This is a genomic window from Citrobacter sp. RHBSTW-00887 (genome assembly GCF_013728095.1).
GTDB lineage: Bacteria > Pseudomonadota > Gammaproteobacteria > Enterobacterales > Enterobacteriaceae > Citrobacter > Citrobacter braakii.
Genome location: NZ_CP056267.1, coordinates 5,175,309 through 5,232,979 on the forward strand (window position 1 = coordinate 5,175,309; position 57,671 = coordinate 5,232,979).

Annotated in this window: 53 protein-coding genes, 2 tRNA genes, 3 rRNA genes and 1 pseudogene (1 of these 59 only partly in view); 13 read left to right on the forward strand and 46 right to left on the reverse strand. The window is 52.9% G+C overall.

Annotation, left to right across the window (positions count from 1 at the left end):
* Nucleotides 1-136: 136 nt before the first annotated feature.
* Together yihI and HV314_RS24705 are read right to left on the reverse strand one after the other, a co-directional pair.
* A complete protein-coding gene (gene yihI, locus HV314_RS24700) occupies nt 137-640 on the reverse strand; it encodes a Der GTPase-activating protein YihI (protein ID WP_049259775.1) in 504 nt (167 codons plus the stop codon).
* Between the two features lie 105 nt (nt 641-745).
* Nucleotides 746-994 (reverse strand): annotated as a pseudogene (locus HV314_RS24705) (hypothetical protein).
* Nucleotides 995-1,203: 209 nt separating this feature from the next.
* Between HV314_RS24705 and yihA the strand changes: the two are divergent.
* The gene (gene yihA / locus HV314_RS24710) at nt 1,204-1,836 is read left to right on the forward strand and encodes a ribosome biogenesis GTP-binding protein YihA/YsxC (protein ID WP_005121851.1); all 633 of its coding nucleotides are present in this window, start codon (nt 1,204-1,206) and stop codon (nt 1,834-1,836) included.
* 119 nt (nt 1,837-1,955) lie between these two features.
* Here yihA and HV314_RS27710 read toward each other — a convergent pair whose 3' ends face one another.
* The 3 genes from HV314_RS27710 to HV314_RS27475 form a co-directional block, all read right to left on the reverse strand.
* Nucleotides 1,956-2,003, reverse strand: coding sequence for a spot 42 RNA, inhibition of DNA synthesis (locus HV314_RS27710; protein WP_071892919.1), 48 nt, complete (start codon nt 2,001-2,003; stop codon nt 1,956-1,958).
* 166 nt (nt 2,004-2,169) lie between these two features.
* Complete coding sequence (polA, locus tag HV314_RS24715; RefSeq protein WP_181546949.1) at nt 2,170-4,956, reverse strand: DNA polymerase I; 2,787 nt, start codon at nt 4,954-4,956, stop codon at nt 2,170-2,172.
* Nucleotides 4,957-5,171: 215 nt separating this feature from the next.
* Nucleotides 5,172-5,507 (reverse strand): hypothetical protein, encoded by a 336-nt coding sequence (locus HV314_RS27475; protein ID WP_239006939.1) that lies wholly within the window; start codon nt 5,505-5,507, stop codon nt 5,172-5,174.
* Here HV314_RS27475 and HV314_RS24720 point away from each other — a divergent pair.
* Entirely contained in the window at nt 5,401-6,261 is an 861-nt protein-coding gene (locus HV314_RS24720) for an acyltransferase (RefSeq protein ID WP_239008179.1), read from the forward strand. The two genes, HV314_RS27475 and HV314_RS24720, sit on opposite strands and share 107 nt — an antisense overlap.
* A gap of 13 nt (nt 6,262-6,274) precedes the next feature.
* On the opposite strand, the gene dsbA is transcribed toward HV314_RS24720, so the two are convergent.
* The 3 genes from dsbA to HV314_RS24735 form a co-directional block, all read right to left on the reverse strand.
* Nucleotides 6,275-6,898 carry a thiol:disulfide interchange protein DsbA gene (gene dsbA, locus HV314_RS24725; protein WP_016155156.1) on the reverse strand — a complete coding sequence of 208 codons (624 nt, stop codon included), beginning with the start codon at nt 6,896-6,898 and terminating at the stop codon, nt 6,275-6,277.
* A gap of 16 nt (nt 6,899-6,914) precedes the next feature.
* Nucleotides 6,915-7,901: a serine/threonine protein kinase gene (locus HV314_RS24730; RefSeq protein ID WP_016155155.1), complete on the reverse strand. Its 987-nt coding sequence runs from the start codon at nt 7,899-7,901 to the stop codon at nt 6,915-6,917.
* Nucleotides 7,902-7,977: 76 nt separating this feature from the next.
* Nucleotides 7,978-8,247: a YihD family protein gene (locus tag HV314_RS24735; RefSeq protein ID WP_003028616.1), complete on the reverse strand. Its 270-nt coding sequence runs from the start codon at nt 8,245-8,247 to the stop codon at nt 7,978-7,980.
* A gap of 126 nt (nt 8,248-8,373) precedes the next feature.
* On the opposite strand from HV314_RS24735, the gene mobA reads away from it, so the two are divergent.
* Together mobA and mobB are read left to right on the forward strand one after the other, a co-directional pair.
* On the forward strand, nt 8,374-8,901 hold the full coding sequence (gene mobA / locus HV314_RS24740; RefSeq protein ID WP_239006937.1) for a molybdenum cofactor guanylyltransferase MobA: 528 nt from the start codon (nt 8,374-8,376) through the stop codon (nt 8,899-8,901).
* Nucleotides 8,883-9,401, forward strand: coding sequence for a molybdopterin-guanine dinucleotide biosynthesis protein MobB (gene mobB, locus HV314_RS24745; protein ID WP_029139699.1), 519 nt, complete (start codon nt 8,883-8,885; stop codon nt 9,399-9,401). Before mobA ends, mobB begins: the two co-directional genes overlap by 19 nt.
* A 121-nt stretch (nt 9,402-9,522) precedes the next feature.
* On the opposite strand, the gene rrf is transcribed toward mobB, so the two are convergent.
* The 9 genes from rrf to pepQ form a co-directional block, all read right to left on the reverse strand.
* Nucleotides 9,523-9,638, reverse strand: a 5S ribosomal RNA gene (gene rrf, locus HV314_RS24750).
* A gap of 96 nt (nt 9,639-9,734) precedes the next feature.
* Nucleotides 9,735-12,641 (reverse strand): 23S ribosomal RNA (locus HV314_RS24755).
* A gap of 208 nt (nt 12,642-12,849) precedes the next feature.
* Nucleotides 12,850-12,925, reverse strand: a tRNA-Ala gene (locus tag HV314_RS24760).
* A gap of 108 nt (nt 12,926-13,033) precedes the next feature.
* Nucleotides 13,034-13,110 (reverse strand) — tRNA-Ile (locus tag HV314_RS24765).
* Nucleotides 13,111-13,181: 71 nt separating this feature from the next.
* Nucleotides 13,182-14,723, reverse strand: a 16S ribosomal RNA gene (locus tag HV314_RS24770).
* The 16S, 23S and 5S rRNA genes sit together here with 2 tRNA genes alongside, the layout of an rRNA operon.
* A gap of 374 nt (nt 14,724-15,097) precedes the next feature.
* On the reverse strand, nt 15,098-15,643 hold the full coding sequence (gene hemG, locus HV314_RS24775; RefSeq protein WP_016155152.1) for a menaquinone-dependent protoporphyrinogen IX dehydrogenase: 546 nt from the start codon (nt 15,641-15,643) through the stop codon (nt 15,098-15,100).
* 11 nt (nt 15,644-15,654) lie between these two features.
* Nucleotides 15,655-17,106 carry a Trk system potassium transporter TrkH gene (gene trkH / locus HV314_RS24780; protein WP_003017848.1) on the reverse strand — a complete coding sequence of 484 codons (1,452 nt, stop codon included), beginning with the start codon at nt 17,104-17,106 and terminating at the stop codon, nt 15,655-15,657.
* A gap of 38 nt (nt 17,107-17,144) precedes the next feature.
* The gene (locus tag HV314_RS24785; RefSeq protein ID WP_065554888.1) at nt 17,145-17,759 is read right to left on the reverse strand and encodes an IMPACT family protein; all 615 of its coding nucleotides are present in this window, start codon (nt 17,757-17,759) and stop codon (nt 17,145-17,147) included.
* Nucleotides 17,759-19,090 (reverse strand): Xaa-Pro dipeptidase, encoded by a 1,332-nt coding sequence (gene pepQ, locus HV314_RS24790; protein ID WP_101701060.1) that lies wholly within the window; start codon nt 19,088-19,090, stop codon nt 17,759-17,761. The genes HV314_RS24785 and pepQ overlap by 1 nt, the downstream gene beginning before the upstream one ends.
* Before the next feature lie 189 nt (nt 19,091-19,279).
* Between pepQ and fadB the strand changes: the two genes are divergently transcribed.
* Nucleotides 19,280-21,469 (forward strand): fatty acid oxidation complex subunit alpha FadB, encoded by a 2,190-nt coding sequence (fadB, locus tag HV314_RS24795; RefSeq protein ID WP_181546955.1) that lies wholly within the window; start codon nt 19,280-19,282, stop codon nt 21,467-21,469.
* A 9-nt stretch (nt 21,470-21,478) separates the two neighbouring features.
* Complete coding sequence (gene fadA / locus HV314_RS24800; RefSeq protein ID WP_016155148.1) at nt 21,479-22,642, forward strand: acetyl-CoA C-acyltransferase FadA; 1,164 nt, start codon at nt 21,479-21,481, stop codon at nt 22,640-22,642.
* Nucleotides 22,643-22,819: 177 nt separating this feature from the next.
* On the opposite strand, the gene HV314_RS24805 is transcribed toward fadA, so the two are convergent.
* From HV314_RS24805 to ubiD, 4 genes are all read right to left on the reverse strand, one after another.
* Nucleotides 22,820-23,800, reverse strand: coding sequence for a LacI family DNA-binding transcriptional regulator (locus HV314_RS24805; RefSeq protein WP_019078421.1), 981 nt, complete (start codon nt 23,798-23,800; stop codon nt 22,820-22,822).
* A 7-nt stretch (nt 23,801-23,807) separates the two neighbouring features.
* Complete coding sequence (locus tag HV314_RS24810) at nt 23,808-24,722, reverse strand: ROK family protein (protein ID WP_181546957.1); 915 nt, start codon at nt 24,720-24,722, stop codon at nt 23,808-23,810.
* Between the two features lie 233 nt (nt 24,723-24,955).
* Entirely contained in the window at nt 24,956-25,657 is a 702-nt protein-coding gene (gene fre, locus HV314_RS24815) for an NAD(P)H-flavin reductase (RefSeq protein WP_003828903.1), read from the reverse strand.
* A gap of 40 nt (nt 25,658-25,697) precedes the next feature.
* Nucleotides 25,698-27,191: a 4-hydroxy-3-polyprenylbenzoate decarboxylase gene (ubiD, locus tag HV314_RS24820; RefSeq protein WP_016155145.1), complete on the reverse strand. Its 1,494-nt coding sequence runs from the start codon at nt 27,189-27,191 to the stop codon at nt 25,698-25,700.
* Nucleotides 27,192-27,395: 204 nt separating this feature from the next.
* On the opposite strand from ubiD, the gene rfaH reads away from it, so the two are divergent.
* Nucleotides 27,396-27,884 (forward strand): transcription/translation regulatory transformer protein RfaH, encoded by a 489-nt coding sequence (gene rfaH / locus HV314_RS24825; protein ID WP_047358740.1) that lies wholly within the window; start codon nt 27,396-27,398, stop codon nt 27,882-27,884.
* Between the two features lie 5 nt (nt 27,885-27,889).
* Here rfaH and tatD read toward each other — a convergent pair whose 3' ends face one another.
* The 9 genes from tatD to udp all read right to left on the reverse strand — a co-directional run bounded on the left by tatD (nt 27,890) and on the right by udp (nt 35,831).
* The gene (gene tatD, locus HV314_RS24830) at nt 27,890-28,672 is read right to left on the reverse strand and encodes a 3'-5' ssDNA/RNA exonuclease TatD (RefSeq protein WP_181546959.1); all 783 of its coding nucleotides are present in this window, start codon (nt 28,670-28,672) and stop codon (nt 27,890-27,892) included.
* 41 nt (nt 28,673-28,713) lie between these two features.
* Nucleotides 28,714-29,505 carry a Sec-independent protein translocase subunit TatC gene (tatC, locus tag HV314_RS24835; protein WP_016155142.1) on the reverse strand — a complete coding sequence of 264 codons (792 nt, stop codon included), beginning with the start codon at nt 29,503-29,505 and terminating at the stop codon, nt 28,714-28,716.
* Between the two features lie 2 nt (nt 29,506-29,507).
* Entirely contained in the window at nt 29,508-30,056 is a 549-nt protein-coding gene (gene tatB, locus HV314_RS24840; protein ID WP_016155141.1) for a Sec-independent protein translocase protein TatB, read from the reverse strand.
* Between the two features lie 3 nt (nt 30,057-30,059).
* Entirely contained in the window at nt 30,060-30,314 is a 255-nt protein-coding gene (tatA, locus tag HV314_RS24845) for a Sec-independent protein translocase subunit TatA (protein ID WP_003017888.1), read from the reverse strand.
* Nucleotides 30,315-30,392: 78 nt separating this feature from the next.
* Nucleotides 30,393-32,033: a ubiquinone biosynthesis regulatory protein kinase UbiB gene (ubiB, locus tag HV314_RS24850; protein WP_016155140.1), complete on the reverse strand. Its 1,641-nt coding sequence runs from the start codon at nt 32,031-32,033 to the stop codon at nt 30,393-30,395.
* Entirely contained in the window at nt 32,030-32,635 is a 606-nt protein-coding gene (ubiJ, locus tag HV314_RS24855; RefSeq protein WP_151223077.1) for a ubiquinone biosynthesis protein UbiJ, read from the reverse strand. The genes ubiB and ubiJ overlap by 4 nt, the downstream gene beginning before the upstream one ends.
* A 13-nt stretch (nt 32,636-32,648) precedes the next feature.
* Nucleotides 32,649-33,404, reverse strand: coding sequence for a bifunctional demethylmenaquinone methyltransferase/2-methoxy-6-polyprenyl-1,4-benzoquinol methylase UbiE (ubiE, locus tag HV314_RS24860; RefSeq protein ID WP_003017897.1), 756 nt, complete (start codon nt 33,402-33,404; stop codon nt 32,649-32,651).
* 94 nt (nt 33,405-33,498) lie between these two features.
* The gene (rmuC, locus tag HV314_RS24865) at nt 33,499-34,929 is read right to left on the reverse strand and encodes a DNA recombination protein RmuC (protein WP_181546961.1); all 1,431 of its coding nucleotides are present in this window, start codon (nt 34,927-34,929) and stop codon (nt 33,499-33,501) included.
* Nucleotides 34,930-35,069: 140 nt separating this feature from the next.
* Nucleotides 35,070-35,831: a uridine phosphorylase gene (gene udp, locus HV314_RS24870; protein ID WP_181546963.1), complete on the reverse strand. Its 762-nt coding sequence runs from the start codon at nt 35,829-35,831 to the stop codon at nt 35,070-35,072.
* A 265-nt stretch (nt 35,832-36,096) separates the two neighbouring features.
* On the opposite strand from udp, the gene HV314_RS24875 reads away from it, so the two are divergent.
* Nucleotides 36,097-36,903: a dienelactone hydrolase family protein gene (locus HV314_RS24875; protein ID WP_016155137.1), complete on the forward strand. Its 807-nt coding sequence runs from the start codon at nt 36,097-36,099 to the stop codon at nt 36,901-36,903.
* A gap of 102 nt (nt 36,904-37,005) precedes the next feature.
* Here the strand turns inward: HV314_RS24875 and metE are convergent, their stop codons facing one another.
* Nucleotides 37,006-39,267 (reverse strand): 5-methyltetrahydropteroyltriglutamate--homocysteine S-methyltransferase, encoded by a 2,262-nt coding sequence (gene metE, locus HV314_RS24880; RefSeq protein ID WP_181546965.1) that lies wholly within the window; start codon nt 39,265-39,267, stop codon nt 37,006-37,008.
* Between the two features lie 234 nt (nt 39,268-39,501).
* Here metE and metR point away from each other — a divergent pair, with 234 nt between their 5' ends.
* Nucleotides 39,502-40,455, forward strand: a complete 954-nt coding sequence (gene metR / locus HV314_RS24885; protein ID WP_003017908.1) for an HTH-type transcriptional regulator MetR — start codon at nt 39,502-39,504, stop codon at nt 40,453-40,455.
* Here the strand turns inward: metR and HV314_RS24890 are convergent.
* From HV314_RS24890 to pldB, 3 genes are all read right to left on the reverse strand, one after another.
* A complete protein-coding gene (locus HV314_RS24890; protein ID WP_016157852.1) occupies nt 40,343-41,242 on the reverse strand; it encodes a carboxylate/amino acid/amine transporter in 900 nt (299 codons plus the stop codon). The two genes, metR and HV314_RS24890, sit on opposite strands and share 113 nt — an antisense overlap.
* A gap of 80 nt (nt 41,243-41,322) precedes the next feature.
* Complete coding sequence (gene yigL, locus HV314_RS24895) at nt 41,323-42,123, reverse strand: sugar/pyridoxal phosphate phosphatase YigL (RefSeq protein ID WP_008787091.1); 801 nt, start codon at nt 42,121-42,123, stop codon at nt 41,323-41,325.
* A 15-nt stretch (nt 42,124-42,138) separates the two neighbouring features.
* A complete protein-coding gene (gene pldB / locus HV314_RS24900) occupies nt 42,139-43,155 on the reverse strand; it encodes a lysophospholipase L2 (RefSeq protein WP_003017911.1) in 1,017 nt (338 codons plus the stop codon).
* Between the two features lie 110 nt (nt 43,156-43,265).
* On the opposite strand from pldB, the gene rhtB reads away from it, so the two are divergent.
* The gene (gene rhtB, locus HV314_RS24905) at nt 43,266-43,886 is read left to right on the forward strand and encodes a homoserine/homoserine lactone efflux protein (protein ID WP_003828938.1); all 621 of its coding nucleotides are present in this window, start codon (nt 43,266-43,268) and stop codon (nt 43,884-43,886) included.
* A gap of 44 nt (nt 43,887-43,930) precedes the next feature.
* Here rhtB and rhtC read toward each other — a convergent pair whose 3' ends face one another.
* The 3 genes from rhtC to pldA all read right to left on the reverse strand — a co-directional run bounded on the left by rhtC (nt 43,931) and on the right by pldA (nt 47,403).
* Nucleotides 43,931-44,551 (reverse strand): threonine export protein RhtC, encoded by a 621-nt coding sequence (gene rhtC, locus HV314_RS24910; protein WP_016155134.1) that lies wholly within the window; start codon nt 44,549-44,551, stop codon nt 43,931-43,933.
* Nucleotides 44,552-44,615: 64 nt separating this feature from the next.
* Nucleotides 44,616-46,445 (reverse strand): ATP-dependent DNA helicase RecQ, encoded by a 1,830-nt coding sequence (gene recQ / locus HV314_RS24915; RefSeq protein WP_019078429.1) that lies wholly within the window; start codon nt 46,443-46,445, stop codon nt 44,616-44,618.
* A gap of 88 nt (nt 46,446-46,533) precedes the next feature.
* Nucleotides 46,534-47,403 (reverse strand): phospholipase A, encoded by an 870-nt coding sequence (gene pldA, locus HV314_RS24920; RefSeq protein ID WP_016157849.1) that lies wholly within the window; start codon nt 47,401-47,403, stop codon nt 46,534-46,536.
* A gap of 165 nt (nt 47,404-47,568) precedes the next feature.
* On the opposite strand from pldA, the gene yigI reads away from it, so the two are divergent.
* Nucleotides 47,569-48,036: an acyl-CoA thioesterase YigI gene (yigI, locus tag HV314_RS24925; protein WP_003017917.1), complete on the forward strand. Its 468-nt coding sequence runs from the start codon at nt 47,569-47,571 to the stop codon at nt 48,034-48,036.
* A gap of 51 nt (nt 48,037-48,087) precedes the next feature.
* Complete coding sequence (rarD, locus tag HV314_RS24930; protein WP_016155131.1) at nt 48,088-48,981, forward strand: EamA family transporter RarD; 894 nt, start codon at nt 48,088-48,090, stop codon at nt 48,979-48,981.
* 41 nt (nt 48,982-49,022) lie between these two features.
* Here the strand turns inward: rarD and corA are convergent, their stop codons facing one another.
* The 8 genes from corA to lptM form a co-directional block, all read right to left on the reverse strand.
* Nucleotides 49,023-49,973, reverse strand: a complete 951-nt coding sequence (gene corA / locus HV314_RS24935; protein ID WP_003017920.1) for a magnesium/cobalt transporter CorA — start codon at nt 49,971-49,973, stop codon at nt 49,023-49,025.
* A 154-nt stretch (nt 49,974-50,127) separates the two neighbouring features.
* Nucleotides 50,128-50,184, reverse strand: a complete 57-nt coding sequence (gene ysgD, locus HV314_RS27220) for a YsgD/CorL family protein (protein WP_212723238.1) — start codon at nt 50,182-50,184, stop codon at nt 50,128-50,130.
* Nucleotides 50,185-50,449: 265 nt separating this feature from the next.
* The gene (gene uvrD / locus HV314_RS24940; RefSeq protein WP_003828957.1) at nt 50,450-52,612 is read right to left on the reverse strand and encodes a DNA helicase II; all 2,163 of its coding nucleotides are present in this window, start codon (nt 52,610-52,612) and stop codon (nt 50,450-50,452) included.
* Nucleotides 52,613-52,700: 88 nt separating this feature from the next.
* Nucleotides 52,701-53,417 carry a 5-amino-6-(5-phospho-D-ribitylamino)uracil phosphatase YigB gene (gene yigB / locus HV314_RS24945; RefSeq protein WP_181546967.1) on the reverse strand — a complete coding sequence of 239 codons (717 nt, stop codon included), beginning with the start codon at nt 53,415-53,417 and terminating at the stop codon, nt 52,701-52,703.
* Nucleotides 53,417-54,319 (reverse strand): tyrosine recombinase XerC, encoded by a 903-nt coding sequence (gene xerC / locus HV314_RS24950; protein WP_046274891.1) that lies wholly within the window; start codon nt 54,317-54,319, stop codon nt 53,417-53,419. Before xerC ends, yigB begins: the two co-directional genes overlap by 1 nt.
* The gene (locus HV314_RS24955) at nt 54,316-55,023 is read right to left on the reverse strand and encodes a DUF484 domain-containing protein (protein ID WP_047358746.1); all 708 of its coding nucleotides are present in this window, start codon (nt 55,021-55,023) and stop codon (nt 54,316-54,318) included. The genes xerC and HV314_RS24955 overlap by 4 nt, the downstream gene beginning before the upstream one ends.
* Nucleotides 55,020-55,844: a diaminopimelate epimerase gene (gene dapF, locus HV314_RS24960; RefSeq protein ID WP_016155126.1), complete on the reverse strand. Its 825-nt coding sequence runs from the start codon at nt 55,842-55,844 to the stop codon at nt 55,020-55,022. Before dapF ends, HV314_RS24955 begins: the two co-directional genes overlap by 4 nt.
* A 48-nt stretch (nt 55,845-55,892) precedes the next feature.
* Nucleotides 55,893-56,096, reverse strand: coding sequence for an LPS translocon maturation chaperone LptM (lptM, locus tag HV314_RS24965; RefSeq protein WP_003017937.1), 204 nt, complete (start codon nt 56,094-56,096; stop codon nt 55,893-55,895).
* Between the two features lie 138 nt (nt 56,097-56,234).
* On the opposite strand from lptM, the gene cyaY reads away from it, so the two are divergent.
* A complete protein-coding gene (cyaY, locus tag HV314_RS24970; RefSeq protein WP_003828967.1) occupies nt 56,235-56,555 on the forward strand; it encodes an iron donor protein CyaY in 321 nt (106 codons plus the stop codon).
* Nucleotides 56,556-56,595: 40 nt separating this feature from the next.
* On the opposite strand, the gene cyaA is transcribed toward cyaY, so the two are convergent.
* A protein-coding gene (cyaA, locus tag HV314_RS24975) for a class I adenylate cyclase (RefSeq protein WP_181548130.1) crosses the window boundary here: on the reverse strand, nt 56,596-57,671 show its final stretch. The gene runs 1,471 nt beyond the window's last position; 1,076 of the gene's 2,547 nt are visible here — the last part of the coding sequence; its start codon lies off the right edge, out of view — the gene reads right to left on this strand; the stop codon is at nt 56,596-56,598.

Below are 57,671 nucleotides of genomic sequence, written 5' to 3' on the forward strand. Positions count from 1 at the left end.
CAGTGCGGGTGATAAGCCGGTTGCGCAGCCACTTCTGTCGCCGCGACAACCGCTGTAGTTTAACGAATAACCACACCAGATAACATATAACCGGAAGGGTTATAAGCAGGACGGGAAGACCCACGGTGTAAAACCGTTAGTTGCCGCCTTTCAGCAGACGCATCATGTCTTCCTGCTTTTCTTCCTCTTCTTCCTCGTCATCGTAAGAAAGACCCAGCTTTTGCATCAGCTCATCGATGCGGTCCAGCTTGGCATCAACCCAGGTCTGATCTTCCGCACTCAGGGTTTCTCCTGCTTCAAGACGCTCCAGCAGCGCATCCAGGCGCTCATCCGTTTCCAGTAAATCCAACTCAGCCTGTGGTGAAAGCATAGGTTTCTCACTCTTCGGTTTGTGCTGTTTGGTGACTTTTTCGGTCACGCCCAATGGAATGGGGTTTTTGCTGCCAATACGAGGATCTTTTTGCTTATTTTGGTTTCCGCCACCAGATGCGCCTTCGCTACCGGACGCACGGCTACCCGCCGCATGACCACGGTGTTTTTTCTGGCGCTTACGGTCGCGAGCTTCCTGATTAATTTCTTCGCGTGTTTTACGACGCGCTTTTGCAGGACCTTTACCGCGTGGTGTAGAAGTTGGTTTCATCATGATTCGTCTTTGGCTGTTTTATTCAGTATATAATTGCGCCGGAATCTAGCAGAAATAAAGAAAAAAGGCGACAGAGTAATCTGTCGCCTTTTTTCCTGACTCTCAACCCTTACGGGCTCTACAATCCTTGTTGGCTATCAACACGCCCTGTTTTTCCCTTAGCCTGAAACATTCCGTGTTGTTTCCATTTCCTTTTACTAACGTCTCCAGACGTTTGTCTCCCTGACAATCCTGTGTCTTCGCCTCCTGGCGCTCCTGACCCTCATCCTGAGTCGACTATCCTGTCAGCTTCCTCGCTATGGGCGCTACTTTACCGCTTTGGCTTAAACGTACAAGTAACCTGGGTAACAATTTCGGACTTTAAGAATAGTGCCTTATCTTAACTATATGATTTATTTTAGTTACGTCATTTTTTACTCTGTCATCTCGTATAGAAACTATCGGCAATGTCTCACAAAGTGCGAGGTTTTTACTTACATAGCCTACGCGTCGAAAAACCAGCCTTTTGCTGGGGTTCAGGTATAATCGCTGCAAAGCCCTGATTGATGGAGAGGACTGCTTTGACTAACTTGAATTATCAACAGACGCACTTTGTGATGAGTGCGCCTGATATTCGCCACTTACCTTCCGATACCGGTATCGAAGTGGCTTTTGCTGGCCGTTCCAACGCAGGCAAATCCAGTGCGCTAAATACCCTGACGAATCAAAAGAGTCTGGCGCGTACATCTAAAACGCCGGGTCGTACTCAGCTCATCAACTTGTTTGAAGTCGTTGACGGCAAACGCCTGGTCGATTTGCCAGGATACGGTTATGCCGAAGTTCCGGAAGAGATGAAGCGCAAATGGCAGCGCGCGCTGGCTGAATATCTGGAAAAACGTCAGAGCCTGCAAGGTCTGGTGGTATTGATGGATATTCGTCACCCACTAAAAGACCTCGATCAGCAGATGATCCTGTGGGCGGTTGAGAGCAACGTTCAGGTTCTGGTACTGCTGACTAAAGCAGACAAGCTGGCCAGCGGTGCGCGCAAAGCCCAGTTGAATATGGTACGTGAAGCCGTACTGGCATTTAACGGTGATGTACAGGTAGAAGCATTTTCATCACTGAAAAAACTGGGCGTGGACAAACTTCGGCAGAAGCTGGATAGCTGGTTTAGTGAACTGGCGCCGATTGAAGAGATGCAGGACGGGGAGTAACCCACCGATATGCCGGATAGCGCCGCTGCGCGTCTTATCCGGCCTACAGCCTGTACGAAACTTTTCTTTCGCACAATAAAAAACGCCCCAGTCATTACTGACTGGGGCGGCTAAAATATTCAGCCAAATCCGATTACGTGAAGTAAAAGGTCTGAAAGATAGAACATCTTACCTCTGTACCCTACGTGAATAACTTTACTCTTTTTTGAGCAGCTCAGAAAGCACTTTTTGTAATTTTTTTTCATTCCTTACATAGGGAATTCTAATGGACATCACAAAAAGTTCTATCTTATGTTGCTTAGTTACGAAAAAGGGGCGTTATTCAGTAAACCCTTAGTGCGCCTGATCCCAGTTTTCGCCACTACCGACTTCCACCAGCAACGGCACATCAATCTGGGTCTCGTTTTCCATCAGTTGATGGATCTTTTTAGAGACGCTTTCGAGGTCATCTTTATGCACTTCAAACACCAGTTCATCGTGTACCTGCATGATCATGCGCACACGTGGTTGCTCGGTTTGCAGCCACCCGTCCACCGCAATCATGGCGCGTTTGATAATGTCTGCGGCAGTACCCTGCATCGGGGCGTTAATTGCCGCGCGCTCTGCACCAGCGCGACGAGCGCCATTACTGGATTTAATATCCGGTAAATAGAGACGACGCCCTTCCAGCGTTTCGACATAACCTTGCTCTTTTGCCTGTGCACGGGTGCGTTCCATATATTCCAGCACGCCAGGGTAGCGTTCGAAGTAGAGGTCCATGTACTTCTGTGCTTCTTTACGTGGAATATTCAACTGGCGCGCCAAACCAAAGGCACTCATCCCGTAGATCAGACCGAAGTTGATGGCTTTCGCGCTGCGGCGTTGTTCACCAGTCACAGAATCCAGCGGTAAGCCGAAGACTTCCGCAGCCGTTGCGCGGTGAATATCTTTCCCTTCGGCAAATGCGGTAAGCAGACCTTTATCACGCGAGAGATGCGCCATGATACGCAGCTCAATCTGTGAGTAGTCGGCGGAGACAATCACGTAGTCTTCTGGCGCAATAAACGCCTGACGAATACGACGACCTTCGTCATTACGTACCGGGATGTTCTGCAGGTTTGGATCCGTGGATGACAAGCGCCCGGTAGCGGTCACCGCCTGGTGATAGGAGGTGTGAACGCGCCCGGTTTTCTTGTTAATCATCAACGGAAGCTTATCCGTATAGGTCGACTTCAGTTTTGCTAAGCCGCGATATTCCAGGATCACTTTCGGCAATGGGTAATCGAGCGCGAGCTCTTCCAGTACCTCTTCCGACGTTGATGGCGCGCCGCCAGGGGTTTTCTTCAGCGGCTTAATACCCTGCTTTTCAAACAGGATAGTTTGCAGTTGCTTGGTGGAAGAGAGGTTAAACGCTTCTCCGGCGATCTCGTGCGCTTTTTGCTCCAGCTCGTTCAAACGCAGCGTCAGCTCTTCTGAATGTTTGTGCAGAACAGCCGGATCGATTTTCACACCGTTGCGCTCAACGCGAGACAAAACAGGAACCAGCGGCATATCGATATTTTCAAAGACGTTCAGCGGTCCTTTATGCTGCTGCAATTCTGGCCACATTTTGAGATGGAGCTGTAGCGTAACGTCGGCGTCTTCCGCAGCGTAACGTCCGGCTTCTTCCAGCGCTATCTGGTTAAAGGTCAGCTGGTTTTTGCCCTTTCCGGCGATCTCTTCAAAGGTGATGGTTTTATGTTTCAGCCAGCGGTCCGACAGGCTGTCCATATCGTGTCGGCCAGCGACGCTGTTAAGAATGTAGGATTCGAGCATGGTGTCAAAGGTGATACCACGCAGTTCGATGCCATAGTTCGCCAGGATACCGCGATCATACTTCAGGTTTTGCCAGACTTTATGCGCGTTCTCATCTTCCAGCAGCGGCTTCAGCAATGCCAGCGCGCGGTCGCGAGCGATCTGATCGGGGGCGTCCAGGTAATCGTGGGCAACAGGAACATATGCAGCCACACCCGGTTCAATGGCAAAAGACAGGCCAACCAGATTCGCAGAGATGTTGTCCAGGCTGTCAGTTTCAGTATCGAAGGCAAAGACAGGCGCTTTTTTCAGCTTCGCAATCCACTCTTCCAGCGTCGCTTCATCCAGAATTGTCACATAGTTATCATACGAGAGAACCGTGGCCGGCCCCTCAGGCGTTTCATCGACGGCGATAGTTTCCTGTGGTTTTGCCGCCGGCTTCGTTCCTTTCGCCTGTAGCCATTTACCCGCTTCAACGTCAGTAACCCAACGCTTGAATTCGTACTGTTTAAACAGGCCAAGCAGTTCATCCGCTGCCGGCTGACGTACTTCCAACTGCTCGCAGGTCAACTCCAGTTCAACATCCGTTTTAATGGTAGCTAATTGATAAGAGAGGTACGCTACCTCTTTATTCTGCTCAAGCTTGCCCGCCATAGTTTTCGCACCACGGAAAGTCAGCCCCGCGATTTTGTCTGATTCAGCATAGAGGGTATCCAGCCCCCCCAGCCCCTGCAGCAGAGCCTGCGCGGTTTTTTCACCTACGCCAGGAACGCCAGGGATGTTATCTGAGGAATCCCCCATCAGCGCCAGGAAATCGATGATCAGTTCTGGTGGAACACCATATTTATTCACCACTTCATCCGGGCCGAGGATCGTATTGGTCATGGTGTTGATCAGGGTGATATTCGGCGTCACCAACTGAGCCATATCTTTATCACCGGTACTAATCAGCACCGGACGACCCACCTTCTCTGCTTCTCGCGCCAGCGTACCGATGACATCGTCTGCTTCCACGCCCGAAACGGCCAGCAGTGGCAACCCCATCGCTTTTACCATCGCATGCAGAGGCTCAATCTGCGCACGCAGATCGTCCGGCATGGGTGGGCGGTGTGACTTGTAGTGTTCGAATAACTCATCACGGAAGGTTTTACCCTTAGCGTCGAATACCACCGCAGCATGGGTCGGCTGATATTGCAGAATCAAGCTACGCAGCATGTTGAGGACACCATACATCGCGCCAGTAGGTTCTCCTGCACTGTTGGTCAGCGGCGGGAACGCATGGTATGCGCGATACAGGTAAGAGGAGCCATCTACAAGGATAAGTGGGTTTTCTGGGATCTGAACCATAATGTCCGTGCCTGTTTATCAGATTATGGGTAAAGGATGCCACAGACAGGATGAAAACATGAGTTTTTCGCCGCATTTGTCGAAAAACTTTTGTAGATCTTCTGCTTTGCTCGCAAAGAAGACTGTGGATAACTTTGTGAATAAATAATTTTCAGCTCTTTAAATATAGCAATAAAATTAACACATCATTTATTTTGTACATATATTTCAGAAGCTTAAATAAATGCGTAGCATTTTATTCCATTTATACAGCTTATATCCTGATGTGGATAGATATTCCCTTTTTTTCTATTCAGGGAAGATCCATCATTTGGTTCGTTTTCTGATAAAATCAGCCCCTTGCGCCTCTTTAGCGCACTATCTATGGCTAACCTTTTGAATAATTTAATTATGACGAGAATACTCGCTGCGATAACGCTGTTGCTGAGTATCGTATTGACCATATTGGTCACGATTTTTTGTTCTGTGCCGATCATCCTTGCCGGAGTTGTAAAACTCCTTTTGCCCGTTTCCGTTGTCTGGCGCAAGGTTTCTGTCTTCTGTAATTTCATGATGTACTGCTGGTGTGAAGGTCTGGCGCTACTGCTACACCTCAATCTGCGACTGAAGTGGGATGTCGAGGGACTGGAAGGTCTTAGCAAGAAAAACTGGTATCTGCTCATTTGTAACCATTACAGCTGGGCTGACATCGTTGTGCTTTGCGTGCTGTTCCGTAAGCACATCCCAATGAATAAATATTTCCTCAAGCAACAACTGGCCTGGGTGCCCTTTATTGGCCTGGCCTGCTGGGCGCTGGATATGCCGTTTATGAAACGCTATTCGCGAGGCTACCTGCTCCGTCATCCAGAACGGCGCGGTAAAGATGTCGAAACAACGCGTCGTTCCTGCGAGAAGTTTCGCGTACACCCGACAACTATTGTGAATTTTGTCGAAGGTTCACGCTTTACCAAAGAGAAATGTGAGCAAACCCGCTCTCCTTATCAAAACTTGCTCCCTCCAAAGGCGGCCGGTATTGCGATGGCATTGAACGTACTGGGGTCGCAGTTCGATAAAATGTTGAACGTCACGTTGTGCTATCCGGAAAACAGCAGCCGACCGTTCTACGATATGCTGAGCGGTAAGCTAACGCGTATTGTCGTGCGGGTGAATCTCGAGCCAATTCATGAAGAGTTGCACGGTGATTACGTGAACGATAAGGGATTCAAGCGTCGGTTTCAGCTATGGCTTAATACGCTGTGGAGTGAGAAAGATGCGCAGCTGGACGCGATTAAAGCCTCAAATAAAAAAGCCGGTCAGCACAAGTGACCGGCTTTTGCTTTTACTTCTGACCAACCAGATACTTCACGGTATCCGCATACTGTTGTACAAAGATATCCATGCTGCTGGTATCCATGCCCTGCGGATTTACCTGATATTTGCCATTCACGAACATTGCCGGAACGCCCTGCAGCTGTAAATCAGCCGCCGCTTTTTCCTGCTGCGCCACGAGTGATTTCACCACGAAGCTGTTCCATGCCGCATCATAGTCTTCACCTTTAATACCCGCGTCGACAAACACTTTACGGATATCAGCTACAGACTGAACGGTCTGGGTTTTCTGAACACCTTCAAACAACGGAACGGTTACTTGATCTTCAACGCCCAGCGCCATAGCAACGGCCCAAGCTTGCGTCAGATCTTTGCCCAAAGGCCCCAGAAACTCGACGTGGTACTTGGTCATCTTGGTGCCTTCAGGCAGTTTTTTCTTCACGTTATCAGAGACGTGAAGAACTTCTTCAAACTGATAGCAGTGCGGGCAGTAGAAGGAGAAGAACTCCAACACTTGCGGTTCACCCGCAACAGGCTTTTCCAGAGTGATGTATTGTTTGCCATCCTGGAACTGCGCTGCAGATGCGCTAAAAGCTAAAACCATACCAGCCAGCGCCAGCCATAATTTTTTCATGTTCAAATTTCTCCGATTAATACATTGGCGTTAATTGTAAGGGGGGCTCTTGCAGAATTTTTGCCTGCTCAATAAAGGTCGCGGTCTGACGATGCCAGTAATCTTCCCCGGTTAACCACGGGAAGTTTTTTGGAAACGCAGGGTCAGCCCAACGTCGAATTAGCCAGGCAAGATAATAAACTAAACGCATAGCGCGTAAAGGTTCTATCAGTCCGATTTCAGAGGTGTCGAACTCACTAAACTCTTCATAAGCCTCGATAATGGTTTCAAGCTGCATGCGTTGTTCAGCTTTATCGCCATTGAGGAGCATCCATAAATCCTGAACAGCGGGGCCATTGCGGGCATCATCTAAATCGACAAACATCGGACCATCGCGCCACAGAATATTACCGGCATGACAATCACCGTGCAGACGTAACGTGGTAAAACGTGCATGCCAGCGTTCGGTAACGACCGCGATAAGCGCATCCGTTGCCTTCAGGAAAGCCGCTTTTTGCCCTGATGGGATCAACTGTGCGTGTTCAAAAAGCTTACGCGGCTCAGTCAGGTATTCTTCAAGACCAATCGTCGGGCGAAAGGCAAAAGTACGCTTGCATCCGGTCTGATGCATACGCCCCAGATAGCGCCCCACCGCCTCCATCTGATCAATATTGTCGGCCTCAAACTGCCGCCCGCCGACGCTGGGGAAGATCGCATAATGGAAACCCTGATGGCTTAACAGCGTTTGGCCGCTTAGTACCAGCGGAGCAGCTACCGGGACTTCATCGCTTACCAGTTCCAGAGCAAACTGGTGCTCTTCCTGGATCTGCTCGACAGACCAACGTTCAGGGCGATAAAACTTAACGACAAAGCGTCGACGGTCTTCGTCCTGGAATTGATAGACACGGTTTTCATAGCTGTTAAGCGGGGTAAGCCCGGAGTCCACCCGGATCCCCTGCTCAAACAGTGCATCCATGATGGTATCCGGGTGTAGCGTCTGGAAATTAAAAGCGTTGTCGTTCATCCCATCATCCGGAAAATACTACGAATGATTCAGGATATCATTTCGCAGCGCTTTCGGTGGTGGCGATTACAAGCTTTTACTCTTTAATTACGCCACGTGCGCGGAGTAGTGCGGTTTTAAAATCTTCTTCATAATCTTTCTGAATACCTGGGATGACGGCGTCTTTCGCCGAGTCACGCATTTTCAGGTGATAGATCAGAATGTCATCAGTTAAATCCGCCAGTTCGCCGTCAAAACCTGACTCTTGCGCCAGTTTCTGTAAAAATTGCATCAGGTTAAGATCGGGTTCCTTCTGCCAGGCCGGCTGGAGGAGTTCAATAACTTCATTCAGACGTTTACATTTCATGGTTGTGCTCCTTAGGCTCAATACAGATACGTTAGCAGGGTCAATCCCACATTAAAAGAGGCGATATCAGTGATTCTGGATAGTGCAATAACAGGGGTTGTGCTGGCAGGCGGTAAGGCCAGACGGATGGGCGGAACCGATAAAGGTCTGCTTGAGCTGGACGGTAAACCTCTTTGGCGGCATGTGGCCGATACCCTCGCTTTACAGGTCGAAACCGTGGTGGTTAATGCCAATCGCCACCGGGATATTTACCAACAAAGCGGCCTGAAAGTTATCCCTGATTCATTGGCCGATTTCCCTGGCCCACTGGCCGGGATGCTATCGGTATTCCTGCAGCAAGCGGGGGAGTGGTTTCTGTTCTGCCCGTGCGATATGCCCTATATTCCTCACGATCTGGTCAAACGTTTGAAGGAACAGCGCAAAGCTGCACCGGTTGTCTGGGTGCATGATGGGGAAAGAGATCATCCGACCATTGCGCTAATGCACCGCACCATGCAACCCTTGCTACAGGATTATCTTCAGTCCGGTGAAAGACGCGTCATGGTCTTTATGCGCCAGGCTGGCGGTCATGCTGTCGATTTCAGCGATCATAAAGATGCGTTCGTGAACGTGAACACCCCTGAAGAACTTACAAAATGGCAGGACAAATCATGATCCCATTACTCGCTATAGCAGCATGGAGCGGAACAGGAAAAACTACGCTGCTTAAAAAATTGATCCCGGAGCTACGTGCCAGAGGCATTCGTCCCGGATTGATTAAGCATACTCATCACAATATGGATGTTGATAAGCCCGGCAAAGATAGCTATGAGCTACGCAAAGCCGGTGCAGCACAAACCCTGGTCGCCAGCCAGCAGCGCTGGGCATTAATGGTAGAGACCCCGGAAGAGCCCGAACTGGATTTAGCGTACCTGGTAAGCAGGATGGATGCTTCTACATTGGATATGGTGTTGGTTGAAGGCTTTAAGCATGAACCTGTTGCTAAGATCGTTCTTTTTCGCGACGGTTGCGGGCACAGTCCAGAGGACCTGGCGTTAGACAACTATGTTATCGCGGTTGCCAGTGATATTCCGCTTGCGGTGGATGTTCCATTGTTAGATATCAACGATATACAGCAAGTTGCCGATTTTGTTACGCAATGGATAAGAAGATAGCTGCTGTGTCGTGATACGCTTTTGTAGCCCGGATCAGGCGGGAGGTCACCTCCGGCAGTTTTCATTCCCTGCAGACGCAAAAAAGCCCATCCGGCAGGATGGGCTTCTTCACTTATTTGATGCCTGGCAGTTCCCTACTCTCGCATGGGGAGACCCCACACTACCATCGGCGCTACGGCGTTTCACTTCTGAGTTCGGCATGGGGTCAGGTGGGACCACCGCGCTACAGCCACCAGGCAAATTCTGTCTATCAACACACTTTTCGCATGTCGATGTAATCTGTAATCAAGCTGAATTTCGATGTCTCATCCGCCAAAACATCTTCGGCGTTGTAAGGTTAAGCCTCACGGTTCATTAGTATCGGTTAGCTCAACGTATCGCTACGCTTACACACCCGACCTATCAACGTCGTCGTCTTCAACGTTCCTTCAGGACCCTTAAAGGGTCAGGGAGAACTCATCTCGGGGCAAGTTTCGTGCTTAGATGCTTTCAGCACTTATCTCTTCCGCATTTAGCTACCGGGCAATGCCATTGGCATGACAACCCGAACACCAGTGATGCGTCCACTCCGGTCCTCTCGTACTAGGAGCAGCCCCCCTCAATTCTCCAGCGCCCACGGCAGATAGGGACCGAACTGTCTCACGACGTTCTAAACCCAGCTCGCGTACCACTTTAAATGGCGAACAGCCATACCCTTGGGACCTACTTCAGCCCCAGGATGTGATGAGCCGACATCGAGGTGCCAAACACCGCCGTCGATATGAACTCTTGGGCGGTATCAGCCTGTTATCCCCGGAGTACCTTTTATCCGTTGAGCGATGGCCCTTCCATTCAGAACCACCGGATCACTAAGACCTGCTTTCGCACCTGCTCGAGCCGTCACTCTCGCAGTCAAGCTAGCTTATGCCTTTGCACTAACCTCCTGATGTCCGACCAGGATTAGCTAACCTTCGTGCTCCTCCGTTACTCTTTAGGAGGAGACCGCCCCAGTCAAACTACCCACCAGACACTGTCCGCAACCCGGATTACGGGTCTACGTTAGAACACCAGCCATTAAAGGGTGGTATTTCAAGGTTGGCTCCATGCAGACTGGCGTCCACACTTCAAAGCCTCCCACCTATCCTACACATCAAGGACCAGTGTTCAGTGTCAAGCTATAGTAAAGGTTCACGGGGTCTTTCCGTCTTGCCGCGGGTACACTGCATCTTCACAGCGAGTTCAATTTCACTGAGTCTCGGGTGGAGACAGCCTGGCCATCATTACGCCATTCGTGCAGGTCGGAACTTACCCGACAAGGAATTTCGCTACCTTAGGACCGTTATAGTTACGGCCGCCGTTTACCGGGGCTTCGATCAAGAGCTTCTCCTTACGGATAACCCCATCAATTAACCTTCCGGCACCGGGCAGGCGTCACACCGTATACGTCCACTTTCGTGTTTGCACAGTGCTGTGTTTTTAATAAACAGTTGCAGCCAGCTGGTATCTTCGACTGATTTCAGCTCCATGAGTAAATCACTTCACCTACATATCAGCGTGCCTTCTCCCGAAGTTACGGCACCATTTTGCCTAGTTCCTTCACCCGAGTTCTCTCAAGCGCCTTGGTATTCTCTACCTGACCACCTGTGTCGGTTTGGGGTACGATTTTGTGTTACCTGATGCTTAGAGGCTTTTCCTGGAAGCAGGGCATTTGTTACTTCAGCACCGTAGTGCCTCGTCATCACACCTCAGCGTTAACAAGACTCCGGATTTACCTGGAATCTCCGCCTACATGCTTAAACCGGGACAACCGTCGCCCGGCTAACATAGCCTTCTCCGTCCCCCCTTCGCAGTAACACCAAGTACAGGAATATTAACCTGTTTCCCATCGACTACGCCTTTCGGCCTCGCCTTAGGGGTCGACTCACCCTGCCCCGATTAACGTTGGACAGGAACCCTTGGTCTTCCGGCGTGCGGGTTTTTCACCCGCATTATCGTTACTTATGTCAGCATTCGCACTTCTGATACCTCCAGCATGCCTCACAGCACACCTTCAACGGCTTACAGAACGCTCCCCTACCCAACAACACATAGTGTCGCTGCCGCAGCTTCGGTGCATGGTTTAGCCCCGTTACATCTTCCGCGCAGGCCGACTCGACCAGTGAGCTATTACGCTTTCTTTAAATGATGGCTGCTTCTAAGCCAACATCCTGGCTGTCTGTGCCTTCCCACATCGTTTCCCACTTAACCATGACTTTGGGACCTTAGCTGGCGGTCTGGGTTGTTTCCCTCTTCACGACGGACGTTAGCACCCGCCGTGTGTCTCCCGTGATAACATTCTTCGGTATTCGCAGTTTGCATCGGGTTGGTAAGTCGGGATGACCCCCTAGCCGAAACAGTGCTCTACCCCCGAAGATGAATTCACGAGGCGCTACCTAAATAGCTTTCGGGGAGAACCAGCTATCTCCCGGTTTGATTGGCCTTTCACCCCCAGCCACAAGTCATCCGCTAATTTTTCAACATTAGTCGGTTCGGTCCTCCAGTTAGTGTTACCCAACCTTCAACCTGCCCATGGCTAGATCACCGGGTTTCGGGTCTATACCCTGCAACTTAACGCCCAGTTAAGACTCGGTTTCCCTTCGGCTCCCCTATTCGGTTAACCTTGCTACAGAATATAAGTCGCTGACCCATTATACAAAAGGTACGCAGTCACCCCATAAAGAGGCTCCCACTGCTTGTACGTACACGGTTTCAGGTTCTTTTTCACTCCCCTCGCCGGGGTTCTTTTCGCCTTTCCCTCACGGTACTGGTTCACTATCGGTCAGTCAGGAGTATTTAGCCTTGGAGGATGGTCCCCCCATATTCAGACAGGATACCACGTGTCCCGCCCTACTCTTCGAGTTCACAACACATGCACTTTTGTGTACGGGGCTGTCACCCTGTATCGCCGGACTTTCCAGACCGTTCCACTACCACACATGCTGATTCAGACTCTGGGCTGCTCCCCGTTCGCTCGCCGCTACTGGGGGAATCTCGGTTGATTTCTTTTCCTCGGGGTACTTAGATGTTTCAGTTCCCCCGGTTCGCTTCATTACGCTATGTATTCACGTAATGATAGTGTGACGAATCACACTGGGTTTCCCCATTCGGAAATCGCCGGTTATAACGGTTCATATCACCTTACCGACGCTTATCGCAGATTAGCACGTCCTTCATCGCCTCTGACTGCCAGGGCATCCACCGTGTACGCTTAGTCGCTTAACCTCACAACCCGAAGATGTTTCGTAAAACACTTCAGCATTGCGAAAATTTGAGAGACTCGAACACACCGCTTTTCATTTCTTGTTTACGGAGAAATGAAACAGTGTGTCGTTTCAATTTTCAGCTTGATCCAGATTTTTAAAGAGCAAAACTTCGCAGTGAACCTTTTCAGGTACACTCTGAAGTTTTCTTGTGTTTTTGCAGTAAAGGATGGTGGAGCTATGCGGGATCGAACCGCAGACCTCCTGCGTGCAAGGCAGGCGCTCTCCCAGCTGAGCTATAACCCCATCGTAAATGCTAATCTCTGTACCCTAATTCGTTTCCGGGCAAGGCGCGGTGGTGCGAAGCATACTGAAGTATGCGAGCATCGCCGTAACACAGCACGGATGCGAATTTGGTAGGCCTGAGTGGACTTGAACCACCGACCTCACCCTTATCAGGGGTGCGCTCTAACCACCTGAGCTACAAGCCTGCAGAGATTTTCTTACTGCTAATTTTCATCAGACAATCTGTGTGAGCACTACAAAGAACGTTTCTTTAAGGTAAGGAGGTGATCCAACCGCAGGTTCCCCTACGGTTACCTTGTTACGACTTCACCCCAGTCATGAATCACAAAGTGGTAAGCGCCCTCCCGAAGGTTAAGCTACCTACTTCTTTTGCAACCCACTCCCATGGTGTGACGGGCGGTGTGTACAAGGCCCGGGAACGTATTCACCGTGGCATTCTGATCCACGATTACTAGCGATTCCGACTTCATGGAGTCGAGTTGCAGACTCCAATCCGGACTACGACATACTTTATGAGGTCCGCTTGCTCTCGCGAGGTCGCTTCTCTTTGTATATGCCATTGTAGCACGTGTGTAGCCCTACTCGTAAGGGCCATGATGACTTGACGTCATCCCCACCTTCCTCCAGTTTATCACTGGCAGTCTCCTTTGAGTTCCCGACCGAATCGCTGGCAACAAAGGATAAGGGTTGCGCTCGTTGCGGGACTTAACCCAACATTTCACAACACGAGCTGACGACAGCCATGCAGCACCTGTCTCACGGTTCCCGAAGGCACCAAGGCATCTCTGCCAAGTTCCGTGGATGTCAAGAGTAGGTAAGGTTCTTCGCGTTGCATCGAATTAAACCACATGCTCCACCGCTTGTGCGGGCCCCCGTCAATTCATTTGAGTTTTAACCTTGCGGCCGTACTCCCCAGGCGGTCGACTTAACGCGTTAGCTCCGGAAGCCACGCCTCAAGGGCACAACCTCCAAGTCGACATCGTTTACGGCGTGGACTACCAGGGTATCTAATCCTGTTTGCTCCCCACGCTTTCGCACCTGAGCGTCAGTCTTTGTCCAGGGGGCCGCCTTCGCCACCGGTATTCCTCCAGATCTCTACGCATTTCACCGCTACACCTGGAATTCTACCCCCCTCTACAAGACTCTAGCCTGCCAGTTTCGGATGCAGTTCCCAGGTTGAGCCCGGGGATTTCACATCCGACTTGACAGACCGCCTGCGTGCGCTTTACGCCCAGTAATTCCGATTAACGCTTGCACCCTCCGTATTACCGCGGCTGCTGGCACGGAGTTAGCCGGTGCTTCTTCTGCGAGTAACGTCAATTGCTGCGGTTATTAACCACAACACCTTCCTCCTCGCTGAAAGTACTTTACAACCCGAAGGCCTTCTTCATACACGCGGCATGGCTGCATCAGGCTTGCGCCCATTGTGCAATATTCCCCACTGCTGCCTCCCGTAGGAGTCTGGACCGTGTCTCAGTTCCAGTGTGGCTGGTCATCCTCTCAGACCAGCTAGGGATCGTCGCCTAGGTGAGCCGTTACCCCACCTACTAGCTAATCCCATCTGGGCACATCCGATGGCAAGAGGCCCGAAGGTCCCCCTCTTTGGTCTTGCGACGTTATGCGGTATTAGCTACCGTTTCCAGTAGTTATCCCCCTCCATCGGGCAGTTTCCCAGACATTACTCACCCGTCCGCCACTCGTCACCCAAGGAGCAAGCTCCTCTGTGCTACCGTTCGACTTGCATGTGTTAGGCCTGCCGCCAGCGTTCAATCTGAGCCATGATCAAACTCTTCAATTTAAGTTTGATGCTCGTGAATTAAACTTCGTAATGAATTACGTGTTCACTCAGAGACTTGGTATTCATTTTTCGTCTTGCGACGTTAAGAATCCGTATCTTCGAGTGCCCACACAGATTGTCTGATAAATTGTTAAAGAGCAGTTGCGACGCGCTTTAGCGCTCTGTCGCGAGGTCCCGTATATTACGTTTTCCTCATTCAGAGTCAAGCATTTATTTTTGCTTTTCTCTGCGAGATTCTCAGTGGAACCCCGCTGACCCGGCGGCGTGTAATCCGTTGTTCCGTGTCAGTGGAGGCGCATTATAGGGAGTTATTTCAGGCTGACAAGGGGAAATTTAAAATAATCTTCCGAGTGCGTATTTTTTATTCTTTGTGCTTATTTTGACAACGTTTTGTGGGTTAATTGGGCGATTTCCCGCGCGAAATCCGCGACCTGTTCCCAATCGGTATACACCACTTCTTTATTGGTATCTGTTTCACCGCCTGACATCTTCATTATCAGTTGGATCATAACGCGGTCATACCAGCGATAGCGGGGATACAGCAAAGCGCCAGCAATAACCGCACTGCGATCAGGCCGCCACGGCGAACTCATCAGGAACTTACGCGCATAGCTGTTAGTTTGCGGCGTGCGTTTCTCCGGTTTACGGGCAACCAGGTTTACGGAGTAGAAGGCACTCGGCATCGCGTTCAGCCGCGTGGCATGCTTTTTCACAAACTCCTGAAAAGCTGCATGGTAATGACCATAGCGAATCGAGGCGCCAATCACCACGCTGTCATAATTTTGCCAGTCAGGCTCCGCGGTACGATGCAAATTAACGACATCCGCCCAAACGCCCAGCTCTTTGAGTTCAGAAGCCAGATACTCGGCGATTTCACGCGTTTGTCCGTCCCGGGAAGAAAAAAGAATCAGTGTTTTCACGTGTTACTCCATTATTCACGCCAGAAAGTAGGGGTAAAGAGTACCAGCAGGGTAAAGACCTCCAGACGACCAAACAGCATATTGGCAATCAGGATCCACTTCGCCACGGGGTTCATACTGGCAAAGTTGTCGGCGACAACCCCCAGCCCTGGCCCCAGGTTATTCAGCGTCGCCACAACAGAGGCAAACGCGGAGAAGTCATCAACACCGGTCGCAATAATCGCCAGCATACTGATAATAAAGACCAGCGCATAGGCAGAGAAGAATCCCCACACAGCTTCAAGGATTCGCTCCGGCAAAGCACGGTTACCCAGCTTGATACTGTAAACCGCATTCGGGTGGACCAGTCGTTTCAATTCGCGGTTACCCTGCTTAAACAGCAACAGGATACGAATCACCTTCAAGCCACCGCCCGTCGACCCGGCACAGCCGCCAATAAAAGCAGAACATAGCAACAGCACCGGCAGGAACAGCGGCCAGCGGGCAATACTGTCCGTAGTAAATCCGGCGGTCGTCGCCATCGATACCACCTGAAAAAAAGCCTGGTTGATGGTCGTGAGTGCCGAACCGTAGGTATTGTGTATCCACAGCACCAGCGTACAGACAGCCACCAGCGTCAGCTGCACCCCAATGAACATGCGGAATTCTGGATCGCGCCAGTAGACCTTCAGGCTGCGACCGCTGAGTAAAGAGAAGTGCAGACCATAGTTACAACCGGAGATCAGCAAGAAGATAGCAATAATGGTGTTAATCGTGGGACTGTCGAAATACCCCACGCTGGCATCGTGTGTGGAAAAGCCGCCGATGGCTATCGTAGCAAAGCTGTGCCCAATAGCGTCAAACGCGGGCATCCCGGCAAACCATAGCGCCAGCGCACACGCCACCGTCAGTAATACATAGATAAGCCACAGCGTTTTCGCCGTTTCGGCAATACGCGGACGCATTTTGTTATCTTTCAGCGGGCCCGGCATTTCTGCCCGGTAGAGCTGCATCCCACCGACGCCAAGAATAGGCAGAATAGCCACCGCCAGCACGATGATCCCCATCCCGCCGAACCATTGCAGCATCTGTCGATAAAAGAGGATAGCGTGTGGCAATGAATCCAGCCCCACCAGCGTTGTCGCCCCCGTGGTGGTTAATCCGGAGAAGGATTCAAAAAAAGCGTCGGTTATCGTGAGGTTAGGGCTTTCCGCAAAGATGAACGGTAGCGCACCCACGCTACCCAGCACGGTCCAGAACAAAACGACAATCAGAAACCCTTCGCGCGATTTCAGCTCGCCCTTCTCTTTACGGTTTGGCCACCACAGCATGGAGCCGATCGCCAGAGCAACGAAGAAAGTTTGAGTAAACGCACGCCCTGCCCCATCGCGGTAGATGAGCGCTACCAGTCCGGGGATAATCATTGTCCCCGAGAATAAGATGACCAGTAGTCCAACGATTCGGGTGATGGCGCGAAAATGCATCTCTGCCGCTTCCTTAGTTCTTTAAAATGAGGTGGGGATTATTCTTCAATCGCTAACAATTGCAATGAACCACGACTAAAATCCGCCAGTTTTGCCGAAAATTCATCCACTTTGGCATAAGGAAGCGCCACCCTGAGCCGAACAAAAGCCTGGTAATCACTGGCAACAACTTTACCGTCAAACTGCCCCAGCAAAGCTTCAATGCCTGCCAGCTGACCGTACTCACACTGCAAAGTATATTCGGTTAATGGCGTCTTGCGCTGCGTCGTTAACTGACGCAACGCCTGATTCACGCCGCCACCGTAGGCTTTCACTAGCCCACCCGTACCCAGAAGGATACCGCCGTAGTAGCGCACCACCACCGCGGTAATCTCACCGATGCCACTCCCCATCAGCTGCGCGAGCATCGGTTTGCCTGCCGTACCTGCCGGTTCGCCATCGTCTGAGAATCCCAGCTGCTGCGAGTCATTGGGCGCGCCCGCCACCCACGCCACACAATGGTGGCGGGCGTCCGGGTGTTCCGTTTTGACTGACTCAACAAACGCTTTCGCCGCTTCTACGCCGTCCGTATGGGCGAGCAGCGTAATGAAGCGGCTTTTTTTGATCTCTTCAACGACGCTTACCGGCGCCGCAGGGATTAACCAACTGTCCATTACGCCAGTTTTAAATCCCGTGTCATGTTTTCGATATTGTTCTCGTGGACCACCACGTTGTCTTCAATTCGAATACCGCCGAACGGTTTCAGGGCTTCAATTTTCTGCCAGTTGAAGTGTTTGCTGAACTGCCCTTCACGCCACGGCGCCAACAGCGATTCAATGAAGTAGATGCCCGGTTCGATGGTCAGGACCATGCCCGGTTGCAGCACGCGGGTGCAACGCAGGTAAGGATACTTCGACGGCGCGGCCAGATGCGTACCGCTGTCATCCTGCATAAAACCAGCGACATCGTGTACCTGCAGACCCAGCGGGTGACCAATGCCATGCGGCATAAACGGCCCGGTAAGATCGTTTTCCACCATCGCCTCTTCACTCATATCAGTGACGATTTGATGCTTACGCAGCAGCTTCGCGATGCGCTGATGGAACTGAATGTGATAATCCACATAGCTGGTGCCCGCTTTCATAGTGGCAATCAGCGCCAGTTGCTCGTCATTCACATCCTTCACCAGATGCGCATAGTCGTTGTCGCTTTTCGCCGACCACGTACGCGTCAGGTCTGCTGCATAGCCGTTGTATTCCGCACCGGCGTCCAGCAGGAAACTGCGGATTTCAGACGGAGCCTGATGATCCAGCCTGGTGTAATGCAGAACCGAAGCATGCTCGTTAAGCGCCACGATGTTGCTGTACGGTACGTCGGTGTCGCGATGACCGGTAGCAGTCAGGTAAGCGAGGTTGATGTCAAACTCGCTCATCCCGGAACGGAACGCTTCTTCCGCGGCACGGTGTCCATTCACCGCCATTTTCTGTGCTTCGCGCATACAGGCCAGTTCGTAATCTGTTTTGTAAGCACGATAATAATGCAGGTAGTCGATAACCCCTTTCGGGTTGATATTGCTGGCCGCGATGTCCAGCTGCAGCGCGCGTTCCGGAACCGGACCGATGTAACCGATATTGCCGCGAGCAGCAGGCAGCTGGCTACCGATACCATCAGCTTTTGGCAGCGCGATGATCTCAATTTCTTCCGTCCAGAAGGAGGTCGGCAGCGGCTCAACGTTGTGCCAGTAATCGACCGGCAAGTAGAACCACAGTTTCGGCTTATTCACGCCATCCACCAGCAACCAGCAGTTAGGAACCTGCGTTACAGGCACCCAGGCTTTGAATTGCGGATTGACCTTAAACGGGTAGGGATGATCGTCGAGAAAGACGTTAACAAGTTCTCCTGAGTGAATAAGTAACGCATCCAGCTTGAAGCGCTCCAGCGCGTCGCGCGTCCGTTCTTGTAGGGTAACGATATGATTTTTATAGAGTGCGGCCAGTGATTCCATTTTCTATCCTTCTGTTTTTTTGACCTCAAGTGTCCGCATCTTAGCACATCGTTTTGTGAGTGCGTGATTTCTGCCGAGCGTGATCAAATCGTCATTTCTTTAATCATTCATTTGCATTTTATTAACATAAAACACACACTTCGATTCATCTGGTATGACCAGATCACCTTGCGGATTCAGGAGACTGACATGCTTTACAAAGGCGACACCCTGTACCTCGACTGGCTGGAAGATGGCATCGCCGAACTGGTGTTCGATGCCCCAGGCTCAGTCAATAAACTCGACACGGCCACCGTTGCCAGCCTAGGCCATGCGCTTGACGTGCTGGAAAAACAACCGAATTTAAAAGGGCTGCTGCTGCGTTCTAACAAAGCAGCCTTTATTGTTGGTGCCGACATCACCGAATTCCTTTCACTGTTCCTCGTGCCTGAAGAGCAACTGAGCCAGTGGCTGCATTTTGCCAACAGCGTCTTTAATCGCCTGGAAGATCTGCCTGTTCCGACTCTCTCAGCGGTTAACGGCTATGCGCTGGGCGGCGGCTGTGAGTGTGTCCTGGCGACCGATTATCGTCTGGCTACGCCGGACCTGCGCATCGGCCTGCCGGAAACCAAGCTGGGCATTATGCCAGGCTTTGGCGGCTCCGTGCGTATGCCACGTATGCTGGGTGCGGACAGCGCGCTGGAAATTATTGCTGCGGGTAAAGATGTGGGTGCTGAGCAGGCGCTAAAAATCGGTCTGGTCGATGGCGTAGTGAAGCAAGACAAACTGCTTGATGGCGCGATCGCGGTATTACGTCAGGCGATTAACGGCGACCTCGACTGGAAAGCCAAACGTCAGCCGAAGCTGGAGCCGTTGAAACTCAGCAAAATTGAAGCAGCAATGAGCTTTACCATCGCCAAAGGTATGGTGGCGCAGACGGCAGGTAAGCATTATCCCGCACCGATTACCGCGGTAAAAACCATTGAAGCAGCGGCCAGTTTTGGTCGTGAAGAAGCGCTGAATCTGGAAAATAAAAGCTTTGTTCCACTCGCGCACACCAATGAAGCCCGCGCACTGGTTGGAATTTTCCTTAACGATCAGTTCGTGAAAGCCAAAGCCAAAAAGCTCACCAAAAATGTTGAAGCGCCAAAGCAAGCGGCTGTGCTGGGCGCAGGCATTATGGGCGGCGGCATCGCTTACCAGTCGGCCTGGAAAGGCGTGCCGGTTGTCATGAAAGATATCAACGACAAATCATTAACGCTGGGCATGACCGAAGCGGCCAAGCTACTGAACAAACAGCTTGAGCGCGGCAAAATTGACGGTCTGAAAATGGCGGGCGTTATTTCCACCATTCATCCCACCCTCGACTATAGCGGTTTCGAACGCGTGGACGTGGTAGTTGAAGCGGTCGTAGAAAACCCAAAAGTGAAAAAAGCGGTACTGGCGGAAACCGAAGATCAGGTTCGCCCGGACACCGTACTGGCTTCGAATACTTCCACCATCCCAATCAACGAACTGGCCAGCGCGCTTAAGCGTCCGGAAAACTTCTGTGGGATGCACTTCTTTAACCCGGTGCACCGTATGCCGCTGGTTGAGATCATTCGCGGCGAGAAAAGCTCGGATGAAACCATCGCTAAGGTTGTCGCCTGGGCAAGCCAGATGGGCAAAACGCCGATTGTGGTTAATGACTGCCCTGGTTTCTTCGTTAACCGTGTGCTGTTCCCCTATTTTGCCGGTTTCAGTCAGCTGCTGCGCGACGGAGCGGATTTCCGCAAAGTCGACAAAGTAATGGAAAAACAGTTTGGTTGGCCGATGGGCCCGGCTTATCTGCTGGACGTGGTAGGTATTGATACCGCGCACCACGCGCAGGCGGTGATGTCCGCAGGCTTCCCTCAACGTATGCAGAAAGATTATCGCGATGCGATAGACGCCCTGTTTGATGCTAACCGTTTCGGGCAGAAAAACGGTCTCGGATTCTGGCGTTATAAAGAAGACAACAAGGGTAAGCCGAAGAAAGAAGAAGATGCCACCGTTGACGCTCTGCTGGCAGAGGTCAGCCAGCCGAAACGCGACTTCAGCGATGAAGAGATTATCGCCCGCATGATGATCCCTATGGTCAACGAAGTAGTGCGTTGCCTGGAAGAAGGCATTATCGCCAGCCCGGCAGAAGCCGATATGGCGCTGGTATACGGTCTGGGCTTCCCTCCGTTCCACGGCGGTGCGTTCCGCTGGCTGGATACGCTCGGCAGCGCGAAGTATCTCGATATGGCTCAGCAGTATCAGCACCTTGGTCCGCTGTATGAAGTTCCGGTCGGTCTGCGTGATAAAGTGCGCCATAACGAACCGTATTATCCCCAGGTTGAGCCAGCCCGCCCGGTTGGCAGCCTGAAAACGGCTTAAGGAGTCACAATGGAACAGGTTGTAATTGTTGATGCGATCCGTACCCCGATGGGCCGTTCGAAAGGGGGCGCGTTTCGGAACGTGCGGGCAGAAGATCTCTCTGCACATTTAATGCGTAGCCTGCTGGCGCGTAATCCGGCGCTGGAGCCAACCGCGCTTGATGACATTTACTGGGGCTGTGTGCAACAAACGCTGGAGCAGGGTTTCAATATCGCCCGTAATGCCGCGCTGTTGGCGGAAGTTCCGCACTCCGTTCCGGCCGTCACGGTCAATCGCCTGTGCGGTTCGTCCATGCAGGCGCTGCACGATGCGGCACGCATGATCATGACTGGTGATGCTCAGGCGTGCCTGATTGGCGGCGTTGAGCATATGGGCCATGTGCCAATGAGCCACGGCGTTGATTTCCACCCGGGTATGAGCCGCAACGTGGCGAAAGCCGCAGGGATGATGGGCCTGACCGCGGAAATGCTCTCCCGCATGCACGGCATCAGCCGTGAAATGCAGGACGCTTTCGCCGCACGTTCACACGCTCGCGCCTGGGCTGCAACACAGTCTGGCGCTTTTAAAAACGAAATCATCCCGACCGGCGGTCATGATGCCGACGGCGTGCTGAAGCAGTTTAACTACGATGAGGTTATCCGTCCGGAAACGACCGTTGAAGCGCTCTCCACCCTGCGCCCGGCGTTCGATCCGGTGAACGGAACGGTGACTGCCGGTACCTCCTCTGCGCTCTCCGACGGCGCAGCGGCGATGCTGGTAATGAGCGAAAGCCGCGCCCGTCAACTGGGTCTGACGCCGCGTGCCCGTATTCGTTCGATGGCTGTTGTCGGCTGCGATCCGTCAATCATGGGTTACGGCCCGGTTCCGGCCTCAAAGCTGGCGCTGAAAAAAGCGGGACTCTCCACCAGCGACATCGGTTTGTTTGAGATGAACGAAGCCTTTGCCGCTCAGATCTTGCCGTGTATTAAAGATCTGGGGCTGATGGAGCAGATCGATGAGAAGATCAACCTCAACGGCGGGGCGATCGCCTTGGGTCACCCGCTGGGCTGTTCTGGGGCGCGTATCAGCACCACCCTGCTCAACCTGATGGAACGCAAAGACGTGCAGTTTGGTCTGGCGACGATGTGTATCGGGTTAGGTCAGGGTATCGCAACGGTATTTGAGCGAGTTTAATCAAAGATAAATTCCCCTAAATAATTCACGCTGCATCGCAGCAGCCACTGAGCGAATCCCCGGGAACATAGATAACTATGTGACCGGGTGAGCGCAGGCAGCCCACAAAGAGGCAGTGTGAATTATGACGGGGAAAGGTTTAGTTGCCGTTCTTCCCGCCTGTCAGGGGCGGGTTTTTTATTTCCCTGAACTACCACGCACCACTAACTGCACCGGCAGCAGCAGATTCTCTTCCTGATTTTCTTCCAGCAGTAAACGCAGCGCTTCACGCCCCAGCTGTTTTTTATCAACCGCAACGGTAGTCAGCGGCGGATGTGACCAGGCCGCAGCATCGATATCATCAAATCCCACCAGCGCAAGATCTTCCGGGATACGTATACCCTGCTGAGCACACACCTGCTGAACAACCATCGCTGCCGCGTCGTTATAGGCAAAAATGGCATCGGGCGGCTCTGGCAGTCTGAGTAGCTCATTAACCGCATCCACCAGAGATTGCTCGGTATCCAGCAGCGGCGGCGCAACGACGTCATACTCTGGCGGCATTAGCAAACGGGCTTCATACAATGCCTGACGGTAGCCCTTTTCACGCTGACGGATGCTGTAGTGCGCGAGCGTACTGGCAAGAAAAGCAATGCGGCTGCGGCCTTGCGCAATCAGATGTTGCGTGGCCAGATAGCCGCCCAGGGTATTGTCAGGATTCACGCAAGGCAGTCCTGGCGCCCAGAGATCCACCAGCACCAGCGGCAATTTCATCTGTTGTAGCAGCCCAAGCAACTCAGGTTCAAAAAATCCCGCGCAGATCAGCGCATCAGGCTGGTGCAGCATCACCTGCTCACTCACTGCATCGCCTGGACCTATAGAGAGAAAGCTTAGCGCAACCCCCTTTTCGCGACACAGATCTTCTATCCCCAGCAGCAGTTGAGAGTAAAACGGTAAAGCCCGGCTGATATTGTGCTGGCGATGCAGTAAAAACAGGACACGTTTGATTTTGTCTGCGCGCAGGCGAGAAAAATCATAACCCTGTTGCTGCGCCACTGAAATAATGCGCTGTCGGGTCTCTTCCCGCAGCCCCGGTTGCCCTTTTAGCGCGCGGGAAACAGCGCCAACCGAGACGCCACAAGCATCGGCAATGTCTCTGATACGTACAGGTTTCGTCATTTCACTCTCATGGATTTACTGCGGCTTGTTGCGCTCCCAGCCAGGCTGCGCCTCGTACGCCGCTGCTGTCGCCGTGGCGGGCCTGAACGATCGGTGTGCGGCACTGTTTACCAAACACGTACTGCGCCACTCGCGCCTGTAAGCCTGAGTACAGTAAATCGATATTGGATACCCCTCCCCCCAGCACGATAACATCGGGATCGAGCATATTCACCACACTCGCCAACGCGCGAGCCAGTTGATCGCAATAGCGTTCCCACAACAAACAGGCGTCTGCATCACCTGATGCTACCCGTTGCATAATTTGTGGCACACCCATATGTTGCGCGGTGTGATTCATATACTGGCGCTCCAGGCCACTACCGGAAATAAAGCTCTCAATACAGTTCAACTGTCCGCAATAGCATGTCACTTCAGCCCCGTCCCGAGATCCGTGGTAGCGCGGCAATGCATTATGCCCCCACTCTCCGGCACAGGCGTTAGGGCCGGAGATCAACCGGTTCTCGATGCACAGACCACCGCCGCATCCGGTACCGAGGATCACGCCAAATACCACGCTATGCCCACGCCCACTACCGTCCATCGCTTCTGACAGGGTAAAGCAGTTGGCATCATTGGTAACGGGCACTGGCATTCCTAATGCACGCTCGAGATCTTGCGCAAAGGCCTGCTGATTCAGCACCAGAATGTTGGAATTCTTAATCAAACCTTCGCTATCCACCGCACCTGGCACCCCGACGCCAACCGATAAAGGCTGATTAATGGCCTGCATAGCCCTGGCTATCATCTCCGTCACGGCCTGGAAAAAATCACCGTAACGCTGCTTTGGTGTCGCACATCGTTCGTGGTAAACAATTTCACCCGCGTTATCAATCACCACCGCTTCGATTTTAGTCCCGCCGATATCCAGTCCGAGCCTCATGGTTTTTCCTCATTTGCATCTCACAATGTGATGCGGTTTAGCTTGCCTATTTTGTTTACTAAACACATGGAGAGCTGTCACAAAAACTCAATTTATGTTTTATTGACGGACATATTATGTTTACTAAAAAATAATTATGATGAGAAAGAGAGGCAATGACGCCGGGCCTGCGCCCTGCTAGTTGGAAGACAGATGATTGATGGATGCGCCGGAAGGGCTCCGGCGCACAGCGCTTAAATGAACGCGAAAGCGTCGCCAAACAGGCGATCTTCACGCGCACTGCGTTCATTACAGAACAGATCGCGCGCGATTTTGGCCATTTCAAAACGACCGGCAATGTAGATATCGTGCTCAGCCAGGGTACCGTAATCCTGCAATACCGCTGTTAACACGGTTCCCGTACGACCACGCCAGCCGTCTTCTGGCTGTTCCACCACTGGCTCAACGCGCAGATTCGGGTGATTAACAGACAACGCTTCCAGTTCGGAGAGATCGTAGAGATGCTTCTCTTCACGCCCACCCCAGTAAATGGTGATATCGCGGTTTGGATTACGTGCCAGCGCAGTAAGCAGAATGGAACGCACGTAAGAGAACCCTGTACCACCGGCAATCAGGATCAGCGGGCGCTCGTCTTCATCACGCAGCCAGGCTTCGCCATGCGGAATGTCGACCTTGATTTCCCGGTCTTTCAGAATGCGGTCCATCACAGCCATGGCATAAAGATTTAGCTCAGAGGCGCCAACGTGCAGCTCAATGAATCCTTGCTCGTCCGGCGTGGATGCCATGGAGAACGGACGCTTATCCCTTTCGTCCATCACGACCATTAAATACTGGCCAGCACGAAAGGAAAACGCCGCGTCTGGCACTAAACGAACGCGATATACGGTATCAGTGATAGCTTCTACCGAGGTCACTTTACAGCTTAAGGTTGTCATGCGCTCTCTCTGTCGGATCAATAGGCAAAACGATCGCGCCTCAGGCGCTTTTGCCGTCATTAAAGATGGCCAGTTCATCCCAAATTGCGTCAATACGCGCAGTTACTTCAGGATCTTTTTTAATCGGGCGTCCCCATTCGCGTTGGGTTTCGCCCGGCCATTTATTTGTGGCATCCAGCCCCATTTTTGAACCCAGGCCGGAAACCGGCGAGGCAAAGTCCAGGTAATCAATTGGCGTATTCTCTACCAGTACCGTATCCCGGGCCGGGTCCATACGGGTAGTAATTGCCCAAATCACATCATTCCAGTCGCGTGCATTGACATCATCATCGCAGACAATAACAAATTTGGTGTACATAAACTGGCGCAAAAACGACCAAACACCCATCATGACGCGTTTGGCATGACCAGCGTACTGTTTTTTCATCGTCACCACGGCCAGACGATATGAACAGCCTTCCGGAGGCAGGTAAAAATCGACGATTTCCGGGAACTGCTTTTGCAGAATAGGAACGAAAACTTCGTTCAGCGCCACACCAAGCACCGCGGGCTCATCAGGCGGACGTCCGGTATAAGTAGAGTGATAAATCGCCTCTTCACGCTGGGTAATGTGCGTAACGGTAAAGACCGGAAAGCTATCTACTTCGTTGTAGTAACCGGTATGATCGCCATACGGTCCTTCCGGGGCCAGCTCACCCGGTTCGATATACCCTTCCAGCACGATTTCAGCACTGGCGGGCACTTCCAGATCGTTGGAAATACATTTGACCACTTCGGTCTTGGTGCCACGTAACAGCCCGGCAAATGCGTACTCGGATAATGTATCAGGGACGGGCGTCACGGCCCCCAGAATGGTCGCAGGATCTGCCCCCAACGCCACCGAAACCGGGAAGCGTTCTCCAGGATGCGCCGCACACCACTCCTGGTAATCGAGCGCGCCGCCGCGGTGGGACAGCCAGCGCATAATGAGCTTGTTTTTGCCAATCAGCTGCTGGCGATAAATGCCCAGATTCTGCCGCTCTTTATGCGGACCACGCGTTACGGTTAGCCCCCAGGTAATCAGCGGTGCGGCATCTTCCGGCCAACAGGTCATAATCGGAATACGGTTTAAATCGACGTCATCACCGGAGTAGATTTTTTGCTGACAAGGCGCACCGCGCAACCGCTTAGTCGGCATGTTCAGCACCTGCTTAAACTGCGGCAGCTTATCAAACAGATCGCGGAACCCTTTCGGTGGCTCCGGCTCTTTCAAAAACGCCAACAGTTTACCGACTTCCCGTAGTGCCGAGACATCTTCCTGCCCCATCCCCATCGCAACACGCTTCGGTGTGCCAAACAGGTTACACAGCACCGGCATGGAATAGCCTTTAGGATTCTCAAACAGTAACGCAGGCCCGCCAGCACGCAGAGTGCGATCGGCAATTTCAGTAATTTCCAGGTGGGGATCCACCTCAAGCGAAATGCGTTTGAGCTCGCCCTGCTGTTCAAGCAGCGTCAGGAAGTCGCGTAAATCGTGATATTTCATGGCGTCCATTGTGGCCTCTTCGTAAGCGCTTCATTATACGGCGTTCATCATTGTGATGCTGTATTTTTGTTAAATTAGCGTGAACTCTGGCGATAGATATAAGCCCTGGGAGTATATACCCGTTGGGTTTCAGCCTGCTTTGAGGTGGGTATAATTAACTTAACTCATGGCTTTTGCTATGCTAGCGCTCAGAACAAGCGAATAAGAGTTATTATGCAATCCTGGTATTTACTGTACTGCAAACGTGGGCAACTTCAGCGTGCCCAGGAACACCTGGAAAGACAGGCGGTGAACTGCCTGACGCCTATGATCACCCTGGAAAAAATGGTGCGTGGTAAACGTACCACAGTCAGTGAACCACTATTCCCTAATTACATGTTTGTCGAGTTCGACCCGGAAGTGATCCACACCACCACGATCAACGCCACGCGTGGTGTCAGCCATTTCGTTCGTTTTGGAGCGACGCCTGCGACCGTCCCATCCCCCGTAATTCACCAGCTTTCTATCTACAAGCCTGAAGGTATTGTTGACCCGCAAACCCCTCAGCCAGGGGACAGCGTGATTATTACTGAAGGGGCGTTTGAGGGACTGAAAGCGATCTTCACCGAACCGGATGGCGAAGCGCGTTCCATGCTGCTGCTTAACCTCTTGAATAAAGAGATTAAGCAGAGCGTGAAAAATACCGGTTTTCGAAAGATATAAGCCGTTTAGAAGGTCACTTCGAACAGCGTTCTGACGTTGGCATCAATGGTTGCTGACAGCCATTGAGGATCTTCCCCACGCCAGTGAGCAATTCGCTCAAGAATATGCGGCAGGTGCGCCGGTTCATTGCGACGTGACGTCGGTTTAGGCGTTAAGTCGCGAGGGAGTAGATAAGGTGCATCGGTTTCTATCAGCAGTCTTTCCACCGGAATAAACGGCAGCAGCTCCCGCAGTTCCATCCCCCGGCGTTCATCACAGACCCACCCGGTGATACCGATATAAAGCCCTCGGTCCACGCAGTCCTGCATCTCCTGGCGCGAACCGGTGAAACAGTGCAGCACCGCGCCTGGGAGGCTGTCCAGCCACGGCTCCAGCAACCTCAGAAAACGCTCATGCGCATCCCGACAATGCATGAAAATCGGCATCTGCAGTTCAGCAGCAATGCGCAGTTGCGCTTCAAAAGCACGTTCTTGCTCCTGCGGCGTGGAGAAATTGCGATTGAAATCCAGGCCGCACTCACCAATAGCGACTACCTTCGACTGGTTTGCCAGCGCGATGATCTCGTCTTCCGTTGAGGATTGCCATTGGCTGCTGTCATGCGGGTGCACGCCAGCCGTGGACCAGCAATGCGGATAATGCTGCGCCAGCTTTAACGCCTGCTGGCTTTCGTGAAGGTTTGTTCCGGTCAGAAGCATACCGTTTACGCCCGCAGCAAAGGCGCGCGCCACGACCTCATCCCGGTCTTTCGCAAATTGTGAACTGGTTAAATTAACGCCAATATCAAACATGCTTCCTCCCATATGACAACCGCCCTGACGGGCGGTTGAATTTATTCTTCAGTTTTCTCGGTGGCTTCGGCTTCTTTTGCTTCTTCAGCCTCGTTGTCCTCATCTCTCGTACGTCGCTTACCGACATAGAAACGAGAGAAGAAAACACCCACCTCGAACAGGCAGTACATCGGTATCGCCAACAACGTTTGCGAGAAGACATCTGGCGGAGTCAGTAGCATCCCGACGACAAAGGCACCCACCACAACATAAGGACGTTTTTTGCGTAAATCATCTGGCGTCGTAATGCCCATCCAGCATAGCAGCACGATGGCGACAGGCACCTCAAAAGAGACACCGAAAGCCATAAATAGCGCCATTACAAAGCTGAGATAGCTGGCAATGTCCGTTGATACCTGCACGCCTTGCGGAGCCGTGTTGGCCAGAAAACCAAACGCTAACGGGAAGACAACAAAATAGGCGAATGCCATGCCGATGTAGAACAACAACGAACTGGAGACCAGCAGCGGAACAACCAGACGGCGTTCATGTTTATACAACGCTGGCGCAATAAATGCCCACACCTGGTAGAGGATCACTGGCGCTGACAGGATCAGCGATACCATGAAGGTCAACTTGATTGGGGTAAAGAACGGCGAAGCCACATCGGTGGCGATCATCGTTGCACCCTGCGGCATCTGTTTAATCAACGGCGCCGCGACCATATGGTAAATGTCGTTGGCAAAGTAAACCAACGCCAAAAAGATCACGATTACCGCAATGATGCAGTTCAGGAGTCGCTTACGCAGCTCAATAAGATGCGTGATGAGCGGTTGGGTATCTTCTACAGCCATGTTTACGGTTTATCACTCGACGAGGGGGAGGATTCGGCAACAGGTGCGACAGCTTTCTTTTCTGCATCCATTAACGTAGCGGAAGTGTTTTCCGTTGGCTCTGGCGTTTTAGCACCCGTGGATTCCGGTTTTTGCTCCGGCGAACTGGCCTGGTTTTCAGCGGCAGCAGGGGTGACCCCTTCTCGCTGCGCTTCAGCTTCTTTCACCACCGGATTATGGATAGTGTGCGCTTCATCGCTCTCTTTCTCAGGATCGTGCACACTGTAAGAACGCTTCATCGACTCTGCCGCTTCACGCAGCTCATCCATTGAGGCTTTCAACTCCGGGGTCAGATTTGTCAGGCTCGCTTTCTCTACTTTCTTCAGGCTGTCCTGAAACTCCTGAAGCTTAAGCTCCTGGGTCAGTTCATTCTGAACAGTAGTTGCCAGGGAACGCAAAGCACGAACCCAGCCAGCAACCGTTTTTACCGCTACAGGTAAACGTTGCGGCCCCAGGACGATGAGGCCGATCACGAACACCAATAACAGTTCGCTAAAACCGATATCAAACACGGATTATACCTGCTCTTTATCTTGGCTTTTGGCGTCTTCTTTTTTCACTTCGCCCTGCTTATCGGTAATGGATTTAGCAGTAAAATCAGCGTCCTGGCTGGTTTTATCTTGCTTTGGCTCATCATCACCCATTGCTTTTTTGAAGCCTTTAATCGACGCGCCAAGATCGGAACCGATGGAGCCGAGTTTCTTGGTGCCAAATAGCAGTACAACGATGACGGCAATGATCAACAACTGCCAAATACTGATACCACCCATACATGTTCCTCTGTCATAGATGATGAATTAATAAGGCCGTAGTATACGTTACACGACCTGCCTAGGGCGATGAAAAATTCAGCGCATTTTGCGCCAGCCGATCAACCAGGCTAAGACGCCGCCGGCCATTAACCAGCCCGGCATAAGCCCCCACTCAGGACGGCTTACCAGCAGGAATGTTCCACTGAGCAACAATGTTGCACCAATGCCCAATAAATAACGGGATTGTCCCTGACGTACATGATTCGCGTGAAGCTCGCGGGCAATCTTATCAACACTGTGCTGTAAATATTTGCCCTGGCGCAAACTGTCATACACCAGTTCAGGTATTTCTGGCATTTTTTCGACCCAGAACGGTGCTTTTTCTTTAAATGCCCTAACAAGCGCCGGAATACCGACCTGATCTTTGATCCAGGATTCGAGGAAAGGCTTGGCCGTTTTCCACAAATCTAACTGCGGGTAGAGCTGACGTCCGACACCTTCAACGTACAGCAGCGTCTTCTGTAGCAATACCAGTTGAGGCTGAACTTCCATATTGAATCGGCGCGCTGTGTTGAACAGATTTAACAGCACATGACCAAAGGAAATCTCCGCCAGCGGTTTTTCGAAAATCGGCTCGCACACGGTACGAATGGCGAATTCAAACTCTTCTACGTTGGTATCCGGCGGAACCCAGCCAGAATCCACATGCAGTTCAGCAACTTTGCGGTAGTCGCGGTTAAAGAACGCGATGAAGTTTTCAGCCAGATAACGCTTATCTTCTTTGTTTAAAGAACCCACAATCCCACAATCAATACCAATGTATTTCGGGTTTTCAGGATGCTCATAACTCACGAAAATGTTCCCAGGGTGCATATCCGCATGGAAAAAGCTGTCGCGGAATACCTGAGTAAAGAAGACCTGAACACCGCGTTCAGCCAGCAGCTTCATATTGGTGCCGTTCTTCTCAAGCGAGGTGACATCTGAAACGGGAATACCGTAAATGCGCTCCATCACCATCATGTTCTGACTGCAATAGTCAGAGTACACTTCCGGGATGTACAGCATTGGGCTGTCTTCAAAATTACGTCGCAGCTGAATCGCGTTCGCCGACTCGCGCAGCAGATTCAGCTCATCAATCAACGTTTTTTCATATTCACGGACCACTTCTGTTGGTCGCAGGCGGCGGCCGTCTGGCATCAGGCGAGGTACCCAGCGAGCAAGGCGGTAGATCAGTTTCAAATCCGCTTTAATTACCGGCAGTATGTCCGGGCGGATAACTTTGATCACCACCTCTTTCCCATTCGATTTCAGTCGCGCGGTGTGAACCTGAGCAATAGACGCGGATGCCAGCGGTGTGATCTCAAAATCATCAAACCATTCCTCGACGGGCAGCCCACCCATCGCCTCTTCGATTTGTTCTTTCGCTCTTTGCCCATCGAATGGGGCTACCCGATCCTGCAATAACGCTAGCTGATCGGCGATGTGTGGCGGGAAAAGATCGCGGCGGGTAGAGAGCATTTGCCCGAACTTAATCCACACCGGGCCGAGCTCCTGTAAAGCCAGTCTCAGCCGTTCTCCCAGCGGTTTGTCTTTATGTCGGTTGGGCATCCAGAACAGCGTGTAACGCCACAGCCGGAGTGGCAGCGTGATACGCATTTTGGGGATGAGTTCATCAAGACCGTAGCTTAAAAAAGTGCGAATGATGAAATAAAGGCGCCGTACTTCACCTGGCGTCATTTGGCCTCCAGTTTTTCCAGCCGTTTGGCCAGAGATTCGACCGCACGCTCAACGGCTGCCGTTTCTTCTGCAAACCATGCAACCTCAAGCGGACCAGGAGCCATACGCCACTCTTCGGTGATCGCTTCGGCAACATAGCGCTGCTGGCGTTGAATGTTGTGGCACAGGAACTTCGCTCCACCACGCAAAACTTTGCTGACCCCTTCCGCGACGATATCGCCGGTATAAGGTGCTAACAGTTCTGCGGGATCAAACTCCGCCAGATCGGCCAACGCGACAAAGTTCTGTACCACCTGGATATCGCCCTGAACCTCCAGCTCACCACTGCGGATAAGCGTGGTGAGTTGCTGCCGGTCGCGTAATTTCGGTAACACGCTGGCATGTGTGATTACGGTGCAATCGGCTTCGCCTTCCCATGCCCCCAGCACATCGACCTGGCACTCACTAAACACCAGCACTAACGGTGTTGAAAATCCTTTTAGCTCAACACGCAGCACTTTGCCCTGTAAACGCGTTCTGGCTGACTTGAGCGCAGGAGAATGATACAGAAAGGTGTTAAGCAAATTTTCAACGCCGGCGGTCACTAAGGGTTTTAAAGGCATCCCCAATCTCCTGTCAGAACTTGTAACCACGATGCAGCGCAACGACACCTGCCGTCAGGTTGTAGTAATCAACGCTTTCGAACCCGGCATCTTGCATCATTGCTTTTAAGGTGTCCTGATCGGGATGCATGCGGATGGACTCCGCCAAATAGCGATAACTGTCTGCATCGCTTGCCACCATAGAACCAATGCGCGGCAAAACGTGGAAAGAGTATGCGTCGTAGGCTTTACTCAGCGGTTCGATAATCGGCTTGGAGAACTCCAGCACCAGTAGACGTCCGCCCGGCTTCAACACGCGATACATAGATCGTAATGCTTTGTCTTTATCCGTTACGTTGCGCAGACCGAAAGAGATGGTGATGCAGTCAAACGTGTTGTCTGGGAAAGGTAATGCTTCCGCATTCGCCTGAACGTACTCAACGTTACCCACGACGCCGATATTACGCAGCTTTTCGCGACCCATTTTGAGCATTGAGTCGTTGATATCCGCCAGCACAACTTTGCCAGTTTCGCCTACCATGCGAGAGAATTTCGCCGTTAGATCGCCCGTACCGCCCGCTAAATCGAGAACGGTTTGCCCGCGACGCACGCCACTGCAGTCAATGGTGAAGCGCTTCCACAAACGATGAATGCCAAATGACATTAAGTCATTCATAACGTCATATTTAGACGCCACAGAATGAAAAACGTGGGCCACCATGTCAGCTTTCTGCTCTTTAGCGACGGTCTGAAAGCCAAAGTGCGTCGTTTCTTGTGAATTATCCACCATCTCAGTGCCTGCTCATCCAAAAAATGTTCAAGAAGTGTAACAGATTGGGCCAATTTGCCCTACCCTTCTGCCCGGTTCAACTACCCCAAACGGACTAGTTTAATTGCTGGTTTACCGCTTCATCATCAGGGTAAGGTTCATCCTGCTGCGTCTCAGGGACCGAACGCAAGCGGTACTCTTCATCCTGCGTAGTGGCTTGTTCAGCCAGTTCAGGATTAATCTCGCGCTTAATTTCCACGCCTAAACTGCGAAACGCTTCTGCCTGCGACAGGACGTTTCCACGGCCTGAAGAGAGTTTTTTCATCGCCTGTCGGTAGTTATCCTGAGCTTTATCCAGGCTTTGGCCAATTGCCGACATATCATCCACAAACAACCGCATCTTGTCATAAAGTTTGCTGGCCCGATCGGCAATCTGTTGCGCATTACGACTCTGATGCTCGTAGCGCCACAAGTTGGCAATCGTGCGCAATGCCACCAACAACGTGGTAGGGCTAACCAGCATAATGTTATTTTTAAGTGCTTCGGTAATCAGTTCAGGCTGTCTATCGAGCGCCAGTAAAAAAGCAGGCTCAACGGGGATAAACATCAGCACATAGTCAAGTGTGCGTAGCCCAGGAAGTTGCTGATAGTCTTTGCGCCCCAACAGACGGATATGGTTTCGTACCGAGGCGATGTGCTCCTGCAACGCGCTCTCGCGGGTGTATTCATCTTCAGCATTAAAATAGCGTTCATAGGCGACCAGCGTCATTTTCGCGTCGATCACCACATCTTTGCCCTGCGGTAACCGGACGATGACATCTGGTTGCATCCGCGAACGGGCGTCGTTCTCAATGCTGACCTGGGTTTCGTATTCATAGCCTTCGCGCAGACCGGAAGCCTCAAGCACCCGCGTGAGTACGACCTCGCCCCAGTTGCCCTGCGTTTTGTTATCGCCTTTTAATGCCCGCGTCAGGTTTACCGCTTCCTGCGCCATCTGCGCGTTCAGTTGCTGCAGATTACGAATTTCGTGCGCCAGAGTATGGCGTTCTTGCGCCTCTTTACCAAAGCTATCCTGAACCTGGCGTCGAAAACCGTCCAGTTGTTCGCGAAGCGGTGTAAGCAGGCTGTTCAGGCTTTGGCGATTTTGCTCGTCTACACGACGGTTGCTGTGCTCGAAAATACGGTTCGCCAGATTTTCAAACTGTTCGCTCAGACGCTGTTCGCTGTTGATCATCTGGCGGATTTTATCTTCCGCATGCTGCTGCGTCGCTTCCAGTCGGGTAGTGACTTCTCGAAGATCGGCTTCCAGAGAGGTGTTGATGCTGTGCAGACTGCGCAATTCGTTATTGAGTAGTTCGCACTCATCGCGCCAGTGGGCTTCTTGTGAGAGCTGCTGGCGGGCGGCGCTTAGCGCAATATCCAGTTCACGTCGTTCTTCGATGAGGTCAGCACGGATCCGATCGGCGTGCGCTTTTGTTGCCAGCCACCCCACCAGCAGCCCTGCGGCTAACGCCAGCACGGCACTCATCATAATTGAAATATCCACAACGCCCCCTTACAGCAACGACTTACCCGCACAAAATAGAATTGTGCTGTATAAACGTCCAGTTTAAAAGGAATTTCCTGCGAGGCACTACGCAAAATAAAAAGGCCGAACGCGTCGGCCTTTTTGAATAGACGGGAGAATTACAGTAAACGACGCGCAGCTTCCACCACGATTTTCACCGCGTGGCTTTCTGTTTGTTTCATCGTTTCCGCATTAGGGATCTCTTGCTGAGTACGGTTCACGATAACACCCGCGACCATACCGGCACGCAGACCCTGGCTTGCGCACATGGTGAGCAGCGTAGCAGATTCCATTTCGTAGTTCATGACGCCCATAGACTGCCACTCTTCCATTGAGCCTTTGAAACGGCTCACTACGCGACCAGAGAAGGTGTCATAACGCTCCTGGCCCGGATAGAAGGTATCAGAAGACGCGGTAACGCCTACGTGGGTGGTGGCGCCGATAGATTTCGCCGCTTCCACCAGCGCGGTGGTGCACTCGAAGTCCGCGATGGCCGGGAATTCCATTGGCGCGAAGTGCAGGCTTGCACCGTCCAGACGGACAGACGCCGTGGTGACCAGTACATCACCTACGTTGATATGCGGCTGGATAGCACCAGTCGTACCGATACGCAGGAAGGTACGAATGCCCAGCTGTGCCAGTTCTTCTACGGCAATAGAGGTTGACGGACCGCCGATACCGGTAGAGCACACGATCACGGCTTTACCATCCAGCTCAGCACGCCAGGTAGTGAACTCGCGATGAGATGCCAGCTTAACCGGCTTATCCATCAGCGCGGCGATCTTTTCCACACGCTCCGGGTCGCCAGGGACGATAGCGAGCTGAGCCCCTTGTAAATCGTTCTTAGTGAGGCCGAGATGAAAAACATCAGACTTAGACATAAAAACTCCTCTGTGAATCGGTTTTGTCAGAAGAAGCAAAAACACACTTTACCGAAGGCATGAACATATTTTCGTGACAGTCATCACTATGATGTAAATCAATTGCATTCCATTACCATAAAATAGTGACCTGAATCACATAAATGATGCGATGTAAGGAAGCCCTGCACAAAAGATAGACCGTTTAAGGCAATGTGGTTCGTTGCATGTGTCTATAGTTAACAATGCGCTTTTTGGCTGAATATTTAAGGGTACGGAGAATACCATGACAACACGACAATCTGGCTTTGCACCTGCTGTATCTCCACCGACGTCTACCACGGTTCACACTCCGGATAACGCCATTATCGCCGGTGTAACGTCCATACCTTCACAAGGCGATGATATGCCAGCGTATCACGCACGACCAAAACAGTCCGATGGCCCGCTACCAGTGGTCATTGTCGTGCAGGAGATTTTTGGCATTCATGAACACATTCGTGACGTTTGCCGCCGTCTGGCTCTGGAAGGGTATCTGGCTATCGCACCAGAGCTCTATTTTCGTGAAGGCGATCCCAATGACTTTGCCGATATCCCTACGTTGCTCAGCAGCCTTGTCGCCAAAGTGCCTGACTCTCAGGTATTGGCCGATCTGGATCATGTCGCCAGTTGGGCTTCTCGTAACGGAGGAGATGCCCACCAGTTGATGATCACCGGATTTTGCTGGGGTGGACGCATCACCTGGCTGTATGCAGCTCATAATCCGCAGTTAAAAGCGGCGGTAGCGTGGTATGGCAAACTGGTGGGCGATAAAACCCTCAACTCACCGAAACATCCTGTTGATATCGCGACCGATCTTAACGCCCCCGTTCTGGGACTTTATGGCGGCCAGGACACCAGTATTCCGCAAGATACCGTTGAAACAATGCGTCAGGCGCTGCGTGCCGCCAATGCAAAAGCGGAAATCGTGGTCTATCCCGATGCCGGACATGCATTTAACGCCGATTATCGTCCGAGCTATCACGAAGAGTCCGCAAAAGATGGCTGGCTGAGAATGCTGGAGTGGTTCACACAATACGGCGGGAAGAAATAAACGTTAATTGCCCGGCGGCGACTACGCCTTACCGGGCCTACAACTCTTGCTATTTCCTGTAAGCCGGGTCAGCGCTTGCGCTTCCCGGCCACCGGCTCTGAATTACGCCTGACGCAGGTTCTGCGCGGCTTTGACCATGTTCGCCAGCGCGGCGCGGGTTTCCGGCCAGCCGCGCGTTTTCAGGCCGCAGTCCGGGTTGACCCACAGACGCTCGGCCGGAATACGCTGCTCGGCTTTCTTCAGCAGGGCTTCAATCCACTCCACGCTCGGGACGTTCGGCGAGTGAATATCGTATACGCCCGGCCCGATTTCGTTCGGATAGTCGAACTCTTCAAACGATTCCAGCAGCTCCATATCAGAGCGTGAAGTCTCAATGGTGATCACGTCCGCGTCCAGCGCCGCAATGGAGTCCATGATGTCGTTGAACTCGCAGTAACACATGTGAGTGTGGATCTGGGTTTCATCCTTCGCCACCGCCGCGTTAATGCGGAAGGCTTCCACGCCCCACTCCAGATACGCCGCCCAGTCGCTGCGGCGCAGTGGCAGACCTTCGCGCAGTGCCGGTTCGTCAATCTGGATAATGCCAATACCCGCCGCTTCCAGATCCGCTACCTCATCACGCAGCGCCAGCGCAATCTGCTTAGCGATGGTTTCACGCGTCACGTCTTCACGCGGGAATGACCAGCAGAGAATGGTCACCGGACCGGTCAACATGCCTTTTACCGGTTTGTCGGTCAGCGACTGGGCATACTTCGCCCACTCCACGGTGATCGCTTCCGGGCGGCTGACATCGCCAATAACCACCGGTGGTTTCACGCAGCGAGAGCCGTAGCTCTGTACCCAACCATTCTGGGTAAAGACGAATCCGTCCAGGTGCTCGCCAAAATATTCCACCATGTCGTTACGTTCGGCTTCACCGTGCACCAGCACGTCGAGCCCCAGACGTTCCTGTTCAACAATCGCCTGTTTGATATGTTCCGCGATACCGGTGCGGTAGTTACCGGCATCCAGATTGCCCTTTTTGAAGTCCAGACGCAGGCCGCGAATTTCCGTGGTTTGCGGGAATGAGCCGATAGTGGTGGTCGGCCATGCCGGCAGATTAAAGCGGGCACGCTGCGCTTCGGCGCGAACCGGGTAAGCGTTGGCACGTTGGCTGTCCTGGGCGGTGATCGCCCCCAGACGTTTTTCCACTGCGGCGTTGTGTACGCGGGTAGAGTGACGACGAGCCTGGATTGGTGCGCTCCACGCCACAATTGCCGCCGTATCACCGCTGTTCAACGCATCACGCAGCAGCGCCAGCTCGCCGCATTTTTGTAGGGCGAAGGCAAACCAGCTCTTCACTTCTGCATCAAGGCGGGTTTCCACGCTGAGATCAATTGGGCTGTGCAGCAAGGAGCAGGAAGAAGCTACCCACAGGTCACGTTTCCCGACGATATCTTTAATTTGCGCGTATTTTTCGCTGAGATCGGCACGCCAGACGTTGCGACCGTTCACCAGCCCCGCTGACAGCAACCAGTCGGCAGGCAGACGCTTGTGCAGCTCGGCCACATCATCTTTACCGTGCACGAAGTCAACGTGCAGCCCCTGCACCGGCAGCGCGGTAATGGTATCCAGGTTTGGCGTTACGCCTTCGAAGTAGGTGGTCAGCAGCAGCTTCACCTGACCCGTCAGCGCGTCATACGCTGGTTTGAAGGCGTTCAGCCAAACCTGAGGCAGCTCCAGCACCAGAGCAGGTTCATCAATCTGCACCCACTCAATACCGCGTTTCGCCAGCTCAGCCAGCACCTGCTGGTAAACCGGCAGAATATCGTTCAACAGGCTCAGGCGGTCAAACTGTTCGCCCTTTACTTTCCCCAGCCACAGGTAAGTTACCGGTCCCAGCAACACAGGTTTCACCTTGTGGCCAAGCGCCAACGCTTCATCCACTTCATCCAACAGTTGGGTCCAGGTCAGTTTGAACTGCTGACCTTTGGTGAACTCTGGCACCATGTAGTGATAGTTGGTGTTAAACCATTTGGTCATTTCTGCCGCCGCCGCGGGCTCCCCGGTTGGTGCGCGGCCACGGCCAATGCGGAATAAGGTATCGATATCGACCGAGCCGTCTTTATTTTGATGACGAGCCGGAACGTTGCCGAGCAGCAGGCTGGTGGTCAGCACGTGATCGTACCAGGCAAAATCGCCCACCGGCAGCAGGTCAACGCCCGCCTGCTTCTGCTGATCCCAGTGACGGGCACGCAGCTCGCGGCCAACGGTTAGCAAATCTTCACAGGAAGAATTTCCCGCCCAGTAGCTTTCTTGCGCTTTTTTCAGCTCGCGACGCAGGCCAACGCGAGGGAAACCGAGGGTGTGATTAAGTATTGTCATTTTTCTTCCTCTAATTATATGTAAATCCTATTGATTTTTAATTTAGGGAGGGTGGCAAGTTTATTCATCCCAGGAGCTTACTGAAGTAAGTGACCGGGGTGGAAAAACACAGCCAACGCACCATAAATTTAAAAGACGAAGGATTTTAGCCATCCAGATGTTTACACATCCATAATTGACAGTTACTGTATATTCCTCAAGCGCAATTTGTTCATGCCGAAGTGAAGGACTTTCATGATCGAGATTAAACACCTGAAAACGCTCCAGGCGTTGCGGAATAGTGGTTCGCTGGCGGCCGCAGCGGCGACGTTGCATCAGACCCAATCCGCCCTCTCTCACCAGTTCAGCGATCTGGAACAGCGCCTTGGCTTTCGACTTTTTATCCGTAAAAGCCAGCCTCTGCGCTTTACGCCGCAAGGCGAAATTTTGCTGCAGTTAGCAAATCAGGTGTTGCCGCAAATTGGTCGTGCGCTGCAGGCCTGCAACGAACCGCAGCAAACCCGGCTGCGGATCGCTATTGAATGCCACAGCTGTATTCAATGGCTGACGCCCGCGCTGGAGAATTTTCGTGCCAACTGGCCGCAGGTGGAGATGGACTTTAAATCCGGCGTGACGTTCGATCCGCAACCAGCGCTACAACAGGATGAGCTGGATCTGGTGCTGACATCCGACATTCTGCCGCGTAGCGGACTGCACTACTCGCCGATGTTCGATTTTGAAGTCCGCCTGGTACTGGCGCCGGACCATCCGCTGGCCAGCAAGACGCAGATCACGCCGGAGGATTTAGCCAGTGAGACGCTGCTTATTTACCCGGTGCAACGGAGTCGACTGGATGTCTGGCGGCATTTCCTGCAGCCTGCAGGCGTTAGCCCGTCGCTGAAGAGCGTAGATAACACCCTGCTGCTGATTCAGATGGTTGCAGCCAGAATGGGTATTGCAGCTTTACCGCACTGGGTGGTGGAGAGTTTTGAACGCCAGGGCCTGGTGGTGACCAAAACCCTGGGCGATGGGTTGTGGAGTCGGCTGTACGCCGCCGTGCGCGATGGCGAGCAGCGACAGCCGGTCACGGAAGCGTTTATTCGCTCAGCGCGGAATCACGCCTGCGATCACCTGCCGTTTGTACGGAGTGCGGAACGACCCACTTTCGATGTACCCACAGTGAAGCCACTATCACAGCCGCACCAATGATGAAGCTTGGCCAGTGAGGCTGTTGATGCCAGATAGCCAGGTTAACCAGCAGCCCGGCCGGCACATGCATATTGTTCATGATGCCCAGCGTCCCCGCATCCACCTGGGTCGCGCCGTAGTTCCACATAAAGTAACCAATGCCGGACGCTGCCACGCCAAGAAAGACCAGAATTCCCCACTGTAGCGTGGTTGCAGGCATTTTCTGCGCATTCCCCAGCATGAACCAGGCCACGACCGCCACCATAAAGGCCCCCATGTAAAACCAGGCAAAGGCGTTGTGCTGCGGCATTGGCCGCGTTTCCATCAGACGCTTGTAGCCCACCATGCCAATAGCAAAGCTGATATTGGACAACTGCACCAGCAGCAGGCCGGTCCAGAAGTGGCTGGTCACCTGATCGTAACGAATGATCCCCGCACCAATCACCGCCAGCAACGCACTGAAGGCGTAGCTCCAGCGCAGACGACGTCCGCTCATCAGGTCATAAATCAGCGTAATGTAGAGCGGCGTCAGCACGGTAAAGAGCAGCAGTTCTGAAACCGTCAGGTACAGATAGGCGTGAAAACTCAGCATATACATAATGCCAAGCTGCATGGCGCCCACCAGCATATACAGCGCGATGGTTTTTACGCTATGCCCACGGGTACGTAAAAACGGCAGGAACACCAGCGCCGCCAGCCCAACGCGCACCAGCACCGCAAAATAGCTATCGACATGACCGGCAAGGTACTCGCCAAACAGGCTAAAGGAAAAGGCCCACAGAATTGTGGTAATGATGAGTAACGCCACAATGGATGTCTCTTAACAAAAGGTACGCCCATTGTAGCGAAGTTTTAAGTTGACATCTGGTCAACTAACGAACAAAAACATTACTGCAAAAACAGCTCACGCAGATAATGCGGCACGGCATCGTCGGCATTAAGACCAATGACTTCCAGTTCCGGATGCAGATCCTTCAGGCGCTGGTGAGCATTGCCCATAATGCAGCCTTTACCTGCCATGGAAAGCATTTCCGCATCGTTCATTCCGTCGCCAAAAGCGATGCAATCTTTCAGGCTGTAGCCCATCGCTTTCGCTACCGCTTCAAGCGCATGACCTTTCGATACGCCGCCAGCCATGACTTCCAGGCAGGTAAGCGTAGAGAAACTGACGTTGACGCGGTCGCCCCAGCGGGCGTTAATCGCCTGCTCCAGCGGCAGCAGCCTTTCGTGAGAATCGGTGGTGAAAAACACCTTACTCACGCCTTCCGGCTCCAGTAGCGCAGGTTCAAACAGTGAATAGTTAAACACTGCTTCTTTGAAGAAGCGCATTTCGTCCGGGCGATGGCGGTTCATAAACCACTCATCATCACGATAAACGTTGGTCACGATGTCCGGGTTTGCATTCACTACGCCAAACAGGTCGCTGGCAATGTCGCGATCCAGGTTATGCGAAAACACCAGATTCCCGTCAGAATCATGCACCCGTGCGCCGTTGGACGTGATCATGTAGGTTTTAATGCCGAGGTTATCGCGAATTTGCCCCACATCAACATGATGACGGCCAGTCGCAAACACGAAGTTAACGCCACGAGCGGTCAATAACTTCAGCGTCTCTTTGGCATAAGGGGACAGAGTATGGTCGGGAGAAAGCAGCGTACCGTCTAAATCAGACGCAACAACCTGATACATAAGAAAATTCAACCTCTAGGCAAAGCGGGTTCCGCTGGATGAGTTATGCTTGTCGAAAAATTCGACAATAGCGTTAAGCGCGACTGAGCGCATTGCGTCCTTTTCAAAAAGGATCTCATGGTACGCGCCTTTGATGACCAGCGGCTGCCCCCCTTCTACGGGATGGCCCGCTGCGGCGCGGAGTTCACAAAAACGATCGTGCATGCGGTTATCTACCACACGCTCTTCTTCGGCCTGAATCAGCAGCGTCGGCGTCGCGTCGTCTCCTGCTCCAGCCAGAACCTGTTCGCCTGCCAGAATACCTTCACGTACCCAGTGGTAGGTGGGGCCGCCAACGCGCAGCCGCGGCTCATCCGCATAGAAGCGTAGATTGCGCCGATAGCGCTGTCGACTATGGGTTAACGCATTCATACCGAATGGCAGCGCCCGCCAGCGCCCGGTACCCATCGCATAACCTTCGCGGATCCGCGGATGCCCTTCAGCCCAGTCCAGAATGTGGCGTACCATCCAGTCGGGAAAGCGCATCACAATACCAAACATCGGCGCGCAAAGCGCGATGGCATCACACTGATTCGGGTGGCGCTGCAAGAATAACGTGGCAATCGCACCGCCCATTGAATGCGCCAGTATATAGCGCTTTCTCCACGGACCGGGTAGCACTTCCTGCTGCCAGAAGGCGGTTAAATCGTCGACATAGTCATTAAAGTTATCGACATGACCGCGATGCGGGTCCGAAAGCATACGCCCGGAACGCCCCTGGCCACGGTGATCGATAATGAGGACGTCAAAACCAGAATGAAACAGGTCATACGCCAGTTCAGCGTATTTCACGTAGCTTTCAATGCGTCCAGGACAGACGACGATGACGCGATCGTTTTTTTCTGCGTGAAAACGCACAAAATGGACGGGGATATCATCCACGCCCGTAAATTCCGCTTCTTCCCGCTGACGCCAGAAATCTGTCAGTGGCCCCATGGAAAAAGCAGCAAACGCGTTTTCTCTTGTTTCCCAGTCTTTTTGCTGCTGAAACATCGGGTATCCAGCCTCGCTGACCAAGTAAAATCGTTTTTTTCGCCGTCGCTGACACAACCTAACGGCAGTAGCGTATTGTGGCATAAAAATAGACAATCCGGGAGTTTCTCATGACCTTTGAATGGTGGTTCGCCTACCTGTTGACCTCTATTATTTTGAGCTTGTCTCCAGGCTCTGGCGCAATCAACACCATGACCACCGCCATCAGTCACGGTTATCGCGGCGCCAGCGCGTCGATTGCTGGTTTGCAGACCGGACTTGGCATTCATATCGTTCTGGTTGGCGTAGGACTGGGAACGCTATTTTCACGTTCGGTTATCGCATTTGAGGTGCTGAAGTGGGCGGGGGCGGCCTATCTGATTTGGCTGGGTATTCAGCAATGGCGGGCGGCAGGTGCTATCGATCTAAACACCATGGCGAATACGCAATCGCGCAGCCGCCTGTTCAAACGCGCGGTCTTTGTTAATCTGACCAACCCCAAGAGCATCGTTTTCCTTGCCGCCCTGTTCCCGCAGTTTATCCTGCCACAGGAACCGCAGTTAATGCAGTATGTGGTGCTTGGCGTCACGACCATCGTGGTCGATATCATTGTGATGATCGGTTACGCGACGCTGGCCACGCGCATTGCTGGCTGGATTAAAGGGCCAAAGCAAATGAAAGCGTTAAACAAAGTGTTTGGCTCGCTGTTTATGCTGATAGGCGCCTTGTTAGCCTCGGCACGGCATGCCTGATGAAGGCGCCGGAGGCGCTTGCGCCTATCCGGCCCGGAAGAAACTTAACGGGAGATAATCAGGTGGATACCGAAGCCCGCAAACAGCGCACCGGCAAAACCATCAATCCACTTCGCCAGACGCTGATAGCCACGACGCATTTTCGGAAGTGCAAACAGGCTGGCGACTACGGTAAACCACGCCAACGTTTCCACGATGATCAGGGCAAAGATCCCCCAGCGTGCGCCCGTTCCCACGTTATCGCCAACGAACAATGAGAACACGGAGCCAAAATAGATAATGGCTTTAGGGTTCGCCAGGTTGGTCAGCAGCCCCTTCAAAAAGCTGCGTCCGCTCTGCGCCAGCTCAACCTGCGGAGTGGGAGTCGCAACATCCTGTTTTTTAAACGCGCCGCGTAGCATCTGATAACCCATCCAGCACAGATACAGCCCCCCGCCCACCATAATAATGGTGTGCAGCCAGGCCATTTTTTCGATAATCAGATGTAGGCCGAGCAGCGCTACGCCAGCCCAGACCATGACGCCACAGGTAATACCCAGCACGCCCATCATGGCTTCTTTGCGCGAACGGCTAACCGCTGTTTGAGAAACAAAGAAAAAGTCGGGACCAGGGCTCATCAGCGCAACGATATGCACCAACGCAACGGTGAAAAATAGCGTTAACATAAAAATGACTCGCGGGGGAAATAGTTCAGTGAGTCACCATCCTGGCACTTTTTTGCCTGGCTGACTACTCTTCGTCGTCACCATCAACGTGCGCGCGAATAAGCGCCATAAACTCTTTGCCAAAACGCTCAAGTTTACGCATCCCCACGCCATTAACGCTCAGCATTTCGCTCGGTGAAACCGGCATCTGCTCAGCCATTTCAATCAGCGTGGCGTCGTTGAACACCACATACGGCGGGATATTCTCTTCATCAGCAATGGCTTTACGCAGCTTCCGCAATTTGGCGAACAGTTTGCGATCGTAATTGCCACCGAAGGATTTCTGCATCGCTCGCGGTTTCAGCGCCACAATACGCGGTACCGCAAGCTGTAGCGCAACATCACCACGCAGTACCGGACGCGCGGCTTCGGTTAGCTGTAACGCGGAGTGATGAGCAATATTCTGCGTCACCAGCCCAAGATGAATAAGCTGGCGGATAACGCTTACCCAATGTTCGTGGCTTTGCTCACGACCAATGCCATAGACAGGCAGCTTGTCATGGGCCAGCTCGCGAATTCGCTGGTTATTCGCTCCGCGCAGAACCTCCACGACATAACCCATACCAAAGCGTTGATTAACACGGTAGATAGTCGACAGCGCTTTGCGCGCATCCATGAGTCCGTCGTACTGTTTTGGCGGGTCGAGACAGATGTCGCAGTTACCACACGGCTCCTGACGCCCCTCGCCAAAATAGTTCAACAGCACCAGACGACGACAGGTTTGCGCCTCGGCAAACGCCCCCATCGCATTGAGCTTATGCCGTTCGATATCCAGCAGTTGCCCGGCGGGTTTCTCTTCGAGGCAACGGCGCAGCCATGCCATATCAGCCGGATCGTAAAACAGCATTGCTTCCGCAGGCAGGCCGTCACGCCCGGCGCGGCCGGTTTCCTGATAATAGGACTCGATGTTGCGCGGAATATCGAAATGCACCACGAAGCGTACGTTGGGTTTGTTGATTCCCATGCCAAACGCCACGGTCGCTACGACGATTTGCAGGTCATCACGCTGGAATTTCTCCTGCACTTCTGCACGTACAGCGTTTTCCAGCCCGGCATGATAAGCCCCGGCGCTAATGCCTCGGCTTTGCAGACGCGCGGCGGTGTCTTCTACTTTAGCGCGACTGTTACAGTAGATAATACCGGACTTACCGCGCTGCTCTTGCACGTAGCGCATCAGTTGATCGAGCGGCTTAAACTTCTCCATCAACATGTAGCGAATATTCGGGCGATCAAAGCTGCTGATCTGAATTAACGGGTCGTTGAGCCCCAGCAGACGCACAATATCCAGCCGGGTTGTCTCGTCCGCGGTCGCGGTCAGCGCGACAAACGGCAGAGTTGGGAAACGCTGACGCAACTGCCCCAGCGCGGCGTATTCCGGGCGGAAATCATGCCCCCACTGCGAAATACAGTGCGCTTCATCAACCGCCAGCAGCACCGGGTTCCAGTGCGCCAGATTTTCAAGGAAGTTATCCAGCATCAGGCGTTCGGGCGCAATGTACAGTAAGCGAATCTGCCCGCTACGACAGCCTGCCATCACCTCAAGCTGCTGCTCACGACTTTGGGTGGAGTTCAGACACGCGGCCGCCACGCCGTTGGCAAGCAGTTGATCGACCTGATCTTTCATCAGAGAAATCAGCGGAGAAACAACAACGGTGAGGCCGTTAAGCAATAATGCGGGAATTTGATAGCACAGGGATTTTCCGCCACCGGTCGGCATAACGACCAGGCAGTCGCGACCAGCGATCACGGTATCAATGATTTCTTCCTGACCAGGGCGAAACTGTTGGTAGCCAAAGGTTTCCTGCAAAACCTGTTTAGCGCCCATTTCCAGATTCAACACTTCCGCCTGCGCCACATTAACCCCATTAGCCTGAAATAAAAACAGGCGCTATTTTCAGCGCCTGAGAGAGAAACTGCAATGATTAAAATACTCTCAATACCTGTCAGAAGATATCGTTAAGCATTACACCCACGCCAACACGGGTCTGATTGAAGTTGTAGTCAATCAGTGATTCGCCGTAGCCGCTGTAGACCTGGGTATAAAGACGCACATGCTTGGTAATGGGATAACTGGCCCCCAGCTCTGCGCCACCGTAGCCGGTATTCCAGTTGTACTGGCCTTTCACACTGATCACCGCGTCACCCAGGTGATAACCCATTTTCAACTGATAGTAGCCCATATATTTGGTGATATCAGGGTTATCGTCAGTGCTGCCGATAACGTACCACGGCTTAACTTCCACCAGCCAGTTACCGTTTTCAGCCATCAGCCGGGTGTAAAGGCGGTTCCAGCTACGAGAGGTGGGGTCGGATCGACCATTGGAGTCATGGTTATAGCCCATTTCGACATCGCGGAGCGTCCAACCGGCAAAGCGATAGTCGGTGGCGAAACCGAGGAACAATTGCGGTTCATAGTTGGTTTCGCGAAACGGCGCAGACTCTTCACTGTTCGAAAGCTGCCACCAGGACTTCTGGGTATAGGAACCGCCGAGTACCGAGTTCGGGCCTAATATTCCGCGCCAGAGCGGAAACGCCAGGCTTAGCTGAAACTTAACCTCATCTTTGCGCGCATTTTCGGACCAGCTATAGCTGCTTATCGCCTCTTTGTTCATGTCGCTGGTATTGGTGTAGATGAGATAGTTGGTCTCATAAGGATAAAGCGTGAAAGGGTTGTCATGCTCCTGCAGCATGTTGGCGATGATACTGCCGCGAACCGCCGGTGCATCATGAATCTCTTTAACTGTCGCTTCCTGCGCATACGCGGTCAACGGCAGCATGACTGCTGGTAGTAACCATCCCAGAATCGCCCGCATCGGTAATGTTCTCCTGAACCAAAATATTGATGAATTGTATAATTATCTGGCAAGTATTCTACATACTTAGCGAGTTCCTCGTTAGTTATCCCGTCCTAAAGTAGAAAACAACAAATAATAAGCATAATATCAACATTTCATTAACCATTGAGGTGTAGGGATCGTATGTCTGCCGTACTTACTGCTGAGGAAGCGCTGAAGTTAGTGGGTGAAATGTTTGTCTATCATATGCCGTTTAACCGGGCGCTGGGTCTGGAGCTTGAACGCTATGAGAAAGAATTTGCTCAATTAGCCTTTAATAATCAACCGATGATGGTCGGCAACTGGGCGCAAAGCATTCTGCATGGCGGCGTGATCGCGTCGGCGCTGGACGTTGCCGCCGGGCTGGTGTGCGTTGGCAGTACGCTGACCCGCCATGAGACGATCAGCGAGGACGAACTGCGTCAGCGAATGTCACGTATGGGAACAATCGATTTGCGCGTTGATTACCTGCGCCCGGGGAGAGGAAATCGCTTTACCGCTACCAGCAGCCTGCTGCGGGCGGGGAATAAAGTCGCCGTTGCGCGCGTGGAACTGCATAATGAAGAACAGCTTTATATTGCCAGCGCAACCGCCACTTATATGGTGGGGTAAGTGCTCAAAAAAAGGTAAACTGCTGTTACATTTCTGAAATGAGTTTTCCCGATGGATGCTAAACAAACGCGGCAGGGCGTGTTACTCGCTCTTGCTGCTTATTTTATTTGGGGTATCGCTCCTGCCTACTTCAAGCTGATTTACTATGTCCCGGCGGATGAGATCCTGACGCACCGCGTCATCTGGTCATTTTTCTTTATGGTGGTACTGATGAGCATCAGCCGCCAGTGGTCGGGCATCAAAACGCTGCTACAAACGCCAAAGAAGATCTTCCTGCTGGCGCTCTCTGCAGTGCTCATCGGTGGAAACTGGCTGCTGTTCATTTGGGCGGTCAATAATCATCATATGCTGGAAGCCAGCCTGGGCTATTTTATTAACCCGCTGGTGAATATTGTGCTGGGAATGCTTTTCCTCGGCGAGCGCTTTCGTCGCATGCAGTGGCTGGCGGTACTGTTAGCCGCCTGCGGCGTACTGGTACAGCTGTGGACCTTCGGATCGCTGCCAATCATCGCGTTGGGCCTGGCGTTCAGCTTTGCTTTCTATGGTCTGGTACGCAAGAAGATTGCCGTCGAAGCACAAACCGGCATGCTGATCGAAACCCTGTGGCTTTTACCCGTTGCGGCTATCTATCTGTTTGGCATCGCGGACAGCCCAACCAGCCATATGGGTCAAAACCCCATGTCGCTCAATCTGCTGCTGATTGCTGCAGGTGTCGTGACCACCATTCCGCTGCTGTGCTTTACCGGCGCGGCGACCCGCCTGCGTCTGTCCACGCTGGGTTTCTTCCAGTATATCGGACCCACGCTAATGTTCCTGCTGGCCGTCACTTTTTACGGTGAAGTTCCGGGAGCGGATAAAATGGTCACGTTTGCGTTTATCTGGGTGGCGCTGGCAGTTTTCGTGATGGATGCGATTTATACGCAACGACGGGTACGTCGGAGCTGAAGAAGTGCCGGATAAGGCGTAACCGCCATCCGGCACAGCCATTACAGCCAGTTCTTGCGCTTAAAGTACAGATACGGTGCCAGACCCGCGAGCATCATAAAGACAATCGCCCCTGGGTAACCGAAGCTCCAGTGCAGTTCCGGCATGAACTCAAAGTTCATCCCGTAGCTGGAAGCCACCAGCGTCGGCGGCAGGAACACCACAGAGACCACCGAGAAGATCTTGATGATGCGGTTCTGCTCGATATTGATAAAGCCCATCGCCGCCTGCATCAGGAAGTTAACCTTCTGGAACAGTGATTCGTTGTGCGGCAGCAGGGATTCGATATCGCGCAGAATCTCGCGCGCCTGTTCCAGCTGACTCCCCGGCAAACGCGCTTTACGCACCAGGAAGTTCAGTGCGCGCTGGGTATCCATCAGACAAAGGCGGACCTTCCAGCCAATATCTTCCAGTTCCGCCAGCGTCGAAAGCGCTTCGTCATATTCATCGCCCTGACGCCCTTCCATGATCACACGGCTGAGTTTTTCCAGGTCGCTGTAGATATTTTCGATCTCATCCGCCAACTGTTCAATTTTAGTTTCGAACAGGTCGAGCAGCAGCTCGTAAGCGTTGCCATCCACCATCGCCTGATTACGCGCACGCATGCGGTACAGGCGAAATGCCGGCAGCTCGCGCTCGCGCAGAGTAAACAGGCGACCTTCGCGAATGGTAAATGCGACGGTTGAGTTACCCGCGTGATCGTCGGCATCTTCATAGAAGAAGAAGGAGTGAATGTGCAGACCGTCTTCGTCTTCAAAAAAACGCGCAGATGCTTCGATGTCTTCCAGTTCAGGGCGCGTAGCCAGATTCTGGCCCAAGTCCTTTTGCACACGGTTTCGTTCTTCGTCATCCGGCTCGACTAAATCGACCCAAACCGAACTGGCCAGGTGCTCGATCTCGTCTGCCTCAAGGCGAGTTAAACGATTGTTTTCCAGTTGAAATGCGCTCAGCATGACCGGGACTCCCAATGCAAAAAATTATCGGACAGTTCGGAGGGCACACAGAAACAAATTGGGTTTCAGACCATTAAACAGCCTGACTCAGCGCGACGGGAAAAAACAGAAGGTCGCTGACAACCGCGAAGGCTATCAGCAAAAAGGGATAGCCTTAGGAGTTGATCCTGGATGACAGGATAATGAGCCAGTATCTACTGGGTGTGTCCAAGGCGAATGTCCTCTTAGCGTAATCGTGCGCGCATGTTACGCCAGCAAAATTTTGACGTCAACACGCAACAGATGGCGAAAAAGTAATAATTTCCCCTTATACAAAAAGGTTAGCAGAGGGGAATTATTTATCTATGATTTCAGAATATTAACCGACAGATAGCGGGATGGCGGCTTCGCCTTGTCCGGCCTGGAAATCAAAATGTTACCCGGTCTGTAGGCCGGATAAGACGCGCCAGCGTCGCCATCCGGCAAAGCCAAACCGATCAAACCGTTTCCAGTCTGGCGTAGGCCGCCACCAGCCATTTGATCCCTTGCCCCTGGAACGCGACCTGCAAACGACTGTGCTCACCGCTTCCTTCCAGATTGACGATGGTGCCCTCACCAAACTTAGCGTGGCGCACGCGCTGGCCGAGCTTGTAGCCGGTATCATTTTCCGCCATTGGCGTGCCCATCCGCTGATGGCTCACCGGGCGGCTAACCGTGGCGCGCAGGCGAACCTCTTCAACGCACGCTTCCGGCAGTTCGCCGATAAAGCGCGACGGACGGTGGTAAACCTCTTTGCCGTACAGACGACGCGTTTCGGCGTAGGTCAGCGTCAGCTTTTGCATCGCGCGAGTCACGCCTACGTAAGCCAGGCGGCGCTCTTCTTCGAGGCGCCCACCTTCGTCCAGCGACATCTGGCTGGGGAACATGCCTTCTTCCATACCCACGATAAATACCTGGGGGAACTCCAGACCTTTCGCCGAGTGCAGCGTCATCAGTTGTACCGCATCCTGCCAGGTATCCGCCTGCCCTTCGCCTGCTTCCAGCGCGGCGTGAGACAGGAACGCCTGTAGCGGCATTAAGTCTTCGTCTTCTTCGTTGTAGCTGAACTGGCGCGTTGCCGTCACCAGTTCGTCTAAGTTTTCGATACGCGTCTGACCCTTCTCGCCTTTTTCCTGTTCGTACATCATGCGCAGGCCGGAGTCTTTAATCACCCGGTCAGTCTGCACGTGCAGCGGCATATCGGCGGTCTCCTGCGCCAGCGCATCGATCAGCTCCATAAAACGCTGTAAGGCGCTGGCGGCACGACCCGCGAGGGCTTTTTCCTGCAACAGCTCACGACAGGCCTGCCACAACGTAAGCTGGCGGTCACGGGAGGTCTGACGCACGACATCTAATGTACGATCGCCAATCCCGCGGGTTGGCGTATTCACCACACGTTCGAATGCAGCGTCGTCATTGCGGTTAGCGATCAGGCGCAGGTAGGAGAGCGCATCTTTGATTTCCTGGCGTTCGAAGAAGCGCATCCCACCATAGATACGGTACGGCATGCTGGCTTGTAACAACGCCTCTTCCAGCACGCGCGACTGGGCGTTGCTGCGATACAGAATGGCACACTGTTCCAGCGCACCGCCGTTGTCCTGCCAGGTTTTGATACGATTGACCACAAAACGCGCTTCATCGAGTTCGTTGAACGCGCAGTACAGTGAGATTGGTTCGCCGTCGACGCCATCGGTCCACAACTTTTTACCCAAACGCCCGTTGTTGTTTTCAATCAGGGCGTTGGCCGCGCTGAGGATGTTGTTGGTCGAGCGGTAGTTCTGCTCCAGGCGAATAGTTTCTGCGCCCGGGAAATCCGTGAGGAAGCGCTGGATGTTTTCCACCTGCGCCCCGCGCCAGCCGTAGATCGACTGGTCATCATCGCCAACGATCATCACTTTGCCGGTATCGCCCGCCAACAGGCGGATCCAGGCGTACTGAATGTTGTTGGTATCCTGGAATTCGTCTACCAGGATATTGGTAAAGCGTTCGCGGTAGTGCTGCAGGATATGCGGCTTGTTGAGCCACAGTTCATGGGCGCGCAGCAACAGCTCGGCAAAATCCACCAGCCCCGCGCGGTCACACGCTTCCTGATAGGCCTGATACACCTTTTGCCAGGTTTGCTCAACCGGGTTGCCATAGCTCTGCAGATGGTGCGGGCGCAGCCCTTCGTCTTTCTGGCTATTGATAAACCACATCGCCTGACGCGGCGGCCACTGCTTCTCATCAAGATTCATCGCCTTGATCAAACGCTTGAGCAAACGCAATTGGTCTTCGCTGTCGAGGATCTGGAAATCCTGCGGCAGGTTCGCATCCATATGGTGCGCGCGCAGCAGACGGTGCGCCAAACCGTGGAATGTACCCACCCACATACCGCCCTGGCTGGTTCCCATGATCTGGCCAATACGGTGGCGCATTTCCGCCGCTGCTTTGTTGGTAAAGGTCACCGCCATAATGGAGTATGGCGAGTTGTTCTCTACCGTCAGTAACCAGGCGATACGGTGCACCAGCACGCGAGTTTTACCACTCCCCGCGCCGGCCAAAACCAGCATGTTGCTGCGTGGCGCGGCCACCGCTTCACGCTGTTTATCATTAAGGCTGTCGAGCAGGTAAGAAACGTCCATTGGCACCGCCGCGTAAAAGTAGGTAAGGCGGATAAGCGTAGCGCCATCCGCCAAAAAGCTGGGTATATATACAGAGTTCTGCTGGTGATTATATCAGCGAGGTCAGAGATGCCAACTGTGAAATTTCGATATGCGGCAGCAAACGGCTGTCTGCGGTTTGCATCAGGTCGGCATTTTCCGGTTTGATCCAGCAGGCCTGCATACCGCAACGGATGGCCCCCGCCACGTCTGTCGTCAGGTCATCGCCCACATGCAGAATCTCAGCCACAGGAATTTTCAGTTTACCCGCCGCCAGCGCGTACATGTCGCTGAACGGTTTTGATCGCCCGTCGGGACCGGCGCGCAGCACAAACTCAAAGTAATCTCCCAGGCCGAACAGTTCTGGCTGTGCGTTACCGTTGGTGATCGCCACCAGCGGCCATTTGCGGGCCAGCGCCTTCAGCGTGTCATGCGTCGCCTGCGGGACGTCAATGCGGCTACGCCATTTGGCGAAATTCATCATCGCCGCATTCGCCCCCATTCTGGCTTCTGCTTCTGACAATCCCGCCTCCAGCATAGCGCGCTCTACGGCGCGGTGACGCCATTGGGTAACGTCGTGGTAGATTTCCGGCTCGGCGTCGCGAACGGCCTGACGTAAGCGCTGTAGGTCGCTATTTTGCAGCGAATTCAACGCCGGATGGTAATTCTGTACAAACGCGAGCGCTTCCTGCTCGGTGCGTGTGATAACGGGACGGTTATCGTAAAGGGTGTCATCAAGGTCAAAGGTGAGCGCAGAAATGCGCCCCAGAGGCCGGTAAAAACGCATTATTTCCCCCGTTTGGCGCGTGGATGCGCCGCATCGTACACTGAAGCCAGGTGTTGAAAATCAAGATGGGTATAGATTTGGGTAGTGGAGAGATTAGCATGCCCCAATAACTCCTGTACCCCGCGCAGATCGCCGCTCGACTCCAGCATATGCGTCGCAAAAGAGTGGCGCAATTTGTGGGGATGTACGTGGCTGTTCAGCCCCTGTTTGATCCCCCATTCCGCAAAGCGTTTTTGCACATTACGCGCAGAAATGCGTTTGCCCAGTTTTGACAGGAATAACGCATCGTCATCGCTGCCAAATAGCCCCCGCAGGTCCAGCCAGTGCTCAATCCACGCCACTGCATTGCGGCCAATTGGCAGGCGACGTTCTTTACTGCCCTTCCCCATCACCCATACTTCGCCGGTGTCGAGATCGAGATGTTTAATATCCAGCCCAACCAGTTCAGACAAACGCAGCCCTGCGCCGTACATCACTTCTAACATTGCCCGGTCGCGCACGGCGAGGGGATCGTTGAGGTCGATATCCAGCAGACGATTAACGTCGTCGACATCGATATTTTTAGGTAGATGACGCGGTGCTTTCGGCGCGGAAACACTTTTTGCGGGATTGGCTTTCAGCTCGCCCTGATTAACCAGCCAGTCAAAGAAACTGCGCAATGCGGAGAGACGCAGCGCCAGGCTCGCCGGCCCCAGCCCTTTACGACGGCTGCGCACGGCAAAACTGCGTACCATCGAAGCGTCACATTGTTGCCAGCTTTGCAGACCGGTCTCTCCGGCTAACGCAATGATGGCATCAAGCTGACGCTGATAATTCAGCAATGTGATCGGGCTAAGCTGGCGCTCAACGCCCAGATAGCGTAAAAAGCGCGCCACATCCTGAGAAAGGGGTGAATCGGTCATACGCGTTCAATCCAGCGCTCCAGCAGCTCCGGCAACATCAGCGAGATTTCCTGCAGTAATTGCGTACCTTGCCCCTGCTGGTAATGATTAACGTCGCGACTGCTGAACAGCATCACGCCCAGGGATCCATCTTGCCCCAACATCGACATCGCCACCGAGCCTATTGCTTTCGCTTCGGGCATCATGACCAGAAGTTCCGGGCCATTGAGCGGTCCAAGATAGTGCAGTGACTGGCCCAGACGCTGAATACGCAGCGGTTCAAAAGCCTGACGGCTTAATGCCAGATGAGTGAATTTTGATGGCGCACCAAGTCGCCAGCGATCCGGGAACAGACGAACCGTCGCCCCAGCCAGCCCTAACTCACGCGCCCAGCGATGAAATCGCATCAGCATGTCGTCAAGACTGCTGGCCGATACCAGCCGTGCTTGCAGATTTAACAGTCGATAGAACAGGCTTTCATTGGCGTTGGCTTGTTCCATCAACAACGCCATATTCTCTTCCAGCACGTTGATATGATTACGTGCCCGCGCCATATGCCATTCCACTAAAGAGACCGTGCCCCGCACCGGGTGCGGAACACGCATCGCTTCAACTGCCTGGGCATTACGGATAAAAAACTCAGGATTACGTTGCAGGTAATCGACGACCGCCCGGTCGTCCAGCTCCATGAGCGTTTCCTGTAGTTCTTCCCCTGGTTGCTTCATAAGTGAATAAATCCGTCGTAGACATGTGCCGCCGGGCCAGTCATATACAGCGGATGACCCGGACCTTTCCAGGCGATATCAAGTCGACCGCCCGGTAATTCCACCCTCACTTCTTCTGCCAGCAGGCCCTGCTGGATGCCAACCGCAACAGCGGCGCACGCACCGCTGCCGCAGGCCTGCGTTTCACCCGCGCCGCGTTCATAGACGCGCAGCCGGATGTGCTCGCGCTTTACCACCTGCATAAATCCGATGTTGGCGCGTTCAGGAAAGCGTTCGTGGCTTTCCAGAACCGGCCCCAACGTTTCTACCGTGGCCGTATCAACATCATCAACCTGAATTACGCAGTGCGGGTTCCCCATTGAAACCACGCCGCACAATACTGTCTGTTCAGCCACGCGCATAATATAGGTCTTCTCTGCTTTGTTGGCGCGAAACGGAACCTGCGCGGGTTCAAAATTGGGTTCACCCATATTCACCCGTACCAGCTCGTCGTCGGTTACGGTTAATACCATACGACCATTAGCGGTACTGACGCGAATATCACGCTTATTGGTCAGCCCTTTCAGGCGAACAAAGCGGGCAAAACAGCGGGCGCCATTGCCACACTGTGACACTTCACTACCGTCGGCATTAAAAATACGGTAGTGGAAATCCAGCTCCGGATCATACGGAGGTTCAACCACCAGCAGTTGATCAAATCCAACGCCGAGATGCCTGTCGGACAAGCGGCGGATCAGCTCTGGTGAGAAAAAGACATTCTGCGTTACCGCGTCGACGACCATAAAATCGTTGCCAAGGCCATGCATTTTAGAGAATTGCATCATTCACTCCGTTCACGCGGGTACAGAAATATACATCTATTCCTGCCGTCAGTAATTCACCTGAGAAGGCCCGTCACTAATCCCACGATCGTTTTTCTCTGGCGTGGTGGATTGCGATTGCGGCTGAACGCTCTTGGTCGGAGGCGGCGCGGTTTTATCTGCTGGCGGGAAATAGAGCGGACCTTTTAGCCCACAGCCCGTCAGGCTGAACAGAGTAAAAATGACAGCGAGTGGCTTTAACACGTTTTTCATTATCGATTGCCTGTAAAGTTCATGCTTTCTGTTTTCTATCATCGCAGGAGAAGGCGTAAAAGCAAGAGTTAGCCTGTAATCTGCAACGCGTTTTGTTTCAGGTTATACTGCCGTCATCACGAAAAACAGGATAAGAAAATGAACGACAGTGAATTTCATCGCCTTGCTGACACCCTGTGGATGACCATTGAAGAGCGTCTGGACGACTGGGACGGCGACAGCGATATCGATTGTGAGATCAACGGCGGCGTGCTGACCATCAGCTTCGAAAACGGCAGCAAAATTATTATTAACCGTCAGGAGCCGCTGCATCAGGTGTGGCTGGCGACCAAACAGGGCGGCTACCACTTTGACCTGAAAGGCGACGAGTGGATCTGCGACCGTAGCGGCGAAACGTTCTGGGATCTGCTAGAACAGGCGGCGACACAGCAGGCGGGTGAAGAGGTGAGCTTCCGTTAAGTTTTATTGCCGGATACGCTTCGCGCGTCCGGCATCATGCTCACGAGAAATACTGCTGCAACAGCGGAGTGTCGTTTTCCTGACTGACGGGCGGCACGGCGCTAATCGGCTGGGTACGGAACGGGATCACCTGCGCGCGCCCGTCGGTTTTCACAATCTGATAGAACTGCGGCAGGTTAAAGTTGATGAAGCTGGAGCCGTAGGTAAAGCGATCGTGCGACGACGAGTAGAAACGGCTGACATCGCGTACCAGCTCCTCTTTGCTGCCTTCGCAGTGGTGATACACCTCAGCCCGATTACTCTCATCCAGAATGTAGATATTAAAGCCCTGCTCATCACCCGTTTCTTCGAAAAAGAACTGAATGATCCCTTCGCTGGCAAAACCGTCAACCACTGACGGGAGTTTCACATGATTGGTCTCAACCTGAACGGAAAGCCCGTGCAGTTTGTTATGTGAAATCGCGCCATAAAATTCAATCGCGTTTTCCAGCTTCTGTACCGAGACGTTCAGGCGCTCGAAGAACAGACCCCACGTCTGACCGGAAACGCGCAGCGCTTTGAAGCGTCCGGTTTCCTGACGGGTGCTGGAGAGGCGCAACTCGATGCACTCAGACACCAGTTGCTGCACGCGGGTGCGAATTAAACCGCGCAGATGCTGGCTATAGCAGAAGACCTCGACGCTATCCGGCGGCGCGGCATCCTGGTGCATTTTGCCCAGAATCGTTTTTAACGCTTCAATCATCGCCTGCTCACCGTTGAAGTGCAGCGTACGCACTTCATTCCACGAGTTGCGGTACAACAGGTCGACGCTACCCACCAGGCAATTTTGTTCTTCACCAAAGCTGAAGACGTCCAGCTTACGGAAATCAAAATGTACCACCTGATTGCGAAATGCTGCCGTCGGGTCATATTCAAGGTTAACGATAATCGCCAGGTGGCGAATCTCGCACGGGCTATAGAGCGCCTTCGGCGTTGGCGCTGGCAGTCGCAGCGGGAAGTGATGCGACACGTCGGCGACCATTTCTTGCAGCTTCGGCAAATCAACAATGCCGTTGCCCTTAATAAATAAATGCGTACGCGAGGTCAGCAGGCCGTTGAACCAGGCCCACGCCACCA

Coding starts and splice junctions, on each gene's coding strand:
- yihI (WP_049259775.1), bottom strand. CDS start 640: ATGAAACCAACTTCTACACCACGCGGTAAAGGTCCTGCAAAAGCGCGT.
- polA (WP_181546949.1), bottom strand. CDS start 4,956: ATGGTTCAGATCCCAGAAAACCCACTTATCCTTGTAGATGGCTCCTCT.
- HV314_RS27475 (WP_239006939.1), bottom strand. CDS start 5,507: ATGAAATTACAGAAGACAGAAACCTTGCGCCAGACAACGGAAACGGGC.
- dsbA (WP_016155156.1), bottom strand. CDS start 6,898: ATGAAAAAATTATGGCTGGCGCTGGCTGGTATGGTTTTAGCTTTTAGC.
- HV314_RS24730 (WP_016155155.1), bottom strand. CDS start 7,901: ATGAACGACAACGCTTTTAATTTCCAGACGCTACACCCGGATACCATC.
- HV314_RS24735 (WP_003028616.1), bottom strand. CDS start 8,247: ATGAAATGTAAACGTCTGAATGAAGTTATTGAACTCCTCCAGCCGGCC.
- mobA (WP_239006937.1), top strand. CDS start 8,374: ATGGGCGGAACCGATAAAGGTCTGCTTGAGCTGGACGGTAAACCTCTT.
- mobB (WP_029139699.1), top strand. CDS start 8,883: ATGGCAGGACAAATCATGATCCCATTACTCGCTATAGCAGCATGGAGC.
- trkH (WP_003017848.1), bottom strand. CDS start 17,106: ATGCATTTTCGCGCCATCACCCGAATCGTTGGACTACTGGTCATCTTA.
- HV314_RS24785 (WP_065554888.1), bottom strand. CDS start 17,759: ATGGACAGTTGGTTAATCCCTGCGGCGCCGGTAAGCGTCGTTGAAGAG.
- pepQ (WP_101701060.1), bottom strand. CDS start 19,090: ATGGAATCACTGGCCGCACTCTATAAAAATCATATCGTTACCCTACAA.
- fadB (WP_181546955.1), top strand. CDS start 19,280: ATGCTTTACAAAGGCGACACCCTGTACCTCGACTGGCTGGAAGATGGC.
- fadA (WP_016155148.1), top strand. CDS start 21,479: ATGGAACAGGTTGTAATTGTTGATGCGATCCGTACCCCGATGGGCCGT.
- HV314_RS24805 (WP_019078421.1), bottom strand. CDS start 23,800: ATGACGAAACCTGTACGTATCAGAGACATTGCCGATGCTTGTGGCGTC.
- HV314_RS24810 (WP_181546957.1), bottom strand. CDS start 24,722: ATGAGGCTCGGACTGGATATCGGCGGGACTAAAATCGAAGCGGTGGTG.
- fre (WP_003828903.1), bottom strand. CDS start 25,657: ATGACAACCTTAAGCTGTAAAGTGACCTCGGTAGAAGCTATCACTGAT.
- ubiD (WP_016155145.1), bottom strand. CDS start 27,191: ATGGACGCCATGAAATATCACGATTTACGCGACTTCCTGACGCTGCTT.
- rfaH (WP_047358740.1), top strand. CDS start 27,396: ATGCAATCCTGGTATTTACTGTACTGCAAACGTGGGCAACTTCAGCGT.
- tatD (WP_181546959.1), bottom strand. CDS start 28,672: ATGTTTGATATTGGCGTTAATTTAACCAGTTCACAATTTGCGAAAGAC.
- tatC (WP_016155142.1), bottom strand. CDS start 29,505: ATGGCTGTAGAAGATACCCAACCGCTCATCACGCATCTTATTGAGCTG.
- tatA (WP_003017888.1), bottom strand. CDS start 30,314: ATGGGTGGTATCAGTATTTGGCAGTTGTTGATCATTGCCGTCATCGTT.
- ubiB (WP_016155140.1), bottom strand. CDS start 32,033: ATGACGCCAGGTGAAGTACGGCGCCTTTATTTCATCATTCGCACTTTT.
- ubiJ (WP_151223077.1), bottom strand. CDS start 32,635: ATGCCTTTAAAACCCTTAGTGACCGCCGGCGTTGAAAATTTGCTTAAC.
- ubiE (WP_003017897.1), bottom strand. CDS start 33,404: ATGGTGGATAATTCACAAGAAACGACGCACTTTGGCTTTCAGACCGTC.
- udp (WP_181546963.1), bottom strand. CDS start 35,831: ATGTCTAAGTCTGATGTTTTTCATCTCGGCCTCACTAAGAACGATTTA.
- HV314_RS24875 (WP_016155137.1), top strand. CDS start 36,097: ATGACAACACGACAATCTGGCTTTGCACCTGCTGTATCTCCACCGACG.
- metE (WP_181546965.1), bottom strand. CDS start 39,267: ATGACAATACTTAATCACACCCTCGGTTTCCCTCGCGTTGGCCTGCGT.
- metR (WP_003017908.1), top strand. CDS start 39,502: ATGATCGAGATTAAACACCTGAAAACGCTCCAGGCGTTGCGGAATAGT.
- yigL (WP_008787091.1), bottom strand. CDS start 42,123: ATGTATCAGGTTGTTGCGTCTGATTTAGACGGTACGCTGCTTTCTCCC.
- pldB (WP_003017911.1), bottom strand. CDS start 43,155: ATGTTTCAGCAGCAAAAAGACTGGGAAACAAGAGAAAACGCGTTTGCT.
- rhtB (WP_003828938.1), top strand. CDS start 43,266: ATGACCTTTGAATGGTGGTTCGCCTACCTGTTGACCTCTATTATTTTG.
- rhtC (WP_016155134.1), bottom strand. CDS start 44,551: ATGTTAACGCTATTTTTCACCGTTGCGTTGGTGCATATCGTTGCGCTG.
- pldA (WP_016157849.1), bottom strand. CDS start 47,403: ATGCGGGCGATTCTGGGATGGTTACTACCAGCAGTCATGCTGCCGTTG.
- yigI (WP_003017917.1), top strand. CDS start 47,569: ATGTCTGCCGTACTTACTGCTGAGGAAGCGCTGAAGTTAGTGGGTGAA.
- rarD (WP_016155131.1), top strand. CDS start 48,088: ATGGATGCTAAACAAACGCGGCAGGGCGTGTTACTCGCTCTTGCTGCT.
- corA (WP_003017920.1), bottom strand. CDS start 49,973: ATGCTGAGCGCATTTCAACTGGAAAACAATCGTTTAACTCGCCTTGAG.
- uvrD (WP_003828957.1), bottom strand. CDS start 52,612: ATGGACGTTTCTTACCTGCTCGACAGCCTTAATGATAAACAGCGTGAA.
- yigB (WP_181546967.1), bottom strand. CDS start 53,417: ATGCGTTTTTACCGGCCTCTGGGGCGCATTTCTGCGCTCACCTTTGAC.
- xerC (WP_046274891.1), bottom strand. CDS start 54,319: ATGACCGATTCACCCCTTTCTCAGGATGTGGCGCGCTTTTTACGCTAT.
- HV314_RS24955 (WP_047358746.1), bottom strand. CDS start 55,023: ATGAAGCAACCAGGGGAAGAACTACAGGAAACGCTCATGGAGCTGGAC.
- dapF (WP_016155126.1), bottom strand. CDS start 55,844: ATGCAATTCTCTAAAATGCATGGCCTTGGCAACGATTTTATGGTCGTC.
- lptM (WP_003017937.1), bottom strand. CDS start 56,096: ATGAAAAACGTGTTAAAGCCACTCGCTGTCATTTTTACTCTGTTCAGC.
- cyaY (WP_003828967.1), top strand. CDS start 56,235: ATGAACGACAGTGAATTTCATCGCCTTGCTGACACCCTGTGGATGACC.